General features: G+C 65.4%; 58 protein-coding genes (2 of these 58 running past the window's edge). 15 read left to right on the top strand and 43 right to left on the bottom strand.

Annotated features, from left to right (window positions below):
- The 17 genes from FXN65_RS12625 to FXN65_RS12545 all read right to left on the bottom strand — a co-directional run.
- Positions 1-471, bottom strand: partial view of an MFS transporter gene (locus FXN65_RS12625; protein ID WP_151133533.1) — the 5' end (the start) only. The gene continues 861 nt to the left of window position 1, outside the view; 471 of the gene's 1332 nt are visible here — the first part of the coding sequence; it begins with the start codon at positions 469-471; the stop codon falls past the left edge of the window.
- A gap of 149 nt (positions 472-620) precedes the next feature.
- Complete coding sequence (locus tag FXN65_RS12620; RefSeq protein WP_151133532.1) at positions 621-1397, bottom strand: 1,6-dihydroxycyclohexa-2,4-diene-1-carboxylate dehydrogenase; 777 nt, start codon at positions 1395-1397, stop codon at positions 621-623.
- A 117-nt stretch (positions 1398-1514) separates the two neighbouring features.
- Positions 1515-2528: a benzoate 1,2-dioxygenase electron transfer component BenC gene (benC, locus tag FXN65_RS12615; protein ID WP_151133531.1), complete on the bottom strand. Its 1014-nt coding sequence runs from the start codon at positions 2526-2528 to the stop codon at positions 1515-1517.
- A gap of 152 nt (positions 2529-2680) precedes the next feature.
- A complete protein-coding gene (benB, locus tag FXN65_RS12610; RefSeq protein ID WP_151133530.1) occupies positions 2681-3169 on the bottom strand; it encodes a benzoate 1,2-dioxygenase small subunit in 489 nt (162 codons plus the stop codon).
- A complete protein-coding gene (gene benA / locus FXN65_RS12605) occupies positions 3166-4524 on the bottom strand; it encodes a benzoate 1,2-dioxygenase large subunit (protein ID WP_151133529.1) in 1359 nt (452 codons plus the stop codon). Before benA ends, benB begins: the two co-directional genes overlap by 4 nt.
- Positions 4525-4750: 226 nt before the next feature.
- Entirely contained in the window at positions 4751-5710 is a 960-nt protein-coding gene (locus tag FXN65_RS12600) for an AraC family transcriptional regulator (RefSeq protein ID WP_151133528.1), read from the bottom strand.
- A 138-nt stretch (positions 5711-5848) separates the two neighbouring features.
- Positions 5849-7198 (bottom strand): MFS transporter, encoded by a 1350-nt coding sequence (locus FXN65_RS12595; RefSeq protein WP_151133527.1) that lies wholly within the window; start codon positions 7196-7198, stop codon positions 5849-5851.
- A gap of 314 nt (positions 7199-7512) precedes the next feature.
- Positions 7513-8355, bottom strand: a complete 843-nt coding sequence (locus FXN65_RS12590) for an IclR family transcriptional regulator domain-containing protein (protein WP_151133526.1) — start codon at positions 8353-8355, stop codon at positions 7513-7515.
- A 335-nt stretch (positions 8356-8690) separates the two neighbouring features.
- Positions 8691-9323, bottom strand: coding sequence for a malonic semialdehyde reductase (locus tag FXN65_RS12585; protein WP_151133525.1), 633 nt, complete (start codon positions 9321-9323; stop codon positions 8691-8693).
- 144 nt (positions 9324-9467) lie between these two features.
- A complete protein-coding gene (locus FXN65_RS12580; protein ID WP_151133524.1) occupies positions 9468-10397 on the bottom strand; it encodes an AEC family transporter in 930 nt (309 codons plus the stop codon).
- Positions 10398-10411: 14 nt separating this feature from the next.
- Positions 10412-11512: a cell division protein ZapE gene (zapE, locus tag FXN65_RS12575; RefSeq protein ID WP_151133523.1), complete on the bottom strand. Its 1101-nt coding sequence runs from the start codon at positions 11510-11512 to the stop codon at positions 10412-10414.
- Positions 11502-12107, bottom strand: coding sequence for a protocatechuate 3,4-dioxygenase subunit alpha (gene pcaG / locus FXN65_RS12570; RefSeq protein WP_151133522.1), 606 nt, complete (start codon positions 12105-12107; stop codon positions 11502-11504). The genes zapE and pcaG overlap by 11 nt, the downstream gene beginning before the upstream one ends.
- A 12-nt stretch (positions 12108-12119) precedes the next feature.
- On the bottom strand, positions 12120-12839 hold the full coding sequence (pcaH, locus tag FXN65_RS12565) for a protocatechuate 3,4-dioxygenase subunit beta (RefSeq protein WP_151133521.1): 720 nt from the start codon (positions 12837-12839) through the stop codon (positions 12120-12122).
- Positions 12840-12952: 113 nt separating this feature from the next.
- Positions 12953-13882 (bottom strand): pca operon transcription factor PcaQ, encoded by a 930-nt coding sequence (pcaQ, locus tag FXN65_RS12560; RefSeq protein ID WP_151133520.1) that lies wholly within the window; start codon positions 13880-13882, stop codon positions 12953-12955.
- Positions 13883-13999: 117 nt separating this feature from the next.
- A complete protein-coding gene (locus FXN65_RS12555; RefSeq protein ID WP_151133519.1) occupies positions 14000-14272 on the bottom strand; it encodes a Rho-binding antiterminator in 273 nt (90 codons plus the stop codon).
- 10 nt (positions 14273-14282) lie between these two features.
- Positions 14283-14537 (bottom strand): DUF2024 family protein, encoded by a 255-nt coding sequence (locus FXN65_RS12550; RefSeq protein WP_151133518.1) that lies wholly within the window; start codon positions 14535-14537, stop codon positions 14283-14285.
- 13 nt (positions 14538-14550) lie between these two features.
- Positions 14551-14781 carry a thioredoxin family protein gene (locus tag FXN65_RS12545; RefSeq protein ID WP_151133517.1) on the bottom strand — a complete coding sequence of 77 codons (231 nt, stop codon included), beginning with the start codon at positions 14779-14781 and terminating at the stop codon, positions 14551-14553.
- Positions 14782-14887: 106 nt separating this feature from the next.
- Here FXN65_RS12545 and FXN65_RS12540 point away from each other — a divergent pair, with 106 nt between their 5' ends.
- The gene (locus tag FXN65_RS12540) at positions 14888-15457 is read left to right on the top strand and encodes a MarR family winged helix-turn-helix transcriptional regulator (protein WP_226281993.1); all 570 of its coding nucleotides are present in this window, start codon (positions 14888-14890) and stop codon (positions 15455-15457) included.
- On the opposite strand, the gene FXN65_RS12535 is transcribed toward FXN65_RS12540, so the two are convergent.
- Together FXN65_RS12535 and FXN65_RS12530 are read right to left on the bottom strand one after the other, a co-directional pair.
- On the bottom strand, positions 15458-15775 hold the full coding sequence (locus FXN65_RS12535) for a DUF7709 family protein (protein WP_151133515.1): 318 nt from the start codon (positions 15773-15775) through the stop codon (positions 15458-15460). It lies immediately after the preceding gene.
- Between the two features lie 96 nt (positions 15776-15871).
- Positions 15872-16132, bottom strand: coding sequence for a hypothetical protein (locus tag FXN65_RS12530; protein ID WP_151133514.1), 261 nt, complete (start codon positions 16130-16132; stop codon positions 15872-15874).
- Positions 16133-16397: 265 nt separating this feature from the next.
- On the opposite strand from FXN65_RS12530, the gene FXN65_RS12525 reads away from it, so the two are divergent.
- Both FXN65_RS12525 and pdxR read left to right on the top strand, forming a co-directional pair.
- Positions 16398-16832, top strand: a complete 435-nt coding sequence (locus FXN65_RS12525) for a carboxymuconolactone decarboxylase family protein (protein ID WP_151133513.1) — start codon at positions 16398-16400, stop codon at positions 16830-16832.
- Positions 16833-16976: 144 nt separating this feature from the next.
- Positions 16977-18410 carry a MocR-like pyridoxine biosynthesis transcription factor PdxR gene (gene pdxR, locus FXN65_RS12520; protein WP_151133512.1) on the top strand — a complete coding sequence of 478 codons (1434 nt, stop codon included), beginning with the start codon at positions 16977-16979 and terminating at the stop codon, positions 18408-18410.
- 289 nt (positions 18411-18699) lie between these two features.
- Here the strand turns inward: pdxR and FXN65_RS12515 are convergent, their stop codons facing one another.
- Together FXN65_RS12515 and FXN65_RS12510 are read right to left on the bottom strand one after the other, a co-directional pair.
- A complete protein-coding gene (locus FXN65_RS12515) occupies positions 18700-20079 on the bottom strand; it encodes an aldehyde dehydrogenase family protein (protein ID WP_151133511.1) in 1380 nt (459 codons plus the stop codon).
- A gap of 171 nt (positions 20080-20250) precedes the next feature.
- A complete protein-coding gene (locus tag FXN65_RS12510; protein ID WP_178119317.1) occupies positions 20251-20757 on the bottom strand; it encodes a hypothetical protein in 507 nt (168 codons plus the stop codon).
- 1064 nt (positions 20758-21821) lie between these two features.
- Between FXN65_RS12510 and FXN65_RS12505 the strand changes: the two genes are divergently transcribed.
- The 5 genes from FXN65_RS12505 to FXN65_RS12485 all read left to right on the top strand — a co-directional run bounded on the left by FXN65_RS12505 (position 21822) and on the right by FXN65_RS12485 (position 24749).
- Positions 21822-22037, top strand: coding sequence for a hypothetical protein (locus tag FXN65_RS12505; protein ID WP_151133510.1), 216 nt, complete (start codon positions 21822-21824; stop codon positions 22035-22037).
- 227 nt (positions 22038-22264) lie between these two features.
- A complete protein-coding gene (locus FXN65_RS12500; RefSeq protein WP_151133509.1) occupies positions 22265-22576 on the top strand; it encodes a BufA1 family periplasmic bufferin-type metallophore in 312 nt (103 codons plus the stop codon).
- 24 nt (positions 22577-22600) lie between these two features.
- Entirely contained in the window at positions 22601-23470 is an 870-nt protein-coding gene (gene bufB / locus FXN65_RS12495; RefSeq protein ID WP_151133508.1) for an MNIO family bufferin maturase, read from the top strand.
- Entirely contained in the window at positions 23467-24243 is a 777-nt protein-coding gene (locus FXN65_RS12490) for an HvfC/BufC N-terminal domain-containing protein (protein WP_151133507.1), read from the top strand. The genes bufB and FXN65_RS12490 overlap by 4 nt, the downstream gene beginning before the upstream one ends.
- The gene (locus FXN65_RS12485; protein WP_151133506.1) at positions 24240-24749 is read left to right on the top strand and encodes a DoxX family protein; all 510 of its coding nucleotides are present in this window, start codon (positions 24240-24242) and stop codon (positions 24747-24749) included. The genes FXN65_RS12490 and FXN65_RS12485 overlap by 4 nt, the downstream gene beginning before the upstream one ends.
- An 89-nt stretch (positions 24750-24838) precedes the next feature.
- On the opposite strand, the gene FXN65_RS12480 is transcribed toward FXN65_RS12485, so the two are convergent.
- Entirely contained in the window at positions 24839-25708 is an 870-nt protein-coding gene (locus FXN65_RS12480; RefSeq protein WP_151133505.1) for a helix-turn-helix domain-containing protein, read from the bottom strand.
- Positions 25709-25869: 161 nt separating this feature from the next.
- Between FXN65_RS12480 and pobA the strand changes: the two genes are divergently transcribed.
- Both pobA and FXN65_RS12470 read left to right on the top strand, forming a co-directional pair.
- Entirely contained in the window at positions 25870-27054 is a 1185-nt protein-coding gene (pobA, locus tag FXN65_RS12475; protein WP_151133504.1) for a 4-hydroxybenzoate 3-monooxygenase, read from the top strand.
- A gap of 228 nt (positions 27055-27282) precedes the next feature.
- Complete coding sequence (locus FXN65_RS12470; protein ID WP_151133503.1) at positions 27283-28410, top strand: glycoside hydrolase family 5 protein; 1128 nt, start codon at positions 27283-27285, stop codon at positions 28408-28410.
- Here the strand turns inward: FXN65_RS12470 and FXN65_RS12465 are convergent.
- From FXN65_RS12465 to FXN65_RS12410, 13 genes are all read right to left on the bottom strand, one after another.
- Entirely contained in the window at positions 28396-30144 is a 1749-nt protein-coding gene (locus tag FXN65_RS12465; protein ID WP_151133502.1) for an ABC transporter ATP-binding protein/permease, read from the bottom strand. The genes FXN65_RS12470 and FXN65_RS12465 overlap by 15 nt on opposite strands.
- Positions 30145-30553: 409 nt before the next feature.
- A complete protein-coding gene (locus FXN65_RS12460) occupies positions 30554-31894 on the bottom strand; it encodes a hybrid sensor histidine kinase/response regulator (RefSeq protein WP_151133501.1) in 1341 nt (446 codons plus the stop codon).
- On the bottom strand, positions 31878-33041 hold the full coding sequence (gene ercA / locus FXN65_RS12455) for an alcohol dehydrogenase-like regulatory protein ErcA (protein WP_151133500.1): 1164 nt from the start codon (positions 33039-33041) through the stop codon (positions 31878-31880). The genes FXN65_RS12460 and ercA overlap by 17 nt, the downstream gene beginning before the upstream one ends.
- A 129-nt stretch (positions 33042-33170) precedes the next feature.
- Entirely contained in the window at positions 33171-33293 is a 123-nt protein-coding gene (locus FXN65_RS28420; protein WP_280178742.1) for a hypothetical protein, read from the bottom strand.
- 68 nt (positions 33294-33361) lie between these two features.
- Positions 33362-35206: a S9 family peptidase gene (locus FXN65_RS12450; protein ID WP_151133499.1), complete on the bottom strand. Its 1845-nt coding sequence runs from the start codon at positions 35204-35206 to the stop codon at positions 33362-33364.
- Entirely contained in the window at positions 35172-36323 is a 1152-nt protein-coding gene (pqqE, locus tag FXN65_RS12445) for a pyrroloquinoline quinone biosynthesis protein PqqE (protein WP_151133498.1), read from the bottom strand. Before pqqE ends, FXN65_RS12450 begins: the two co-directional genes overlap by 35 nt.
- Positions 36292-36573 (bottom strand): pyrroloquinoline quinone biosynthesis peptide chaperone PqqD, encoded by a 282-nt coding sequence (gene pqqD, locus FXN65_RS12440; RefSeq protein ID WP_151133497.1) that lies wholly within the window; start codon positions 36571-36573, stop codon positions 36292-36294. Before pqqD ends, pqqE begins: the two co-directional genes overlap by 32 nt.
- Positions 36570-37322: a pyrroloquinoline-quinone synthase PqqC gene (gene pqqC / locus FXN65_RS12435; RefSeq protein WP_151133496.1), complete on the bottom strand. Its 753-nt coding sequence runs from the start codon at positions 37320-37322 to the stop codon at positions 36570-36572. Before pqqC ends, pqqD begins: the two co-directional genes overlap by 4 nt.
- Positions 37323-37333: 11 nt before the next feature.
- Positions 37334-38248 (bottom strand): pyrroloquinoline quinone biosynthesis protein PqqB, encoded by a 915-nt coding sequence (pqqB, locus tag FXN65_RS12430; RefSeq protein ID WP_151133495.1) that lies wholly within the window; start codon positions 38246-38248, stop codon positions 37334-37336.
- A 46-nt stretch (positions 38249-38294) separates the two neighbouring features.
- A complete protein-coding gene (gene pqqA, locus FXN65_RS12425; protein WP_072432761.1) occupies positions 38295-38366 on the bottom strand; it encodes a pyrroloquinoline quinone precursor peptide PqqA in 72 nt (23 codons plus the stop codon).
- Positions 38367-38688: 322 nt separating this feature from the next.
- Positions 38689-40209, bottom strand: a complete 1521-nt coding sequence (exaC, locus tag FXN65_RS12420) for an acetaldehyde dehydrogenase ExaC (protein WP_151133494.1) — start codon at positions 40207-40209, stop codon at positions 38689-38691.
- Between the two features lie 131 nt (positions 40210-40340).
- Complete coding sequence (locus FXN65_RS12415; protein WP_151133493.1) at positions 40341-41909, bottom strand: methyl-accepting chemotaxis protein; 1569 nt, start codon at positions 41907-41909, stop codon at positions 40341-40343.
- 175 nt (positions 41910-42084) lie between these two features.
- Positions 42085-43815, bottom strand: a complete 1731-nt coding sequence (locus tag FXN65_RS12410; RefSeq protein WP_394351300.1) for a PQQ-dependent methanol/ethanol family dehydrogenase — start codon at positions 43813-43815, stop codon at positions 42085-42087.
- A 281-nt stretch (positions 43816-44096) separates the two neighbouring features.
- Here FXN65_RS12410 and FXN65_RS12405 point away from each other — a divergent pair, with 281 nt between their 5' ends.
- Positions 44097-45110: an AI-2E family transporter gene (locus FXN65_RS12405; RefSeq protein ID WP_151133491.1), complete on the top strand. Its 1014-nt coding sequence runs from the start codon at positions 44097-44099 to the stop codon at positions 45108-45110.
- 187 nt (positions 45111-45297) lie between these two features.
- Here the strand turns inward: FXN65_RS12405 and FXN65_RS12400 are convergent, their stop codons facing one another.
- The 5 genes from FXN65_RS12400 to FXN65_RS27880 form a co-directional block, all read right to left on the bottom strand.
- Entirely contained in the window at positions 45298-46233 is a 936-nt protein-coding gene (locus tag FXN65_RS12400; RefSeq protein ID WP_151133490.1) for a quinoprotein relay system zinc metallohydrolase 1, read from the bottom strand.
- A 9-nt stretch (positions 46234-46242) separates the two neighbouring features.
- Complete coding sequence (locus FXN65_RS12395; RefSeq protein WP_151133489.1) at positions 46243-46992, bottom strand: quinoprotein dehydrogenase-associated SoxYZ-like carrier; 750 nt, start codon at positions 46990-46992, stop codon at positions 46243-46245.
- Positions 46993-47005: 13 nt separating this feature from the next.
- Positions 47006-47884: a substrate-binding periplasmic protein gene (locus tag FXN65_RS12390; RefSeq protein ID WP_151133488.1), complete on the bottom strand. Its 879-nt coding sequence runs from the start codon at positions 47882-47884 to the stop codon at positions 47006-47008.
- A gap of 5 nt (positions 47885-47889) precedes the next feature.
- A complete protein-coding gene (pedF, locus tag FXN65_RS12385; protein WP_151133487.1) occupies positions 47890-48327 on the bottom strand; it encodes a cytochrome c-550 PedF in 438 nt (145 codons plus the stop codon).
- A gap of 327 nt (positions 48328-48654) precedes the next feature.
- Complete coding sequence (locus tag FXN65_RS27880; protein ID WP_178119316.1) at positions 48655-48807, bottom strand: hypothetical protein; 153 nt, start codon at positions 48805-48807, stop codon at positions 48655-48657.
- A gap of 302 nt (positions 48808-49109) precedes the next feature.
- On the opposite strand from FXN65_RS27880, the gene exaA reads away from it, so the two are divergent.
- Together exaA and FXN65_RS12375 are read left to right on the top strand one after the other, a co-directional pair.
- Positions 49110-50978, top strand: a complete 1869-nt coding sequence (exaA, locus tag FXN65_RS12380) for a quinoprotein ethanol dehydrogenase (protein WP_151133486.1) — start codon at positions 49110-49112, stop codon at positions 50976-50978.
- Between the two features lie 59 nt (positions 50979-51037).
- A complete protein-coding gene (locus tag FXN65_RS12375) occupies positions 51038-51685 on the top strand; it encodes a pentapeptide repeat-containing protein (RefSeq protein WP_151133485.1) in 648 nt (215 codons plus the stop codon).
- Positions 51686-51893: 208 nt separating this feature from the next.
- On the opposite strand, the gene FXN65_RS12370 is transcribed toward FXN65_RS12375, so the two are convergent.
- The 3 genes from FXN65_RS12370 to FXN65_RS28415 are packed head-to-tail and all read right to left on the bottom strand — an operon-like array spanning position 51894 to position 53926.
- Positions 51894-52526 carry a response regulator transcription factor gene (locus tag FXN65_RS12370; protein WP_151133484.1) on the bottom strand — a complete coding sequence of 211 codons (633 nt, stop codon included), beginning with the start codon at positions 52524-52526 and terminating at the stop codon, positions 51894-51896.
- Positions 52523-53785, bottom strand: a complete 1263-nt coding sequence (locus tag FXN65_RS12365) for a HAMP domain-containing sensor histidine kinase (RefSeq protein ID WP_151133483.1) — start codon at positions 53783-53785, stop codon at positions 52523-52525. The genes FXN65_RS12370 and FXN65_RS12365 overlap by 4 nt, the downstream gene beginning before the upstream one ends.
- Before the next feature lie 6 nt (positions 53786-53791).
- Positions 53792-53926 (bottom strand): hypothetical protein, encoded by a 135-nt coding sequence (locus tag FXN65_RS28415; RefSeq protein WP_280178741.1) that lies wholly within the window; start codon positions 53924-53926, stop codon positions 53792-53794.
- A 152-nt stretch (positions 53927-54078) separates the two neighbouring features.
- On the opposite strand from FXN65_RS28415, the gene FXN65_RS12360 reads away from it, so the two are divergent.
- Both FXN65_RS12360 and FXN65_RS12355 read left to right on the top strand, forming a co-directional pair.
- Complete coding sequence (locus FXN65_RS12360) at positions 54079-55275, top strand: ABC transporter substrate-binding protein (RefSeq protein ID WP_151133482.1); 1197 nt, start codon at positions 54079-54081, stop codon at positions 55273-55275.
- Between the two features lie 23 nt (positions 55276-55298).
- Positions 55299-55324, top strand: partial view of a YVTN family beta-propeller repeat protein gene (locus FXN65_RS12355; protein WP_151133481.1) — the start only. It continues 943 nt past the right edge of the window; only the first 26 of its 969 coding nucleotides appear in the window; the start codon lies at positions 55299-55301; its stop codon lies beyond the right edge, outside the window.

Genomic DNA, 55324 nt, shown 5'->3' with positions numbered 1-55324 from the left:
GCCCAGGGAATAGCCGCTGAACATGATGGCCACCAGGGTGCTGCGCAGTTTCTTCGGCGCGTACTCGTTCATCAGCGCCACCACGTTGGGCATCAGTCCGCCGATGCCGAGGCCGGCGATGAAGCGGCAGATGCCGAATTCGGTGGGCGAGCTGGCAAAGCCATTGAGCACGGTGAAGCCGGAAAACAGCACGAAGCAGATGGCGATCCCCTTCTTGCGGCCGATCTTGTCGGCCAGGGAACCGAAGGTCAGGGCGCCGAACATCATGCCGAACAGCGCGTAGCTGCCCAGGGCGCCGGCTTCAAGCGGGGTCAGGCCCCATTCCTTCATGAGCACGGGCAGGACCACGCCGTAGATGAACAGGTCGTAGCCGTCGAAGATGAGCAGGAGTGCGCACCAGCACATCACCATCCAGTGGAAGGGCGTGAAGCGCGCGTTATCGATGATCGCGTGTACGTCGAGTTTTCGCATGGCATGTGTCTCTTTTGTTGTTGTTGTGTAGAAACCGCAGGGACGGGCGCGTGACGGTGCCGGTCCGGTGGTGCCCTGTAGGTACTTCTTGGTGGGAGCGAATTCATTCGCGAATGAATTCGCTCCCACAGGTCAATTCCCACAGGCTGTCAGCCCAGGTCACCTCCGCCCACCGGCAGGGTTACGCCGGTGATGTAGGTGGCTTCGTCGGAGGCGAGGAAAAGGATCGCCCCGACCTGCTCGTCGATGGTCCCGTAGCGCTTCATCAAGCTGCTATCGATGGTCTGGTCCACGATCTGCTGGTACCAGGCCTTCTCTTCTTCGCTCTGCTGCGCGGTGTTGCGCGGGATACGGCGCGGCGGCGCTTCGGTGCCGCCCGGTGCGGTGGCGTTGACGCGGATGCCCCGCCCGGCGTTCTCGAAGGCCAGGCAGGCGGTGAGGGCATTCACCCCGCCCTTGGCCGCACCATAGGGCACGCGGTTCACGCCACGGGTGGCGATGGAGGACACGTTAACGATCGCGCCCGCGCCCTGCTCCAGCATGAAGGGCAGCGCGGCGTGGCAGCACCAGAGGGTGGGGAACAGTGAGCGCCGCACTTCGGCCTCGATCTCGTGTTCCTGGTAGTGCTCGTAGGGCTTGGCCCAGATGGTCCCGCCCACGTTGTTGATGAGGATGTCCAACCGGCCGAAGCGCTCCACTGCGGCGGCGGCGACGCGATGGCACTCGGCGAACTGTTCGAGGTCGGCGGTCAGGGCCAGCATCCCGCTGCCCGCTCCCAGTTCGTCCTGCAACTCGAAGACCAGCTCGGAACGGTCCACGGCAACCACCCGTGCGCCCTCCTCCACCAGCCGCTCGGCCACGCGGCGGCCGATACCCTGCGCCGCGCCGGTGACCAGCGCGACCTTGTCCTGGAATCTCTTGTACATGGCAGCCCCTTGAATTGGCTATGCAATCCGTAGGTTGGGCCGAGCTACGCGAGGCCCAACGCAACTCGCGAGTCGTTGGGCTTCGCTGCGCTCAGCCACAACCTACGTCGACATGCGTCACGCCGCGCTGGCGGCGAACTTCTCGTAGTAGAAATTCGCGGGCGAGATGCCCTGCTCGCGGATGTACTGGCTGACCGCCTCGACCATGGGCGGCGGGCCGCACAGGTAGACATCCACGTCGCCGTCGTTGAGGTGCTTCGGCTCGATGTGCTGGGTCACGTAGCCCTTCTGCGGGTAGCTGCTTTCCGGGTTGGCCACGCAGGCGCTGTAGGTGAAGTTGGGGATGCGCGCGGCGAAGGCTTCCAGCTTGTCCATCTCCACCAGGTCGAAGTCGTTGGTCACGCCGTAGATCAGGTGCAATGCATGATCGCTGCCCTCTTCCGCGATCTTCTCCAGCATCGCGGTGAAGGGCGCCAGGCCCGTGCCGCCGGCCAGCAGCAGCAGCGGGCGACGGATGTCGCGCAGGTAGAAGCTGCCCAGCGGACCGGCCAGGGACATGCTGTCGCCAGCCTTGGCCAGACCGGTGAGGAAGCTGCTCATCAGGCCGCCCGGCACGTTGCGGATCAGGAAGCTGACCTCGCCATCCTTCTGCAGGGAGCTGAAGGAATAGGCCCGGGTCTGCTCGCTCCCCGGCACTTTCACGTTGACGTACTGGCCCGGCAGGAAGGCCAGCCTGGCGAGGGACTCGCCCTTGATGGACAGCGAAATGGTGCTGTCGGAGAGCTGGCGCACGGCGCTGATGCTCGCCTCGAAGCTGGCCTGCTGGGTCTTGCAGACGTCGGAGGACGCCGGCACGCGCACCACGCAATCGCTCTCGGCGCGCATCTGGCAGGTGAGCACGTAGCCCTGGGCGGCTTCTTCCTCGCTCAGTGCATCCTCGATGTAGTCCTGGCCCAGGTCGTAGCGGCCGGCTTCGGCGAAGCACTTGCAGGTGCCGCAGGCGCCGTCGCGGCAGTCCAGCGGGATGTTGATGCCCTGCCGATAGGCAGCGTCAGCCACGGTTTCGCTGGGCGTGGCGTCGATGAAACGGGTGACGCCGTCTTCGAAAGTCAGTGCGATCTTGTGAGTCATATCAAACTCCGCAAAACGCGGTCTGGGGCGTCGTGAGCGCAGGCCAGGCAAGGCGGAAGGCGGTGAGAAAGCGGAGTTCACTGTAGTGAATGAGCATTTCGAACCGTCTTCCAACGCAGCATGGGCAAGTGCAACAGCCTCAGGCCGTGTTTTTAGATGTGGTAGATGTCTATTACCTGGCGCACGTAGTCGTTCTTGAGAACGACCTTCTTCGCCTTGATCAGCGGGCTCTCGCCGCGCACGTCGAGGGTGTAGAAGCTGGTGCCGAAGTAGCTGTCCACGGTCTTGTAGCGGAAGCTCAGGGTGTGCCAGTTGAAGCGCACCTTGCACTGCCCATCGGCCACTTCGAGGATCTCGATGTTGCTGATGTTGTGGGAGGTGCGGGTGTCCGGCATGGTCGCGCTGGAACGCTCGGTCTTGATGCGGAACACGCGGTCTTCCAGGCCGCCACGATTGCCGTACCAGATCAGCGAGATTTCGGTCTGCGGGTCTTCGGTCAGCTCGTCGCGGTCGTCCCAGGACGGCATCCAGAAGCTGGCGTCGCTGGCGTACAGCTCCAGCCAGTTGTCCCAGTCCTTGTCGTCCAGGTAGCGCGCTTCGCGGTAGAGGAAGTCGCGCACGGCGTCGTAAGAGATGCTCATTGCACGGCCTCCAGGGGGATCAGTTGCTGCTCGGCCGCGGCGGCCTTGAGCATGGTTTCCTGCCAGTACTTGTGCTGCAGCACGAACAGGCCTTCGTCTTCGGTGCGCACGCCGGAGAGCAGCGGGTGCAGGTCGATTTCCTGGGCGGCGGCGTCGGCGCCTTCGACCCAGTGCTCGGCGCCACGGGACATGTCGTTCCAGCCACGGCTGCCCTGGTAGCCCAGCTGGCAGGAGCGGAATTCTTCCAGGTCGTCCGGAGTGGCCATGCCGCTGACGTTGAAGAAGTCCTCGTACTGGCGGATGCGCTTGGCGCGGGCCTCGGCGCTCTCGCCCTTCGGCGCGATGCAGTAGATGGTGATCTCGGTCTGGTTGACGGAGATCGGCCGGGCGATACGGATCTGCGAGCTGAACTGGTCCATCAGGTAGACGTTCGGGTACAGGCAGAGGTTGCGCGAGTTCTCGATCATCCAGTCGGCACGGGCCTGGCCGAATTCCCGGGCCAGTTCGTCACGACGCTCGTAGAGCGGACGGTCTTCCGGGTTGGCCCAGCGGGTCCAGAGCAGCAGGTGGCCGTGGTCGAAGGAGTAGAAACCACCGCCGTTCTTGGCCCAGCTGCCGGCGCTCATGGTCTTGATCTCTTCACCCGCTTCGCGCTGCTTGCGCTGGTTCTGGGTGGCGGCGTAGTTCCAGTGCACGGAACTCACGTGGTAGCCGTCGGCGCCATTTTCGGCGGTCAGCTTCCAGTTGCCCTCGTAGATGTAGCTGGAGGAACCGCGCAGGACTTCCAGGCCCTCGGGGGACTGGTCGACGATCATGTCGATGATCTTGGCGGACTCGCCCAGGTGCTCGACCAGGGGCTTCACGTCGGCGTTCAGGCTGCCGAAGAGGAAGCCGCGATAGGACTCGAAGCGAGCCACTTTCGTCAGGTCGTGGGAGCCTTCGCAGTTGAAGCTGGACGGATAGCCGGCTTCAGCCGGGTCCTTCACTTTCAACAGCTTGCCGGAGTTGTTGAAGGTCCAGCCGTGGAACGGGCAGGTATAGGAGGAACGGTTGCCGCTCTTGTGCCGGCACAGCTGCGCACCGCGATGGCTGCAGGCGTTGAGGAAGGCATTGAGCTCACCGTCCTTGTTGCGCGCGATGAAGATCGGCTGGCGCCCCATGTTGAGGGTGAGGTAGTCGTTCTTCTCGGGAATCTGGCTCTCGTGGGCGAGATAGATCCAGTTGCCTTCGAAGATGTGTTTCATTTCCAGTTCGAACAGACGCGGGTCGGTGAACATCTCCCGCTTGCAGCGGTAGACGCCCTTCTCTTTGTCGTCCTCAAGCAGCGAGTGCAGGAAATCGAATCCCAGGGACATGGCCAGGGCCTCCGTTGTTATTGTTCAGGCCAGGTCAGGTTAGGGATGCGGGGGAAACGGCAATATCCGCTTTTTGCAGATCGCTATCCGTTTTTTGCAGAGTCCTGGTAAACGCCTGTAAGAGCGAATTCATTCGCGAAGGCAACGCACAGCGTTGCCGTTGTTGCCGCTGCGCACACGCCGATCGCGAATGAATTCGTTCCCACAAGGAAAAAAGCAGGCGAGATCAGAGCCCGCGCCGCTTCAGCGTGTCGGAAGGCAATTCACCAAACAGCCCCTTGTAGCTCTCGGAGAAACGCCCGAGGTGCAGGAAGCCGTAATCCAGGGCCAGCTCGGTGACGTTGCGCACGTTGCAGCTCGGGTCGGCCAGGCAGGCGCGAATGCGCTCCAGCTTCTTCTGGCGGATGTAGTGCTTGGGCGTGGTGCCCAGGTGGCGCTCGAACAGCGCGTAGAGGGAGCGCAGACTCATGCTGGCCTGACGAGCGAGGAACTCGCTGCTGATGTCCTGTTTCAGGTTGTGCTCGATGTAGGCCAGGATGCGCTCGAAGGAGGCCTCCTGGCAGCCCAGGCTCTCGCGGCTGACGTTGGTCTTCATCAGACTGAGCATCTTGCTGGCGACGATCTGCGCGTAATGCTCCTGCACCCTCGGCAGTGCGTCGCTCGCTTCCGCCTCCTGGCAGACCATGGCCAGCAGGTTGACGAAGCCTTCCAGCTCATTGAGCTGGTAATTGTTCTGCAGGAAACGCACGCCGGGGCTCGGCCGATGCCAGCGCTGCTCCTCGCAGATGCTTTCCAGCAGGGTGGTCGGCATCTTCAGGATGAATTTTTCGCAATCGTCCGAATAGGTCAGGTCCACCGGGTCGTCAGGGTTGATCAGCAACAGCTCGCCGGGGGCCAGGTAGTGCTCCTGCTTGTGGCCGCGCCAGAGGCAATGGCCGCTGAGGAGAATCTGCAGGTGGTAGATGGTTTCCAGCGCCGGCGAGGTGACGCGCACGGCACCGCCGTAGCTGATGCGACAGAGGTCGAGGTTGGCGAACTTGCGGTGGTTGAGGCTGGCCTGCGGATGGCCGGCCGAGGGCAGCCGGATGCAGTGCGACCCGACATGCTGGTTCACATATCCGGACACGGCATAGGGGTCCGCACGCTCGAACACCCTACTGCGTTCACTCAGCAGGCGACTATCCATGGATCAGGCACTCTTGTCGTTGTTGTACGTCGCGGGCGTCATGCCGGTTGGCAAGCGCCCGCGATCTTCGTTTCCGGATTCTATGTGAGCCTTTTCCTACATGCCGTGGGTTGAGATGAACGGTTACAGATAAGCCGATCAGGTTGCGTCTGCGTGACTTACCAGCCCCTTTATCACCACCGCGGTAGTCGCGATGGCGGCCGGCACCACCAACGCGGTCAACACTTGTTCGAAGTTCCAGCCCAGGCCCAACAGGGTCGCGCCGATCCAGGCACCCAGGATGGCGCCGAAACGGCCAATGCCGAGCATCCAGGACACGCCGGTGGCGCGGCCCTGGGTCGGGTAGAAGCGCGCCGCCAGGGACGGCATGGCCGATTGCGCGCCGTTGACGCACATCCCGGCCAGCAGTACCAGGGTGGCCAGCAGCGTCACCTCCCCGAGGCTCTTGCCCACGCAATAGGCGAAGACGCCCGCCATCAGGTAGAACGCGCCGATCACCTTGTGCGGATTGAAACGGTCCATGGCCCAGCCCACGCCAACGGCGCTGAGCACGCCGCCGAACTGGAACAGCGCACCGATGAAGGCTGCCTGTTCCATGCTGGCGCCGCTGTCGCGCATCAGGGTGGGCAGCCAACTGGTGAGCAGGTAGACGATCACCAGGCCCATGAAATAGGTCAGCCAGAGCAACAGGGTGCCGGCGCTGTAGGTGCCGGAGAAGATCACCTTGAAGACGTTGCGGCTCTGTACGGTCTTCTGTTCCGGCACGCTGAAGCCGGAGGCGGTCGCCACTTCAGCAGGCGCTATGGGTGCCAGAGCCTTGCGCACCTTGTCCGCGCCCTTGTTGCGTACCACCAGGAAGCGTGCCGATTCCGGCAGCCAGACCAGCAGCACCACGGCGAGCGCCAGCGGCAGGATGCCGCCGAGCAGCAGCAGGCTGTGCCAGCCGTAGGCCGGGATCATCGAGGCGGAAACGAAGCCGCCGGAGGCCATGCCGAGGTTGAAGCCGCAGAACATGCTGGTCACCAGCAGCGACTTGAGGCGCTCGGGGGTGTATTCGGAGAGCAGCGTGGTGGCATTGGGCATGGCGGCGCCCAACCCGAGGCCGGTGAGGAAACGGAGAATCAGCAGTTGTTCGAGGTTGGCGCTGAAGGCGGAGATCAGGCTGAACAGCCCGAACAGGAAAACCGCCGTTACCAGCACCACCTTGCGCCCGAAGCGGTCGGCCATGGGGCCGGAGCCGAGGGCCCCGAAGACCATGCCGATGAGCGCGGCGCTCATCACCGGGCCAAGGCTGGCGCGGTCGATGCCCCAGTCCTGGGTCAGCGCCGGGGCGATGAAGCCCATGGCGGCAGTATCCAGGCCGTCGAGGAAAACGATGAGGAAACACAGCAGCACAACGCGCCATTGGTAGGCGGATAGCGGCTGGGCATTGATGAAGGATTGGACATCCAGGGTGCCCGTGGCGGGCAGGTGGGCTGGGCTGGTCATGCAAGTATTCCTGCGATTGGCCCTCCTCCGCATGCGGGCCATTCTCTGCGGCCTCTGACGGGGAAGACTCGGACTGGACAGGAATGAGGGTGTCTCCGGCAATACAGGCTACGACCGGAACGGACTCTCATTGTTGTTATTGGCCGCGCTGGCTGGTAGCGCGGCTGTGCAGACCTTACGAAGAGCGGCCTGGCGGTTCAATTCGATAATCGGCAAAGCGTTCGGTATTCGAACGCATCCTGCAGGCGCTGCGGTTGCTGTTCTTCTGTGGGGGCGAATTCATTCGCCCCCACAGGAAAAGCGCCACCGTCCCCTCAATGAAACAACCGTGTACTCAGGTCCTTGCTCGCCTCCAGCAGCGCCGGCAGGAAACGGGTTTCCAGTTCCTGGCGGCTGATGCGGCCAACGTGGGTGCCCACGTTCAACGCCGCCAGCACCTGGCCGGCGGAATCCCGCACCGGAACCGCCACCGAACGCAGGCCCATTTCCAGTTCCTGGTCGATAATCACCCAGCCCTGGCGGCGGATCTCCGCGATGCTCGCGCGCAGCCCTTCTGCGGTGTGCACGGTGCGGCTGGTCTTCACCTGGAGGTCGGCGTGTTCGAGGTAGTCGTCCAGCGCGGCGTCATCCAGGGCGGCGAGCAGGATGCGGCCCATGGAGGTGCAGTAGGCCGGGAGACGGCTGCCGACACTGAGGTCCACGGAGATCAACCGGTTGGGCGTGGCCGAACGGGCGATGTAGAGAATCTCGTCCCCTTCCAGAGTGGCCATGGAGCAGGCTTCGTGGAGCTGGTCGCTGAGGCGGTCGAGGATCGGCTGGGCGGTAACCGCCAGCGGGGTCGAAGACAGGTAGGCGTGACCCAGGGTCAGAACCTTTGGCAGCAGCGAGTAGGTGCGCCCGTCGGTGGTCACGTAGCCCAGCTTCATCAGCGTATGCAGGCAGCGGCGCACGGCGGCACGGGGGATTTCGGTACGGTGGCTGATCTGGGCGATGGTCAGGTGGCGCTTGCGCTCCTGGAAAGCATGGATCACCGCCAGGCCCCGGGCCAGGGAAGTCATGAAGTTGGGGTCACCGGTGAAGGCTTCGATGCGCTTGGCCGGCGAGGCGATGATTGGCGGGGCAAGGGGCGGCAGCGGAGAGCGTAGTTCGTCGGTCATTCTTGTTGTCCTTGGTGAATCGCAGACACGGCAGGTGCGGCCGATTATCGAACCAAAGTTCGATAATCGCAATTGACCCTGACGCCCCCGGCTCTTACTTTTGCCCCGCCACGCGGCGCCCCGGTTTGATCAGGTACCTCGGCGCCAGGCAACGGCTCCGCTCAAGAGGCAGAGTCGCCATCTCCCCACCGCGGCAAACGCCAACACCCCGGCGTGCCATGTGGGGGCGAATTCGTTCGCAAATGGCAGCGCAGCTGCCTCCTTCAAACCCGAAGGGCAGACCTGCGGTCTGCTTAGCGATTGAAATCGCCCCCACAACTCCTGGGGCCCGCGCCCTACAACAGCTTGCACACCTCGTCGAAGTCCAGGCGCGGCCCGCGCGCATGCAGCTTCGACGGATCGCCATAGCCCAGGTTGACGAGGAAGCTGGACTTCACCTGGCTATCCGGGAAGTGCTCCAGCTGGAAGGCATCCGCGCGCCCGTCAGCAGGGAAGAATTCATGGTCGACCAGGGCATTGTCGAACCCCGACATCGGCCCGCAATCCAACCCGACCGCCCGCGCTGCCAGCATGAAATAGGCCCCCTGCAACGAGCTGTTGCGCCGCGCGGTGAGTCCGGCCAGTTCAGGCGTATTGGCGAACCAGGCGCGCGCATTGGTGTGGGGGAAAAGTTTGGGCAGTTGCTCATAGAACTTCAGGTCGTAGGCGATGATGGCAGTGACTGGAGCCGCCATGGTCTTGTCGACGTTGCCAGGCGCCAGTGCGGGCAACAGGCGGTGCTTGGCCTCGGGGGTACGCAGGAAAAGGATCCGCGCCGGACAGCAGTTGGCGCTGGTGGGGCCCCATTTCATGAGGTCGTACAGTTCGCGCAACGTGTCGTCGCTAACCGGTTTGTCCAGCCAGGCACTGTAGGTACGTGCCTGGCGGAACAGCAGGTCCATGCCTTCTTCGTTCAATCGCTTGCTCATCGCTGCCTCCTCTTGCCAGGGTGGCCGCACGCTCGTGCGGATGACCTGGAGAGGATAGTCAGTGGCGGGGGCCGCTTGCGGGGGCGAATTCACTTGCCAAGGTTCGCCAAGCCACTCCAAGGGACCTCAAGGGCAGGCCTCACCTCAGGTCAGCAAACCGATGAACAGGCTGATGCTGACGAAGGCAAGCACGGTGCACACCACCAGTGCCGCCGCGCAGCGACCCTCCAGGCCGTAGCGCTGGCCGAGGATGGGGTAGATGCTCATCATCGGCGAGCAGGCGAAGAGCACGCCGGCTACCCGCAGCACCGGGTCCACCGGCGGCAGCAGCTGGAAGCAGAGCAGCACTGCCAGCGGGTGCAGGACCAGCTTGCCGATGCTGAGCTGGGCCACGTCCTTGACCAGGCCGCCGGCCCTGAGCCCGTTCAGGCTCGCGCCGATGACGAAGAGCGCCACCGGTGCCGAGGCCATCGCCAGCATCTCGACCACCTTGGCCGGCACGGCCGGCAGGCGAACCCCGAGCAGTGCCAGTGTCAGGCCGACGCTGATGGCGATGATCACCGGATTGCGCAGCAAACGCATGAAGGTGTCCAGCAGCGCCGCGCGCAACCCACCACCGTTCTGCCGGCCCAGTTCGGCAATGGCCAGTGCCAGCGGGATCATCAGCAGGTTCTCCACCATCATGCCCAGTGCCAGGGCCACCGCAGCGGGTGAACCCAGCACCATGGCGACGATGGGATAGCCAACGAAACCGCTGTTGGATACCGACATGCCCAGGCCACTCAGGGCACTGCCGCTGAGGCTGTCCCTGCGCACCAGGCGAGCGAACAGGAAGCCGCCCCAGAACATCAGCTGGGAGCCGATGCCGTAGGCCAGCAGATAGGTGGCGTCGAACACCTCGTCCAGCGGCTTTTCCAGCAGTGCGCGGATCACCAGCGCCGGCAGGGCAAAGGTGATGACGAATTTTCCGAGCCCCAGCACCTGCTCGGGGCTGACCAGCCGCCCACGGGCGGACAGGTAGCCAATACCGATCAGGATGAAGATGGGCGCGGTAATACCAAGTATCTGAAGCATTCTGGGCTCGTCGGTCAGTCGCTTCCCTGCCCTGGCTGGACCGGTTCCAGCTGTTGCAACCGGCTGCGGGTACGGGAGAAGTCCATATGGGGTTTGCCCCGGCACAAGTCGTCGAGGCTGGCCTCGCTGGCCAGCAGCAGGCGGATGCCGGCGTCGTAGGCGATGTCGATCAAGTTGACGAAGCGCTGTTGCACGTCGATGGCTTCCTCGCCCAGGCAAGGCACGCCGCTGATGGCGAGCCGCCCGAAGCGCTGGCTGAGCCAGAGGAAGTCGGCACTGGAATGTGGTCGTCGGCACAGTTCGTCGAAGTCAAGCCAGGCACGCTCTCCTTCCATCGCCCGCACACGCAGGGGATGGTGATTGACGGCGACCTCCACGTCGCGCGTGGCAGCCGGCGTCAGTCCCAGTTGCCGGTCGACCCAGCCATCGGTGAAGCCCGACAGAGGCCAGCAATAACTGCCCCAGGCTTCCAGCACTCCGCGGCGCTGGCGGTAGTCCTCGCCGCCATCGAGGTTGAGCACCTCGAAGCGTTTCTCGATCAGGGCGATGGCCGGCTTGAAGCGTTCGCGGTAGAGCGGATTCGGACAGAGCCCATCCGGGTGGTAGTTGGAGGTGCAGACCAGGCCCACGCCCTCCTCCACCAGCACCTTGAGCAGGCGCCCGAGGAGCACGGCGTCACCGATGTCGTGAACGTGGAACTCGTCGAAGCACAGCAGCCGCGTTTCTTCGGCCAGCGCCCGGGCGGCCAGGGCCAGCGGGTCGGGTTGCCCGGCGAAGTTGCGCATGCGCCCCTGCAATTCCTGGAGGAAGGCATGGAAGTGCACGCGTCGCTTTGCGACGAGCGGCGCCGCGGCGAAAAAGGCGTCCATCACGAAGCTCTTGCCGCGCCCCACTCCACCCCAGAGGTAAAGCCCCGCGCGCGGACGGCGCAACCAGCCGGATTTTCCCGCCAGAAACGACTCCAGCCATTGGCCGAGACGGCCAATGGCTGTGCGTTGCGCCGCATCGGCCCGGTAACCCCTGGCCTCCAGCTGTGCGTCGAAGTGCCGTTCGATGCGCTGGCCAACGGGCTCGCTCAGCGCATCGAATGCGGGGTCCAGTTCCCTAGAAGTCAAAGAACACCGTTTCCCCTTCGCCCTGGATACGGATGTCGAAGCGATAGGCCAGCTTGCCACCCACCTCGCAGCGGCGCGCCACCAGGGTTTCGCGGCGTTGCGGCTGCTCGATCAGGTTGAGCACCGGGTCGGCGGCGTTGGCGGCGGCCTCGTCGTCGAAATAGATACGCGTCTGCAGGTGGATGTTGATGCCACGGGCGAACAGCGACACGTTGATATGCGGCGCCATGGCCACGCCCGCGGCGTTCTTAACCACGCCCGGCTTGATGGTCTGCAGGGTCCACTCGCCGGCATCGAAGGTGGTGGCGGTGCGGCCGAAGCTGTTGAACGGCTTCTCCAGGTCGAAGGCGGTGTCGTAGACGCCTTCGTGGTTGGCCTGCCAGAACTCCAGGAAGGAGTCGCGCACCAGGTGGCCATTGCCGTCATGGACATTGCCCAGCAGCAGGATGTGCTGGCCGGGGGCGTCGGCCTTGGCCATCTGGTTCCAGATTTCCTGGCTGCGGGTCGGATTGCCGGCCGCTTCCAGGGCCAGGCCGATGTGCACGTAGGGGCCGGCGGTCTGCGAGGGGGTTTCCGGCAGCAGTTCGATAGGCATGCGCGTATCTCCTCAGCGGTTTTCGAAGTGGGTCTTGCGCTGGCCGCGCAGGACGATGTCGAAGCGGTACGCCAGGCAATCCATGGGATTGGCGTTGCTCATGTCGAGCTTGGCGATCAGCGTCTGAACCGCGTCGGGATTGGCGATGCTCTTGACGATGGGGCACATCGGGATGAGCGGGTCACCTTCGAAATACAGCTGGGTGATCAGGCGGGTGGCGATGGACGGCCCGCTGATGGAGAAATGGATGTGCGCCGGGCGCCAGTCGTTCGGGCCGTTGCGCCAGGGGTAAGGGCCCGGCTTGATGGTGCGGAAGATGTAGCGGCCTTCGCTGTCGGTCAGGACACGGCCGACACCACCGAAGTTCGGGTCGAGCGGCGCCAGGTAGCGGTCGTTCTTGTGGCGGTAGCGGCCGCCGGCGTTGGCCTGCCACATTTCCACCAGGGTGTGGGGAACCGGCTTGCCGTACTGGTCCATGACGCGGCCGGAAACGATGATGCGCTCGCCGATGGGCAGCCCGCCGTTGTTGAAGTTGAGCAGCAGGTCGTTGTCGTGCTCGCCCATCTTCAGGTGGGAGAAATCGGGGCCGCTGGTCTCGGAGACGGACTGCGGAATGCTCACCAGCGCCTGGCGCGGGGAACGGGCAATGGACGTCTTGTAGTCGGGGGTCAGGGCCTTGGGGTGCCAGTTTCGATCACGAATGACGAAGCGGCTGTTTTCCGCATCGGACATCACGGATTCCTCTTTCTTGGATTTGTGGAACGGCGGGGGGCCGTGGGGCGCAGTTTCATCCAGCGGAGGTCGGCGGAAAATTGAAATCCTTCCGCCCATCCATAACCATATGGTTATGTAAGACGCCCCTCGCGATAATCCAGCGCCGCCTCGCGCAGCGTCTCCACCGCCCACTGCGCCGCCAGGGAAAGCGGCAGTGATGCATTGCTGCAGATCCCCACCGAACCGCCGGGCTCCTTGAAGCCCAGGTCCAGTTCCACCAGTTCGCCGGCGGCCAGGTCCAGGCGCACCGCGTCCAGGGGCGCAATCCAGACGGCTTCGCCGCTCTGCACGTAGCGCCGGCTCAGGGCCAGCGACAGGGTTTCAAGACGCTGGCGCGGCGGGCTGATGCCGCTCTGCACGAAGAATCCGTCGGCATGCTTGCGAATGCTGGTTCCAGCCAGTGGCAACACCAGGGGGAAGCCCTCCAGGGAGCGGCGGTCGGCGCCCTCCTCCAGCAACGGATGGCCAGCGCGCACCACCAGGGTCATGGATTCGCTGTACAGGTGCTCGAAGGTCAGGCCGTGGATTTCCGGGTTGTCGGTCATGCGTCCGACCACCAGGTCCAACTCGCCTACCCGCAGTTGCGACAACAGGTAGGCACCGGGTCCCGTCAGCACGCTGACCACCAGCGAGGGGTGGTGTTGATGCAGGCGCCGCACCATTTCCGGCACCAGCAGGCCTTCCACGGTGGAGAGCACCCCGAGCCGCACGGTGCCGGCGGCGTATTCGCCTTCGCGCAGGCTGTTGACCCCGTCGCGCAAGGCCTGCACGCAGGGGCCTGCGTAGCGCATGAAGGCCAGCCCCGCCTCGGTCAGGCTGGCACCGCTCTTGCTGCGGTCGAACAGGCTGGCGTCGAGGATTTCCTCCAGTTCCTTGAGGGTCTTGGAGATAGCCGGCTGGCTCACCGCCAACTGGTCGGCAGCGCGGGCCAGGCTGCCCTGGCGCGCCACTTCGAGGAAGCACAGCAGGTGGCGGAATTTGATGCGGGTATCGATGTTCAACGGCGGGTCCTGTGGCGGCTGGCCTGCGAAGGCTAGCTCAAGGACGGGCCCGGGAGCCATTCGTGGGAGCGAATTCAATCGCGATTGAAATCGCTCCCACATGGATCGGCCCCGCGCTCAGACCGCACAGACCTTTCCCGCCAACTCCACCCGGCCGAAACGCGCGCCGGCCTCCAGCGGGGTGATCGCCAGCAGGCGGTCCATGCGCACGGAGCAAGGGCCATCCTCCACCTCCAGCACGAAGAACTCCTCCTTCTCCGCGCTGGTGTGGGTGGTCAGCGCCCGAGCCTCGAATCCACCGCCGTCCACCAGTTCCACCTTCACCAGGTAGCGATACAGGCAAGCGATTTCCAGCAGGTCGTGCAGGTCGCAATCCAGCGGCTGATACATGGCGTCCTCCTCAGCAGCCTTGCAGCGGAAGGATGGAGTAACCCTGCCGCCCGATGGCCTCGGCCACCTGCGGGCTGGCGATCTCGCTATGGCAGAACAGGCACTCGCTGGCAGCGATGTCGGCGTCCTGCACACCCCGGCTGGCCAGCCATTCGGCGGCGTACTGGCTGGCCTGGGCCTTGTCGCCGGCGCTGGTAAGCACGTCGAAGTGCAGGTAGCGGCCATCGCGGGTACGGACATGGGTATCGAAGACTTTTACCTGCATGTCGACGCCCTCCTCACTTCAGGTCGGCGATGGCGGCGCCGAAGTTGATGTGCAGCACCTGGCCATCCACCACCAGGGCGGGAACCGACTGGACACCGGCGGCTTCCGCCTCGGCGACACGGGCGGGCACATCGCCCAGGTGCACCACTTCCACCTTTACCTCCGGCGCAAGCAGGTCGAGCAGGGTCTGTTCAGCGGAAACGCATACCGGGCAGCCGGCGTGATAGAAACGAGCGGTAGTCATGTTCAGGTCTCCAGAGTATTTAGTATCGATTCGATACGTTAATCAGATTACCCGTGACCACCCCTTTGTCAACATAGTTTTTACTCGATACTATCTACCGAAGGAGGTGAACATGACCGACCTATTCGACCTGTTCGAACGACTCACCAGCCTGATGCGCATCTGGCACCGAGAGCACCCGCTGCTGGCGGACCTGCAGCCTGTGCAGCTCAGTGCCCTGGAGTACCTGGCACGCTGCAACCACTACTCGGACACGCCGCTGGCGGTGACCGAGTACCTGGGGCTGACCAAGGGAACGGTGTCGCAATCGCTGAAGGCCCTGGAAGCCAAGGGCCTGATCGAGAAGCGTCAGGACCAGCAGGACAAGCGCAGCGTGCACCTGGAGCTGACCCCGGCCGCGCGCGAACTGCTGGCCGCAGTCACGCCCCCGGGGTTCCTGGCGAACGCGGTAGTGGAAATGGGACCGGATGCCGTGGAGCTGGAGCGGTTGCTGGCCGGGTTGCTGCGCACCGTGCAACGTCAGGTGGATGTCCCCGGCTTTGGTCTGTGCAAGACCTGCCGCTTCCACCAGCAGCGGGATGGTGGGCCGTTCTGCGGGCTGACCCGGGAACCCCTGGCCCGCCCGTCCATCGAACTCATTTGCCGCGAACACCAGCCCCGCGAGGAAGCGGCCTGATCAGGCGCCCTGATCGTCGAGGTACTGCCGCGCCTTGAGCCCCACGAAGCGGCGACCGGGGTTGTCCCCGGCGGCCCACTCTTGCGGACTGAACAGCTCGAACAGGCCCACCTTCACCAGGGTCGGCACGGCCAATTCCAGTTCGCGCTCCACCTCACCCCGCTCGCCGTCGTTGTAACGCCTGACGTTCTGCAGCATCGCCGCCACCGTGCCGGTCTGTACGCGGCTGCCATCCTTGAGGGTCACGGCTGGCAGGTGCTCGCCCGCGGCCAGGATACGGCCATTGATCCGGGCGAGGTCGGGGTTGGAATCGCTCATGGAAATTGCTCCTTGCAGGTTGTCCGCGCAGGCATCGCGCTCCTCCAACATGGGGGCGCGATGGCGACAGACAAGGGCCTCCCTGCCCTGCGGTGCTCAGGCGCTCTTCTGGAAGAGCTCGCGGCCTTCGTCCAGGTACTGGTCCACCAGCCACTTGCCGTGGGCGATGGATGCGTGCTGGGCCTTGTCCAGTTCCGAAAGGAAGGCGTACCTCACCGGCAACGCAATCCGGCGGGTGGTCTCGCCCTCAGGGGAGGTGATGTGGCAGCCGGCGGCCCAGGGCGTGGGGATGCCCGGATGCTCATAGACGTCGGCGACAATCACATGGTTGCGGTGAACGCATTGCAGGGTGCTCATGGGGTCTACCTCTTTGTTGAAGGCCCGCAGCCACGGGGTCGGCCGGCCCGGCGGGCGTGGGTGGATGTTCAACTGAAGGTCGGCGCATGCCTTGCCTTGCTCACTTCCGGATATAGCACAGGAGGTTTTCCGCGCCGTTGCACCTGACCAAGGGTCGTCCGATTGGCCTGCCGAGTTTCGCCCGAATTGGCTATTCGGCCGGGACCGACTGCCAGATAACTTACGTCCATCCCCCGCGTCCCGCGGGCTACTCTGGAGAACCGAGATGAGCGCACGAATCGAATGGGCCAAGCAGGCTCCCGATGCCTACAAGGCGATGGTCGGTCTGGAACAGGCCCTGGCCAAATCCGGTCTGGAAACCTCCCTGCTCGAACTGATCCGCCTGCGCGCCTCGCAGATCAACGGCTGCGCCTACTGCATCAACATGCACGCCAATGACGCCCGCAGGGCCGGCGAGACCGAGGCACGTTTGCAGACCCTGAGCGTCTGGCATGACACCCGTTTCTTCAGCGAGCGCGAACAAGCCGTCCTGGCCTGGACGGAAAGCCTGACCCTGCTGCCCGAGCGCCATGCCCCGCAAGACCAGTACGAGCGCCTGCGCGAGCATTTCAGCGAAACCGAAATCGTCAACCTGACCCTGGCCATCGCCACCATCAATGCCTGGAACCGCTTCGGCGTGGGCTTCGCCATGATCCCCTGACGTCCCCTGCCTCACTGAAAATGGGCCGCATCGAGCGGCCCTTTTCATTCTCATGGCGCGCCCGTGAAGCATTCGGCGCGCGTTTCGCGTTATCACTTCGAGGGATTGCGGTATTTTTCTGCCATTCCCCCGACGGAGCCATGCATGGAACTGCACATTGTCATCCAGGGCAGCAAGGACCTGTCCGGGCAGTTGTACCGGCAATTGCGCGAGGCCATCGAATCCGGGCGTCTCAAGGCTGGCACCCGGCTGCCGCCGAGCCGCCTGCTGGCCGAGCAACTGGGCATCTCGCGCAAGACGGTGGCGGACACCTATGCCCTGCTCACCTACGACAACCTGCTCACCGGCAAGGTGGGCTCGGGCACCTTCGTCAACGCCCAGGCCGTCGGCCAGTGCCGCAAGCAGGGCCACGAGTCGCTGGCCAGTGCAGCGATCATCTCCAAATGGCACAACATCTCCACCTCCCTGGGCCATCCGTCCATGGACGCGATATTGCGCTACGACTTCATTGGCGGCGCCACCACCCGCAACCAGTTTCCCCAGGATGACTGGCGCCGCTGCGCCCAGCACGCCCTGCGCCAGACCGCGAAATCCCGCGGGCTCTACAGCCAGCCCGCCGGCCTGCCCGCGCTGCGTGACGCCATCGCCCGGCATGTGGCGTTTTCCCGTGGGGTGCACTGCAACGTCGAAGACGTGCTGGTCTGCCACGGTGCCCAGCAGGCCCTGGACTTGCTCGCCCGCGTGCTGGTGGAACCCGGCTGCAGCGTGGCGGTGGAAGATCCCGGCTACCCGCCGGCGCGGCAGAGCTTCGCTGCCCAGGGTGCCGAGGTGATCGGCGTACCGGTGGATGCGGAAGGCATCTGCGTCGACGCCATACCGGAGCACGTGCGGCTGATCTACGTGACCCCCTCGCACCAGTTCCCCCTCGGCATGCCCATGAGCCAGGCACGGCGCGTGGCACTGCTGGAGAAGGCCCTGCGCATCGGTGCGGTGATCATCGAAGACGACTACGACTGCGAGTTCCGCTACGAAGGCAGGCCGAGCGAAACCCTGCAGAGCCTCGACAGCCAGGGCGCGGTGGCCTATGTCGGCACTTTCTCCAAGTCCCTGCAGCCGGAGTTGCGCCTGGGTTACTGCATCCTGCCGCCGGCGCTGGTCGAAGCCGTCACCGCCGCCAAGCAGCTCAGCGACTGGCACTGCTCCACCCTCACCCAGTGGACCCTGGCCAAGTTCATCGACGACGGCTGCCTGCAAAAACACATCCGCCGCTGCCATGCCATCTACGCCAGCCGGCGGGAGCGCATCCTCGATCGCTTCAATGGCGACCTGGCGCACTGGTTCGAACTGGTGCCCTCGGTGGCCGGCTTCCACCTCGCGGCCCAGGCCAGGCTGCCACTGGACATCCCGCTGCTGGTGGAGCTGGCGCGCAAGCTGGACGTGGGTCTCTACCCGCTGGCCGGATTCTCTTACCAGGTACCACCGCGCAACGGCCTGTTCCTCGGCTACGGCGCCATCGAAACCCTGGACCTCGACCCGGCGCTGGACCGGGTGCGGGATATCCTGGAGCAGATTGCGTAGGTTCCGGTTCTGGGCTGCTTTGTCGGCTTCTGTGGGAGCGATTTCAGTCTCGATGCAGGGCCCATTCGCGAATGAATTCGCGCCCACAAGCCAACATCCACGTTCGTAGAAAGTGGACTTGCCGTAGCCCCCTGGAAGGGCGCGAGTCCGTCCCTTGCCACAGGTCGATCTCTTCAGCTCGGTCCGGCCCCTACCCGATCGGCTTCGTCCTGACAGGTCGAGGTACGCGCAGGGCACAAAAGAAAAAGGGCTGAACACATCAGCCCCTTTCTTCATCCACCCCGGTCGATCAGCCGCGATCGCGCCAGATGGTCTGCACGTTGAGGAACTCGCGCAGGCCGAAGTGGGACAGTTCGCGGCCGTAACCGCTCTTCTTCACGCCGCCGATCGGCACACGCGGGTCGGAGGCGGTGAAGCCGTTGATGAACACCGCGCCGCTGACGATACGGCGGGCCAGTTTCTGCGCCTTGGCCGCGTCGGTGGTCCAGAGCGCGCCGCCCAGGCCGAACTCGCTGTCGTTGGCCAGCTCGACTGCATGCTCGGCATCGCGGGCGACGATGAGCGAAGCCACCGGGCCGAAGATTTCCTTGCGGAAGGCGGTCATGTCCGGGGTCACGTCCGCCAGCACGGTGGGCGCGTAGTAGTTGCCCTCGCCTTCCAGCTTGTGGCCGCCCAACAGCAGGGTCGCGCCTTCGGCCAGGGTGGCCTGGACCTGGCCATCGAGCTCGTCGCGCAGGTCGAAGCGGGCCATAGGGCCGACGAAGGTGGAATCAGCCTGCGGATCGCCGATCTGCAGCGCCTTGACCGCCGCCACGAAGCGCTCGGTGAAGGCTTCGGCGATGGGGGCTTCGAGGATGATGCGCTTGGCGGCGATACAGACCTGACCGGCGTTGTTGAAGCGGCTGGTGACGGCAGCCTTCACGGCCTGGTCCAGATCGGCATCGGCCAGCACGATGAAGGGGTCGGAACCGCCCAGTTCCAGTACGCACTTCTTCAGTGCGGCACCGGCCTGGGCGGCGATGGCAGCACCGGCGCCAACGCTACCGGTCACCGCCACCATGGCGATGCGCGGGTCGGCGATGGCCACCGAAACCAGCGGCGGCTCGACGTTGATCACCTCGAACACGCCTTCCGGCAGGCCGGCTTCGGCCCAGACGGAAGCCAGCAGACGGGCGCAGCCCATGACGTTTGGGGCGTGCTTGAGCACATAGCTGTTGCCACCGAAGATGATCGGTACAGCGCCGCGCATCACCTGCCACACCGGGAAGTTCCAGGGCATTACCGCCAGCACCGGGCCCAGCGGCAGGTAGGCAACCACAGCCTTGTCGTCTTCCACCAGGGTCGGTTCGTCCGCGACCATGGCCGGGCCGTGCTCGGCATACCACTCGCAGAGCTTGGCGCATTTCTCGATCTCGCCACGGGACTGGCTGATCGGCATGCCCATCTCGGTGGTGCTCATGCGCGCCATGGCCTCGGCGTTGGCGCGCAGGGCCTTGGCCATGCGCAGCAGCGCAGCACTGCGCTCCTCGACGCTGAACTGGCTCCACGCCGCGAAGCCACGCTGACTGGACGCCAGGCTGGCTTCCAGGGCGGCGGCATCCTGGTAGGGATAGCGGGCAATTTCTTCGCCGGTGGCGGGGTTGCGGGAGATGGCGGCAGGCGTAGTCATGCTGTCCTCGTTGTACGTGAAAGCCGGTCAGGGCTCGCGGTCAGTCGTGCGGCGAAATTAAGGCAGCGACCGATTCACGTAAAACGAATAATCGAGAAGAAATTCTTCACAAAAAGAGAAAGGCGATGCCCGCGACAATTGCCTGAGCGCAGGTCGAGCCACGCGCTGCGCTCAAGGGACCGACGCTGCACGGCACCCGGCCAGCGGTGCGCGCGGCGCACTCTCCTGGCAGCAACCTCGCGCCATGAGCCGCCCTCTTCCCGCGTGCCCACGCGTCAGGGGCCAGCGGCGGTGCTGCGCGTCGGGTGCTTCGGTGGTGACTACATACACGCGCTGTTCATGGCCGTGGCGCAGCAGCACGCATTGAAGCGACTTACCGTCTTCCACGTCGAACCAGCGGGGTTCGCCATCACGGCTCATCTCCATGAAGCGCTCCACCCGTGCCAGCACCGTGGCGGGGCTGTAGCGGTCCCAGCCGTCCGGCAGCGCATCGCCCCCCGGCAGCCAGCCGGTCGCCGGAAGCTCGCCATGCTCCTGGCTGCGGCGTCCCCAGGGAATCCACACCACGCCGCGCTGCGGATCATGGATGGGCAATGCCGCGTCACTGTCGGGGTAATTGATGAGTAGCCGGCTCCCTTCGGCGGTGTAAAGCCCACTGACTTCCACTGCATGACACATGACTGCCTCCCCTAGCCGAAGCAATTGTCATCGTTGCCAGTACCGCTGATTGAGGGCTGAGCGTTGGCGAATCTGTAGTTTTTATCCGGCCCCTGACGCCTGAGTTTCGTGACCAGGCAACAGCCGTCAAGGTGGCATCCCGGCTGCCTTGACAGGAGGGCAAGAGACGCGACGAAACGCAGAAGGCGGTTCGGGCGCCGTTACGCCCCGCAGCCGCGTGACGGCTCGGGCAAAGCGAGGCTTGTCGAAACTCCGGAACAATTTTCAAAGGCATCGGGTCCACCCTCATGATGAAGGTGCAACGCCATTATTTTGACCACCCCATCCTGGGAGGAAGTCCACCTTTCACCGCCACAAACCGTGGACGTGCCGCTCTATTCGAGACTCGAGCGATTTCACACGAAAGCTCGTTCCTGCCTGCTTCCATGAAGACACGAGCTGATCGCCATGGAACGTCCCGCCCCGGTGTTCAAGCCGGCCTACCCTCCGCCACCTTTATGGGGCTTCAGGGGTGACAGAGAGGTCACCGCGCCCGGTCCCGTGCGCGTAGGACACTACGGTCGCCCCATGGTCGTGCGCTTCCGAAATGAGCTGCCCCAGGATCACCAGGGATTCGGCTCAGCGGAAAACTCGGTACACCTGCACAACGGCCACACCGCCTCGGAGAGCGACGGCTTCCCCGCCGACTTCATCAGCCCGGTCAAGACCGGCCCCACCCTGGGAGGTCCGGGCAGTTCAAGGAACCGCACTACGGCACCATCTGCGCCGACGACGACGGGTTCCAGAACCGCCCCGGCCCTCGCGTGTTGAAGTTCGTCGTCGACCGGCAACCGCCCGAGCAGGACCTCAGCCAGGTGCCCGACAGGTTGCGGGAACTGCGTCCCCTCGCCCCGGAAGAGGTCTCGGCGGCACCCGCCGCCGGCCCTTCCAGACCAGGCACTCCGGACACAGGAGGTACACCATGAACACGCGACGCGTTCTACTCGGCGGCATGGGCATAGGCACTCCGGGCGGCGCCCTCTGGTTGGCCGTTCCGCACCGGCTCGCCTGACGACATCCGCCGAGTGCGCTTCAGCATGGGCTTCTACGACCCGGTGCCGGAAGTGGACGCCAACCTGGCCACACACACCAGCATGGTGCGCATCGGCAACGACGCCACCAGGCGCTGGACCATGGCGCCCGCGCTGTGCGATGCCGAGCGCATCATCATCACCACCATCAACCACGTGGACCGGCGGATGGTGGAAACGGCCTACCCGCATGATCGCAGGTCGAGCTAGCCAGCGATGACCAGCCGCCCCACACCGGCGCAAGGGGCCGGGGTGAGGGGCGGTAGCGTCGCCGGGCCGGCGTTCCCACCCAGGCGCGCAGAAAATTTTCTCGCCTCCTGTAACGCCGCCCGGATAGCCTTGTCTCCTGTTTCGAAGGCGATGCATCCAGCGGTATGAATCGCCACCTCTGGGCAACCAGCCCTACATTCGACCCACCAGAAACGGAGAGAACAACCATGAAAAACCCGACTGCCAGTGTCGTATCCGCAACCGGTCTCGCCCTTGCCCTGAGCACCGCCATCGGCCTGGCCATGGCCCCCGTAGGCGCACAGGCCGCCGACAACGAGAAATGCTTCGGCGTCGCCATGAAGGGCAAGAACGACTGCGCTGCCGGCGCCGGCACTTCCTGCGCGGGCACCCAGAAGATGGACTACCAGGGCAACTCCTGGAAATACGTCCCGAAAGGCACCTGCGAGAAGACCGCTTCCCCCACTTCGCCCACCGGCTACGGCCAGCTCCAGGCATTCAAGGAAGAGAAGAAGAGCTGACCGCCCCTGGCAGGAGCGCACGCCATGTCCCACTCCCCTCTGCCCCACGCTCCTGCCGGCCAGCTGCCGGCCCGGGCCGGCATCGGGCTCAAGTCCCGGCATCACCGGGACGTGCTCGATGCCCGTCCGGACCTCGGTTTCTTCGAAGTCCACGCCGAGAACTACATGGTGGAAGGCGGGCCCTTTCACCGCTACCTGGGCGAGATCCGCCAGGACTACCCGCTCTCCATCCACGGCGTCGGTCTGTCCATCGGCGCCGACCAGCCACTGGACATGGCCCACCTGGACCGCCTCGCCACGCTGCTCGGGCGCTACCAGCCGGAATCGTTTTCCGAGCACCTGGCCTGGTCCACCCATGGCGACTTCTTTCTCAACGACCTGCTGCCACTCGCCTATGACCGGCCCAGCCTGGAGCGGGTCTGCCGGCACATCGACCAGGTGCAGGACCATCTGCAGCGGCGAATGCTGCTGGAAAACCCGGCCACCTACCTGGAATTCGACAGCTCCAGCCTGGACGAGGCCGAGTTCATTTCCGAGGTGGTGAAGCGCACCGGCTGCGGCCTGCTGCTGGACCTGAACAACGCCCATGTGTCCTGCACCAATCACAATCGCGATGTCCGCGCCTACCTCAATGCCCTGCCCCTGCATGCAGTGGGCGAGATTCACCTGGCGGGCTTCGCCGAGGACCGCGATGCGGCCGGCGCGCGCCTGCTGATCGATCATCACGGGTCGCCCGTGGACGCCGCCGTCTGGGCCCTCTACGACGAGATGATCGGCCGCCTCGGCCCGCTGCCCACGCTGATCGAGCGGGACAACGACATCCCCGCGCTGGCAATGCTGGTGCGCGAAGCGCATCAGGCCGAACGGCGGCTGCGCCAGGAGCACGCGGCATGAACGCCGACAGCTTCGCCCATGCCCTGCTCGACCCCGAACAACCCTGCCCATCCGGCCTGCGGGCCTGGAACGGTTCCGACCCGGCGCAACGCTTCGCCGTGTACCGCAACAACGTGCTGGCTTCGCTGATCAACGCCCTGGCCGACACCTTCCCGGTGGTTCGGCAACTGGTGGGCGATGAATTCTTCAATGGCATGGCGCGCCTGCACGTGCAGGCGACACCGCCCCGCTCGCCGCTGCTGGCGTTCTACGGCGAGGATTTCCCGGCGTTCATCCGCGCCTTCCCGCCGGCCTCCGGCCTGCCCTATCTGGCAGACGTGGCGCGGCTGGAACTGGCACAGGTGCACGCCTACCACGCAGCCGACCTGCCGGCGCTGGACACGGCCCGTCTGGCCGCCGTCCTGTCCGACCCGGAATGCCTGCCCGGCATGCAGCTCCGGTTGCATCCCTCGGTGGCGGTGGTCTGCTCCGACCATGCCATCGCCTCCCTCTGGGCCGCCCACCAGGGGCTGCTGGACCTGGCCGAGGTGAATCCCGGCCAGGCCGAATGCGCGCTGGTACTGCGCAATGGCCTGGAGGTGGAAGTCAGCCGCATCGGCACGGGCACGGCGGCCTTCATCCAGGCCCTGGCGGCCGGTAACCCGCTGGGCGCTGCCGTGGGCACCGCACTGGCCATCGACGCCGGCTTCGACCCGGGCTCCACCCTCGCGCGCCTGCTGGCAGGCGGCGCGATCACGCGGTTCACCCTCCACAGCGGGAGTCAGATGCCATGAACGCCACCATCCAGATCCACTACAGCCATTTGCCGAAGAAACTGGTGTCCCAGGCCGTCGAGCTGTGCAAGCGGATCCCCTACAGCCTGGTGGCCTTCGTCGCGCGCTTTTCCATTGCCGCGATCTTCTGGAAATCCGGGCAGACCAAGGTGGAAGGCCTGGCCATCGACCTGGTGGACGGCACTTTCGTGCTGGGCATCCCGCACCTGTCGGACTCGGCCATTCCGCTGTTCACCGAGGAATACAAGCTGCCCTTCCTCTCGCCTGAACTGGCGGCCCATGCGGCAGCCTTCTCCGAGCACATCTTCCCGCTGTTGATCCTCATCGGCTTCGCCACCCGCTTTTCGGCCCTGGCCCTGCTGGGCATGACCCTGGTGATCCAGACTTTCATCTACCCCGACGCCTACCCCACCCACGGTGTCTGGGCCGCCAGCCTGTTGCTGCTGGTCAGCCAGGGGCCGGGGATGCTGTCCATCGACCACCTGATTGCCAGGCGGTACAGATAACGACAGGGATATTCCTTTGTGGGAGCGACTTCAGTCGAGAAAAGCATCGCGAATGAATGCGCTCCCACAGGAAATCCAACCGCCAGCGCTTACCGCGAAATGCGGAACGCCTTCGGCGGCTGCCCCGTACCGCGCTTGAAGAACCGTGAGAAGTACGCCGGTTCGGAGAAACCGAGACTGTCCGATACCTGATTGATGGTCATTGCCGTGTAGACCAGGCAGCGCTTGGCCTCCAGCAGCAGGCGCTGGTTGATCATCTGCAGCGCCGACTGCCCGGCAAGCCGCCGGCACAGGGCATTGAGGTGGGCGGCACTGATGCCCAGGCGCTGAGCGTAATGTTCGATGGGCAGGTGCTCGCGAAAGTGTTGCTCCAGCAGGCGGGTGAATTCCTGCAGGTGCAGGCGGCCCCGGTCCTGCTGGTGTGCATCGGATTGGTGCTGCTCCAGCGAGCGACGGCCGATCCACACCAGCAGCACACTGATCAGCGATTGCAGCATCAGTTCGCGGCCGGGCTGCTGTTGCGCGTACTCGCGGCTGATGGCTTCGAACAGCGTGTCCAGGTAAGGCTGGCTTTCGCCCGCCGCGAAACAGGCCGGCGCAAGCAACGCCTGGCTATCCAGCAACCCGGCCACCTGCTCCACCAGCGGTTGGGCCAGGGTCAGCACATGGCCGTCCACGTCATCGGAAAAACGGAAGCCATGCACGCACAGGGCCGGCACCACCTGCAGCGCGGCGCGGTCGATACGATTCACCTGCCCTTCCACCTCCAGCTCGGCACGCCCCGAACGCACATAGAGCAGTTGCACCAGATCACCGTGCTGGTGCGGCTTGATCTCCCATTCGTGCAGGCGGCTGCGGGACTCGATGGACTCCCAGTGGATCAGGTCCGGCGTCGGCCAGGCAGCCGTCTCGCCGTAGAGCTTGAACACCGGCACGGGGGAATGGCTCTGTTCGATCATCGAACCTCCAATGACATAGATCCACGAAAAGTCCATGAATGACCGTGGATATTGCCTTCAAAGCCAATGCCCATCCACAAAAAATACAGGCGCACCACGACAACAGGTGAGCCGCGAGTGCATTGCGCCGGCCACCGGAATCCTTCGAGAGGACAACAACAATGAAAACTCAGGTCGCCATCATCGGCGCCGGCCCTTCCGGCCTTCTCCTCGGCCAGCTGCTGCACAAGGCCGGTATCGACAACGTCATCATCGAACGCCAGAACCCGGACTACGTCCTCGGCCGCATCCGTGCCGGCGTGCTGGAACAGGGCATGGTCGATCTGCTGCGCGAAGCCGGCGTCAGCGAGCGCATGGACCGTGAAGGCCTGGTGCACGACGGTTTCGAACTGGCCTTCGATGGCCGCCGTGAACACATCGATCTCAAGGGCCTCACCGGCGGCAAGACGGTGATGATCTACGGCCAGACCGAAGTCACCCGCGATCTGATGGAGGCTCGCGCCGCCTGTGGCGCCCGCAGCTTCTACAACGCCGCCAACGTCCAGCCCCACGACCTCAAGTCCGACGCGCCCTATGTGACCTTCGAGCAGGATGGCCTGGCCATTCGCATCGACTGCGATTACATCGCCGGCTGCGACGGTTTCCATGGCGTCTCGCGCAAATCCATCCCCGCAGGCGTGCTCCAGGAGTTCGAGCGGGTCTATCCCTTCGGCTGGCTCGGCGTGCTGGCCGACACCCCGCCAGTGAACGACGAGCTGATCTACGCCAACCACGAACGCGGCTTCGCCTTGTGCAGCATGCGCTCGCCCACCCGCACCCGTTATTACGTGCAGGTGTCGGCCGAGGAGAAAGTGGAAGACTGGTCCGACGAGCGCTTCTGGGAAGAACTGAAGAGCCGATTGCCGGAACAGACCGCTGCAAAACTCGTCACCGGCCCTTCCCTCGAGAAGAGCATCGCGCCGCTGCGCAGCTTCGTGGTGGAGCCCATGCAATACGGCCGTCTGTTCCTGCTGGGCGACGCTGCGCACATCGTCCCACCCACCGGCGCCAAGGGCCTGAACCTGGCCGCCAGCGACGTGAACACGCTGTTCCGCATCCTGGTGAAGGTCTACGGAGAAGGCCGCACCGACCTGCTGGAGCAGTATTCGGCCATCTGCCTGCGGCGTATCTGGAAGGCCGAGCGCTTCTCCTGGTGGATGACCTCCCTGCTCCACCGCTTCCCCGAAACCGACGCCTTCGGCCGCCGCATGCAGCAGACCGAACTGGACTACTACGTCGGCTCGGAAGCCGGACGCCGGACCATCGCGGAGAACTATGTGGGCCTGCCGTACGAGGCGATTGGTTGAGCGGCCGGTTGCTTTGCGCACCGGTTGCATTGCTGCGGTGCGCGCGGCGCACCCTGCCAACTGGCGAACCTGCGGTCCGCATAGCGATTGAAATCGCCCCCGCAACTGGCGAGCCCGGGGCTGTCGTCGCCATCGCGCCTGGCGGCCGTCCGCTCATGACCTAGGCTTGCAAGGGCGATTCGCAAGAATTCCAGAAGTTCGGTTTCTGCCGTTCAAAGGAGTGCAGTCATGGCGCAGCGGAATCCCGTCAACACCAACCCCGGACAGAAATTGCGTGGCGTGAACCTGGGGGGGTGGCTGGTACTGGAGAAGTGGATGACCCCGAGCCTGTTCGAGGGTCTTGAAGCCACCGATGAAACCACCTGGTGCGCCGAGATGGGCGCACGAGCCCCGGAAAGACTGAAGCAACACTGGAACTCCTTCATCACCCGCGACGACTTCGCCTGGCTGCACGAGCGCGGCCTGAATGCCGTGCGCATTCCCCTGGGCCACTGGATATTCGGGCCGGATTATCCCTACCACCCGAAGTACGGCGAAGCCCGCCACCCCTTCGTCGAGGGCGGCATCGAGGTGCTCGACCGGGCCTTCGCCTGGGCCGACGAGTTCCAGCTGAGAATCGTCCTCGACCTGCACGCCGCCCCCGGCTGCCAGAACGGCTTCGACAATGGCGGCATCAAGGATGTCTGCCAATGGCACACCCGGGACGAGTACCGCGCGCATTCGCTGAGCGTGCTGGAACGCCTGGCCGAGCGCTATCGCGCCCAGCCCGCCCTGCACGCCATCGAAGTGCTCAACGAGCCGCGCTGGGATGTGCCGACCGACTACCTCAAGGGCTACAACCTGGATGCCTACCAGCGCATTCGCAAGCACTGCCCTGCGGAGAAAGTCAGCGTGGTCTTCCATGACGGCTTCCGCGCCTTCGACGAATACCTGGGGTTCATGCAGCCGCCGGAATTCGCCAACGTGGTGTTCGATATCCATCGCTACCAGTGCTTCGAACGCGGCGATATCGACAGCGACATCTACACCCACATCCACAAGGCCAGCGGCCAGTGGAAGACCGAGGCCGACTCGATCATCGGGCAACTGGGCATCCCGGCGTACTGCGGCGAGTGGAGCCTGGGCCTCGACCTGAAAGTGGTCTCGCTCTGGGCCGAAGGGCCCTTCAATCACGCACTGGAAAACATGGACCGCTTCCAGCAGGACGTGGCCTATCGCGGCTATGCCGCTGCACAGTTGCTGACCTATGAGAAGTACCTGGGCTGGTTCTTCTGGAGCTACAAGACCGAAACCACGCCAGCCTGGTGCTTCCGCGAGTGCGTCCAGCGCGGCTGGTTGCCGTCAACTTTTTCTTAGCGCCCGCAGGGGCGTGCCATAGCCGACCAGGGGTTCCTGCGGCAGGTGATTGAGCAGGAGCCGGCGCTGGTAGTGCCGCTCCAGCCCGGACTGGAAGCTGATCGCCAGCAGCGTCGAGTCCGGCAGCTCGCGGTGCAGCATGTCCATGAAGTCTTCCTCGTCGCGGGCCTCGAAGGCACTGCTCGCCTCCTCGATGAACACCCAGGCGGGCTGCTGCAGGAACAAGCGGGCGATGGCCAGCCGCTGCTGCGTACGCAGCGGTAACACGCTCTGCCAGTTGTCGACCTCTTCCATTCGCTTGGCCAGCCAGGCGATGCCCGCGCTCTCCAGGGCATGCTGCATGGCGCCAGCGGCAAAGGTGCCGGCGGGCTGTGGGTAGCTCAACGCCGCGCACAGGCTGCCGACCGGCAGGAAGGGGCGCTGCGGCAGGAAGCAGATGGCCGCGCCCGCCGGTAGCCAGACCTCGCCATGCCCCCATGGCCACAAACCGGCGAGCACCTTGAACAGGCCGATGGTGACCGCCGGATCCCCCGAAATCAGCACCCGCTCGCCGCGCTGGATCATGACGTTGAGTCCATCGATCAGCACCTGCCCATCAGGGGTGGCGATGCACAGGTCGCGCAGCACGATTTCCGCCTGCTGCGACTGCGCCACGCAGATACGGTCCTGCGGCTGCGCAGCCTGGTCTTCCAGGTCCTGCAGGTCGTTGTAGAGGCTCATCACGCGGTCGGCCGACGCTCGCCAACGCGCCAGTTCGGCCAGGTTGTCGATCGGCCAGGACAGCGCCGAGGTCAGCTGGTGGAATGCCTGCGCGGCCTGCATCAGGACGCCCAGGGTCATGGCACCGGAAATGTACTGGGGCGCCATGACCAGGATCGGGAACACAGGCAGCAACACGCCGTAGCCCGACGAGAACGAGACGATGCCGAGGTAGGCCATGGTCTGCCGATACCAGCGGTGCCCCAGCTCGGCGAAATGGCTCGTTGAACTCCGGCGCTCCGCCTCCTCGCCCTGCATCAGAGCGATGGACTCTGAGCTTTCCCGCGCATGGGCCAGCCCGAAACGGAAGTCCGCTTCCGCCGATTGCAGCTTGTTGGTGGCCCGGATCAGCGGGCGCCCGAGCAGCATGCCGAACACCGTGCCGGCGCCGGCATAGGCCACCGCGAGGATCAGCATGTAGCCGGGCACCATCAGGCCGGTGCCAGGGAATTGCACGCTGCCGGTGACCGTCAGCAGGATGTTGGCGAAGGTGCTGAAGATCAGCAGCGAATAGACCAGCGAATGGGTCAGCGAAATCGCGCTTTCGGTGACGACATGAATGTCCTCGGCGATGCGGCCGTCAGGGTTGTCGTGCTCGCCTCGGGTCTGCTGCAACTGGTAGTGATGTCCGCGCGTCATCCACTTGTCGACGAGCCGTGCGGTCAGCCACCGGCGCCAGTCCAGCTGCAGCCAGCGCTTGACCCGCATGTGCATCGCCGTGACGCCCACCGTCAGCAGGAGAATCACCACGAAGGTGCCGATCTGCATCATCAGGCGATTGAGCGACCTGGCTTCCAGGGCATCGAAGAGTGCGCGGTTCCAGTAGTTGGTCCAGATCACCAGCGCGACCTGCGCCAGGGTGAGCAGAAGCAGCGCCACGGTGTAGCCGCGCGCCTTCCACTTCGCGTCGGAATTCCAGTATGGCATCACCAGACGCAGGAGCTGCCAGCGAGAGCTTTCAGCCGGCGGGGACATCTAGTCGCCACTCCGCGCTGCGGGCGCATGCGCGGGCAATTGAAGTTCATCAGGCACTCGTTGCGGGCCAACGCCGCAGCGTTTCCCCCAATCCAGGCAAGCCTGTGACCCCGCCCTATCCTTCGTTATAAGAATCATCTGACCCCCTGCTGTCAGAGGCCTAAGCCTCAAGCTGCTCAGCGAACTCCGGGGAGTGCGTTGTCGTCCCGGCGAAACGTTTTCTTTGTTCAGCCGGGATTGCCGCAGGGCGCAGCCAGGGCGGATGAGCAGAAGTTGGGGGCGGTCAGTGTGATCGCGGCGCTTTGAGCTCAGCGCGGAACTGCACCAGGTAATTCTGATTCAAGCACACCGATTTCAGGCTGCACTTTTTTCCGGACCATCGACCACGCCTGGCCGACAAAGCCTCCGATCAGCCGCTGGCCTGGCCGATCAACTGGCTGATCACCGCCCTGAGCTTGCCGGGTTTGACCGGTTTGTTGAGCAGCGGCACGCCAAGGCCCTGCAGCTTGCGACGGCACTGGTCGCTGCGGTCGGCGGTGATGATCACCGAGGGCACTTCAATGGCGAAGCGCTGGCGCAGGGACAGGATCACATCGCAACCGACCATGCCATGGTCGAGGTGGTAATCCACCAGAATCAGGTCCGGCGCCCGCCCTTCCAGCACCTTCTCGGCGGTAGCCAGATCGGGGGCGGTCAGCACCTCGCAACCCCACTGTCCGAGCAGCGCCGACATGCTTTCCACGATGCCCGGCTCGTTGTCCACCACCAGCAGGCGTCGGCCAGGCAACGGATCGCCGGTTACCGGGCGCGGCTCCGCATTCGGCCGCACCTGCGGTTGTTCCCGCACCAGGGGCACCTCGATGCTGAACACCGACCCCCGTCCTACCTGCGAACGCACCTCGACCCGATACTCCAGCATGCTGGCGATGCGGTCGACGATGGCCAGGCCCAGACCAACACCCTTGCGCTCGGAGGCGCGGCCCACGTCCAGCTGGTTGAACTCGAGGAAGATCGCTTCCAGCTGATCCGCCGGAATGCCCCGCCCGCTGTCCCACACTTCCAGCCGCAGCCGATCGCCCCGACGCCGTGCCCCGAGAAGGACGCGACCCTGCTCGGTATAGCGGCAGGCATTGCTGAGGAAGTTGCGCAGGATGCGCGTGAGCAAACGGAAGTCGGTGCTGATGCACAGGCGTGGAATGCGCACCCGCAACCCCAGGCCGGCAGCCTCGGCGACGCTCTGGAACTCCGAGGCCAGTGGCCCGAGCACTTCGTCCAGGTGGTAGACATCCAGGTCCGGCTTGATCGCGCTCTGGTCCAGCTTGGAGATATCCAGGAGATCGGTGAGCAGGTCTTCGGCGCCTTCCAGCGCCTGGTGAGTGCGTTCCACCAGCTGTCGCTCGGAGGCCGGCAGCGCGCGTTCCCGCAGGGTGGAAACCAGCAGCCGCGCGGCGTTCAGTGGTTGCAGCAGGTCGTGGCTGGCAGCGGCCAGGTACTTGTCCTTGCTGAGGTTGGCCGCCTCGGCCGCATCACGCGCTTCGCGCAACTGCTCGTTCAGCGCCTGGAGCTCGCGGGTGCGGTCCAGCACACGTTGCTCCAGTTCGTCATTGAGGGTCTGGTAGCGATTGCGCTCAGCCTCCAATTCCTCCAGGCGCGCCAGCAGTTCGGGGTAGTGGCTCTTGCGCGCCGAATGGCTGCCCAGGCCAAGCAGCCCCGTCAGGGCGTCGCGCGGGTCGTCAGAGGGCCTCGGCATACACCACCTCGACATCCCGCTGGCTCGACTCGCGCGGGTTGGTGAGGATGCAGGGATCGTCCATGGCGTGACGTGAAAGGAACGGAATGTCCGAGGTACCGACGCCGTGCAGGCGCAGGGTTTCGTGGAAGCCCACTGCGTGCTTCAGGCTCACCAGGTGCTCCACCAGGCGCTGGCGCACCTGGTTATGGGTCAGGCCGCGGCAATCGACGCCCATGGTTTCGGCGATGACCTTGAAGCGCTCCGGCGCGGCGCTGTAGTTGAACGCCACAACATGCTCCACCAGCACCGCGTTGCACAGGCCGTGCGGCAGGTCGAGGAAGCCCCCCAGGCTGTGGGACATGGCATGCACTGCGCCAAGGATCGCGTTGGAGAAGGCCAGGCCCGCCTGCATGCTGCCGAGCATGATTTTCTCGCGCAGGGCGATGTCCTGCGGGTTGGCGATCATGCCCACCAGGTTGCCGTTGATCAGGCGCATGGCCTCCAGCGCATGGGGGTCGGTCAGCGGCCCGTGGCCGGTGGACACGAACGCCTCGATGGCGTGTACCAGGGCGTCGATGCCGGTACAGGCGGAGAGGAACGGGTCCATGCTCAGGGTGGTTTCCGGGTCGATCAGCGACACATCCGGCACCACGGCCTTGCTGACGATGGAGAACTTCATCCGTTCCTGCTGGTTGGAGATGATCACGAACTGCGACACATCGGCCGAAGTGCCGGCGGTGGTCGGGATCAGGATCAGCGGCGGGCTGGGCACCGTCAGGGTGTCCACGCCCTCGAATTCGAGAATGCTGCGGCCATGGGCAACCACAATGCCGATGCCCTTGGCGCAATCCATCGGGCTGCCGCCCCCCACGGCGACTATCACGTTGCAGCCCGTGCTGCGGTAGAAGTCGGCCCCCTGCATCACTTCTTCCACACGGGGGTTGGGCGATACCTGGGTGTAGAGGCAGTAGTCGATGCCCTGGGCCTGCAGGCTGGCCTCGATGTCGGCGACCCAGCCGGCGGCCTGCACACCGGGATCGGACACCACCAGGACCTTGCGCGCACCGAAGGTGCTGGCGTAATTGCCGACGTTGTGCCGGCATCCGGCGCCGAAAATGATTTCGGGAGAAACGAACTTGCGAAGTGGGCTGATATCGTGACGCATCAAACAGCTCTTTCTTGTAGTTATGCGGTGAGTAGGACCCAGCCTACTGGATTCACAGGGCTTTTCAATCAGACCTTGGGAGCTTTCCTAGGCCCTACATCCTTCATTCCTACCCTTGTGGGAGCGAATTCATTCGCGATTGCCTTTGACGCCGACAGGCAGGCCTTCGGCCTGCTTCACGAATGAATTCGCCCCTGCAGGAAAACCAATTGCCAGCTCGGTGCCGCCTGACATTCCGCTGAGGGTGCGCACCCTACCTGGGCTCCGACGCTGACCGCAGGGTGCACTGCGCGCGCCGCGTGCCGAGAACGGGGTTGCCCCTACAACAGCCCCCGATAGAACGCCAGTTCCGCCTCCAGCGCATGGGCCAGATTGGCAGCGTTGCGAAAGCCATGGCGCTCCTCCGGGTAGACATGGCATTCCACCTGCCGGCCCGCTTCTTTCAGGGCGGCAACCATGGAGGCGGTCTGTTCCGGCACCACCACGGCGTCCTGCCCCCCCTGGAAGAAAATCACCGGTGCGCCGATCTCCCACGCCCGCAACACCGGCGTGCGTTGGCGGTAGCGCGCGATATCCCTCACCGGGTCGCCAATCAGCCAGTCCAGATAGTCGGCCTCGAATTTGTGGGTCTTTTCCCGCAGCGCCAAAGGAGCGCTCACGCCGTAATAGCTGGCACCACCGCGAAATGGCGTATTCCCCACCAGAGCCAGCAATGTAGTGAACCCACCGGCGCTGGAACCACGAATGAAGGCCCGCTGAGGGTTCACCAGACCCAGCCCGGCGAGATGCATCAGCAGCGCCTTGGCGTCCTCCACGTCCAGTTCGCCCCATCCGCCGGCCAGCCGCTGCCGATAGGCACGGCCATAACCGCTGCTGCCCCGGTAATCGAGATCGGCCACGGCGAAGCCGCGCTGGGTCCAGAACTGGATGCGCGGATCGAACACCGGCTGGCTGGCGGAAGTCGGGCCGCCGTGGCAGAACACCAGCAACGGTGGACGCTGGTCTTCCGGGCCGCGATGGGCCGTGTTGCAGGGCGGATAGAAGTAACCGTGAGCGCACTCCCCGTCCCCAACGGCGAATTGCAGGGGTCGTGGCCGGGCGATTTCGTCGGCGGACAGTTCGCTGCCACCGCCAGCCAGCACCTGCACGCTGGCGTCGTTGCGGTCGATGGCGAGGACGGCGCTGGCGTTTTCCGGCCCGGCGGCGATGCAGTAGTAATGCCCCTCGTCCGCAGCCAGTTGGCGGAAGCGACTGTATCCGGTCGCCAGCAACTGGCAGTCGGCACCGACCAGATCGCTCCGGTCAGCGGCCAGCCAACTCCGCAGCCCCGCCTCGGGCAGGTAGCTGCATAGACCCAGTTGCCAGGGCGCCGGGGCGTGATCGGCATGGGCCGCTGGCAAGGGGCGCAGGTGTTCGCCCTCCAGTGCCCAGGGCTGCCACCAGCCATTGCGGTCGCTCAGGCAATGCAGACGCCCCTCGGCATCGAAGCGCGGCTGTTGCAGGGACTCGCCGCCATCCGCTCCCGCGACGATGTTGATCGGCCCCCAGGCATCCCCGTCCCGTCGACGCAGGCAAAGCCGGGTTTCCGTCCAGGGCTGCGCGGGGCGGCTCCACTCGATCCAGGCAAGCGTCCGGCCATCCGGGCTGAGGCGTGGCGCGGCATAGAAATCGGCGCCCTCCACCAGCACCTGGCGTTCGCCGTCGGCCAGGGCAATCGCCACCAGCCGGTGGGTGCCCTGGTCTTCCTCCACGGCCAGCACATGCGGCCCGGCGCTCCAGAGATCGCCATAGCGGGCGTCGGGATTTCGCGTCCGCACGGCCGGAGCGGCGGAGAAAGGCTGGAGATAGAGCTGCTGGTCAGCCTCATTGACGAACGCCACCCCGCCCGGCACCAGGCAGAAGGCACCGCCGCCATATTCGTAGACCCGGCTGCGCAGGGAGTGGCTGTCCGGCGTCAGGCAGCTCGCCTCCCCCGCCTGCCAGCGCCAGAGCGTGGTGCGGCCGTCGGCGGGGTCGAACAGCGTCCAGAACAGCCCCGCCGGGCCACAGCGGAGTTCGACGAAGTCGCGGCTGGCGGCGACGGCGCATTCCGCGCTCCAGGGGCTGTCCCAGAAGCCGAAAGGACGGATTTCAGGCGCGGCAAATAATTTTCGAGGTTCGCTCATTGCGGTAGGTCAGCTGCTCCAGGGTCCCCGCAGCATGGTCCGCTTCTTCCCGCGCCGCCAGTATCTGGCCGTGATGGGCAGACTTGGCGCACACCGGGTCGGCGTTGCGGGCGTCACCGGTGAGCAGGAAGGCCTGGCAGCGGCAGCCGCCGAAGTCCTTTTCCTTTTCGTCGCAGGAGCGGCAGGGTTCCGGCATCCAGTCGTAGCCACGGAAGCGGTTGAAGCCGAACGACTCGTACCAGATGTAGTGCAGGTCGTGCTCCTTGACGTTGGGGAAGCGTACCGGCAGCTGCCGCGCGCTGTGACAGGGCAGCGCGGTGCCGTCCGGGGTGATGTCGAGGAACAGGTTGCCCCAGCCGTTCATGCAGGCCTTGGGGCGTTCCTCGTAGTAGTCCGGGGTGACGAAGATCAGCTTGCACGGGTGCTTCTCCGCCGCGAGCTTGGCCCGGTATTGGTGAGTGATGCGTTCGGCGCGTTCCAGCTGCGCGCGGGTCGGCAGCAGGCCGGCGCGGTTCAGCTCGGCCCAGCCGTAGAACTGGCAGGTGGCGAGTTCGACGAAGTCCGCTTCCAGTTCCAGGCACAGCTCGATGATCCGCTCGATCTGGTCGATGTTGTGCCGGTGGGTGACGAAGTTGAGCACCATCGGATAGCCCGCCGCCTTCACCGCGCGGGCCATCGCCAGCTTCTGCGCGAAGGCCTTGCGCGAGCCGGCCAGCAGGTTGTTCACCGCCTCGTCGGCGGCCTGGAAGCTGACCTGGATATGGTCCAGCCCGGCGTCCTTGAAGGCTTCGACGCGCGCCTCGGTGAGGCCGATGCCGGAGGTGATCAGGTTGGTGTAGTAACCCAGTTCGCGGGCGGCGCGGATCAGCTCTTCCAGGTCCTGGCGCACCAGCGGTTCGCCGCCGGAAAAGCCCAGCTGCGCGGCACCCAGCGCACGGGCCTGGCGGAACACCTCGATCCACTGCGCGGTGGTCAGCTCCTCGCCCTGCTGGGCGAAATCCAGCGGGTTGGAGCAGTACGGGCACTGCAGCGGGCAGCGGTAGGTCAGCTCGGCCAGCAGCCAGAACGGCGGCCCCGGCTGGTTTTCAGGCTTCGAGTTGCAACCAGAACTGGGCATGGGCCACCTCGATGAAGGCCAGGATGTCTTCATTCAGACCGGGAACGTCCGGAAAGCGCCGGCGCAGGTCGAGGATGATCTGCGCCACCGAACGTTCACCATCCACCAGCCGGAGGATCTCTCCGGCGCTCTCGTTCAACCGCACCATGCCCTCCGGGTAAAGCAGCACGTGGCAGCCCTGGGCTGGCTCCCATTGCAGGCGAAAGCCGCGGCGCAGGTGGGGAACCTGCTTGAGGTCGAAATCGCTCATAGGTCGATCCCCCGGTGCCAGACCCGTTCTCGGGTCACCGTGTGATAGGGCGGACGGTCCAGCTCGTAGGCCATGCTCATGGCGTCGAGCATGCTCCAGAGCACGTCCAGCTTGAACTGCAGGATCTCCAGCATGCGCTGCTGGGCCTCGAAGGTGCGGTAGTGCCCGAGGGTGATGCGCAGGCCGTGCTCGACATCGCGGCGCGCCTCCTTCAGGCGCTTGCGGAAATAGTCGTAGCCGCTCGGGTCGATCCAGGGGTAGTGCTGCGGCCAGCTGTCCAGCCGCGACTGGTGGATCTGCGGGGCGAACAGTTCGGTCAGCGAGCTGCTCGCCGCCTCCTGCCAGCTGGCGCGGCGGGCGAAGTTGACGTAGGCGTCCACCGCGAAGCGCACCCCCGGCAGTACCAGCTCCTGGGACAGCACCTGCTCGCGGTCCAGTCCCACCGCCTCGGCCAGGCGCAACCAGGCCTCGATGCCGCCGGCCTCGCCGGGCGCGCCGTCGTGGTCCTGGATGCGCTGGATCCACTCGCGGCGGGTGTCGCGGTCCGGGCAGTTAGCGAGGATGGCGGCATCCTTCAGCGGGATGCACACCTGGTAGTAGAACCGGTTGGCCACCCAGCCCTGGATCTGTGCGCGGGTCGCACGGCCCTCGTACATGGCGCGATGGTAGGGGTGGTGGATGTGGTAACAGGCGCCCTTGGCGCGCAAGGCCTGCTCGAATTCCACTGGAGTCATGGCGGGCTGATTCATCTCGGGCTCCGTTACAACAGGATGCTCATGCCGTCCCAGGCCACTTCGATACCGTGGCGGCCGAGTTCGGCACGCTCGGCGGAGTCGACGTCGAGGATCGGGTTGGTGTTGTTGATGTGGATGAGCACCTTGCGCGGGCCCTTGAGGCCGTCGAGCACCTCGATCATCCCGCCCGGGCCGCTCTGCGGCAGGTGACCCATCTCGCTGCCGAGCTTGTCGCCCACCTCGCAGTGGCGCAGCTCGTCATCGCGCCAGAGCGTGCCGTCCACCAGCAGGCAGTCGGCGCGGCGCATCCAGCCGAGCAGCGCGTCATCCACCTGGCCCAGCCCCGGGGCGTAGAACAGCGTGCCGCCGGTTTCCAGGTCTTCGATGAACAGGCCGATGTTGTCGCCCGGGTGTGGGTTGCCGCGGTGCGGCGAGTACGGCGGCGCACTGCTGCGCAGGGGGATGGCGGTGAAGCGCAGGCCGGCGCAGGCGGGAAGGGTGAAGGTCGGCGCGGCGAGGTCGATGGGCTGCCAGGTGAGCCCGCCGTTCCAGTGCTGGAGCATGCTGAACAGCGGGAAGCCGGAGGTGAGGTCCTGGTGAACCATGTCGGTGCACCAGACGCTGTGCGGGCAGCCCTCGCGCAGGCTCAAGAGGCCGGTGACGTGGTCGATCTGGCTGTCCATCAGGATGATCGCCTGGACGCCGGTGTCGCGCACATGGCGGGCCGGCTGCAGCGGCGGGAAGGCCTCGAGCTGGGCGCGGATATCCGGCGAGGCGTTGCACAGCACCCAGTCGACACCATTGGCGCTGAGGGCGATGGACGACTGGCTGCGTGGCTGGGCGCGGAGCTTGCCGCTGCGCACGCCGCGGCAGTTGCGGCAGTTGCAGTTCCACTGGGGGAAGCCGCCGCCGGCGGCGGAGCCAAGAATCTGGATGTGCATGGGATTTGCCCTGGCGGGGGCCCCGGCTGGGCCGGGGCGATGCGGATCAGCGGTTGGCGAAGTACAGGGTCACTTCGAAACCAATGCGCAGATCGGTAAAGGCGGGTTTAGTCCACATGGAGCAATCCTCTTGTTATGACGCCGGAGGATTCCGGCAAGTCCAGTTAACCACCGGCCCGGAGGGGTCCGAATGGTACTTTCGGAGGAGATTTGCTCGTGATTTGGTAGGGGCAGCCCTTCGCCTGCTTGGCGAATGAACTCTCCCCTACAAGGAACTCGCCCATGCACCAAACAAAAAACGCGGCCGAAGCCGCGTTGCGACAAGGCCCTGCCGGGCTTTGGATGTGGGGGCGCTCTTTCCCGCTGACAGGTTGGCGTCGCCTAAGGGAGTGTGGTGCCCTAACCGGCGCACCACGGGGTCGACGAAGGTCGCGTCCGGCTCAGAAGAAGCCCAGCGGGTTGATGTCGTAGCTCACCAGCAGGTTCTTGGTCTGCTGGTAGTGGTCGAGCATCATCTTGTGGGTTTCGCGGCCGACGCCGGACTTCTTGTAGCCACCGAAGGCGGCGTGCGCCGGGTACAGGTGGTAGCAGTTGGTCCACACGCGGCCGGCCTTGATGCCGCGACCCATGCGGTAGGCGCGGTTGATGTCGCGGGTCCACAGGCCGGCGCCGAGGCCGAACTCGGTGTCGTTGGCAATCGCCAGGGCTTCGGCTTCGTCCTTGAAGGTGGTGACGCCCACCACCGGGCCGAAGATTTCTTCCTGGAACACACGCATCTTGTTGTGGCCCTTCAGCAGGGTCGGCTGGATGTAGTAGCCGCTGGCGAGGCCACCTTCGAGCTTCTCTGCCGCGCCGCCGGCCAGCAACTCGGCACCTTCCTGCTGGGCGATGTCGAGGTAGGAGAGGATCTTCTCGAACTGCTGCTGCGAGGCCTGGGCGCCGACCATGGTCTCGGTGTCCAGCGGGTTGCCGCGCTTGATCTTCTGCACCTTCTTCATCACCTCGGCCATGAACGCCGGGTAGATGGATTCCTGCACCAGGGCACGCGACGGGCAGGTGCACACCTCGCCCTGGTTGAAGAAGGCCAGCACCAGGCCTTCGGCGGCCTTCTCGATGAACTCGGGCTCGGCCTGCATGATGTCTTCGAAGTAGATGTTCGGGCTCTTGCCGCCCAGCTCCACGGTGGACGGAATGATGTTCTCTGCCGCGCAATGGAGGATGTGCGCGCCCACCGGGGTGGAGCCGGTGAAGGCGATCTTGGCGATGCGCTTGCTGGTGGCGAGCGCCTGGCCCGCTTCCTTGCCGAAGCCCTGGACGATGTTGAGCACGCCCGGCGGCAGCAGGTCGCCGATGATCTCCACCAGCACCATGATCGACAGCGGGGTCTGCTCGGCGGGCTTGAGCACCACGCAGTTGCCGGCGGCCAGGGCCGGGGCCAGCTTCCAGGCGGCCATCAGCAGCGGGAAGTTCCACGGGATGATCTGACCGACCACGCCTAGCGGCTCGTGGAAGTGGTAGGCGGCGGTGTGTTCGTTGATCTCGGCGGCGCCGCCTTCCTGGGCGCGGATGCAGCCGGCGAAGTAGCGGAAGTGGTCGGCGGCCAGCGGCACGTCGGCATTCAGGGTTTCACGCACGGCCTTGCCGTTGTCCCAGGTTTCGGTCACGGCCAGGACTTCCAGGTTCTGCTCGATGCGGTCGGCGATCTTCAGCAGGATCAGGGCGCGGTCCTGCACCGAAGTGCGGCCCCAGGCATCGGCGACGGCGTGGGCGGCGTCCAGCGCCTTCTCGATGTCCTCGGCACCGGAACGCGGGAACTCGGCGATCACTTCGCCATTCACCGGAGAGGTGTTGGTGAAGTACTGGCCACCGATAGGCGCGACGAACTCGCCGCCGATGTAGTTGCCGTAACGCGGCTTGAAGGTAACGACGGCGCCCGGAGTGCCTGGTTGTGCGTAGATCATGGCGTTGCTCTCTCTGGTCGGTACCTGCCCGGCTGGGCAGGCTGTGGACCGATCTTAGTCAGCCGCCACTGCCCCCCGGTATGCGCCCATGGAATAGACGCCCTCGTCATTTGGTACTAATTGGCGGGGGCTCAGGCCCGCGCCAGAGCCTTCTTCCCCGTAGCCTGCGTTGCCGTCTGCTCGGGCCGATACCCCAGGCGCAACCCGCCCCAGTGCCGGCCCAGGACGATGATCGGCACCGAAAGATCGTGCATCAGCTCGCCCGTATCGCGGGTGTAGGTCTGCAGCAGCAGCGGTTGCTGGTGGCTGCCGCAACGCAGGCCGGTGCGGTCGTTGAACATGCGCTTGCTGCGGCTGCGGGCCATGTCCTGCTCAGGGTCGCCGCTGGGCGCCTGGCTGAAGGCCTGGTTGTGGGTTGGCACATAGCCTTCCTGGGTGCAGGCGATGGCGAAGACCAGCCCCTCGTGCTGCTTGAGCAGCGGTTCCTGGATATCCGGCAGGACCAGGTCGGTGTAGCGGTCGAAACGCGAGCTGTACTTCTGCGGGTAGGTACCGGGCACCACCTGGAAGCGTCGGTCGAAAAGGTCATCGAGGCTGATGCGGCCTTCCTTTACGTCCCGCTCAAAGCGCGCGGCGATAGCACTCGCGCCATCTCGTGCCAGGTCATAGATGCGCTGGTGGTAGTCGTCCAGCCCCACTTCGGCCAGGCGCTCGCTGATGGTTTCCGCCTGCCCTTCCAACTGGCTGGCGGCCTCGGCCAGGCGGCGAGTCTGCTCGTCGCTCACACCCAGGTCGCAGCGCATCTGCCCCACCGCCTCGAACAGCCCGGCGAGTTGGTCGCGATTGGTCCGGGCGCCACGGGCGATCTCATCCACCTGCCCTTCTACCGCCGCGGCCAGTCCGGCGATCTTCTCCAGCTGGCGGCCAGTCAGCTCCACCTGGCCGACCCCGGCCTCCAGGTCCGTGGAAAGCTGCTGGATCTGCTCCACCACCAGGGCGGTCTGGCGCTGGATGTCGGCCACCATCTGCCCCACTTCGCCCGTGGCGCTGGCAGTGCGGCCGGCCAGGCCGCGCACCTCGTCCGCCACCACGGCGAAGCCACGGCCATGCTCCCCCGCCCGCGCGGCCTCGATGGCGGCATTCAGCGCCAGCAGGTTGGTCTGGCTGGCGATGGACTGGATGACCTGGGCCACTTGCTGGATTTCCTCGCTGCGCTGGCTGAGGGTGGCGATCAGCTCGCGGCTGGCACCGGCCCTGAGACTCAGTTGCTGCATGAGCGCGATGGCCTGTTGCAGCACCTCGCGCCCTTCATCGCTGTTCTGGCGCGCGTCAAAGGCGGCGGCGAAGGCCTGCTGGCTGAGTTCGGAAGTGGCCGCCTCGGTGGCGATCATCACCTCGGCGCTGCCGACGATGCGCTCGGCAGCCTGCAACTGGGACTTGAGGCGCTCGGCCAGGCGATCCACCGACCAGGCGACTCCGGCGGCGGACAAGGCGTTGTGGCTGGTACTGCGGGACAGGTCGCGGGTGAGCCGAGCCATGTCGGCGCCCTCTTCTACCGTAGTCCGCGCCTGGGGCTTCTGGCGGAACAGCCAGGGCAGTGGCAGCAGCACGAGGACGCCCAGCCAGGGCGGCAGGCCCGTAAGCGCGACTCCAACGGCAATGAAAAGGATCAAGAGGCTGTGGATCAGGCAGTAGCGCATCGCTCGTCCCCTGTTGTCATTGTTTCCGGGTATTAAGCGGCGAATCGCCATCTGGGGACATGGTTCCTTGGTCGTAGAACCCAAGGTGTAAAGCCAAGTGGGAGCGAATTCATTGGCGAATGAATTCGCTCCCACTTGAATGAACAAGGCCCGCCGGAGCGGGCCTTGCAGCGCATCAGCGCTTCGCCACCGCTTCCGCCTTCGGCAACTTGAAGGTCCAGAGCATGCCGCCCTGGTTCAGGTCCTTGATGCGCTTGGCCACTTCGCCACCCCAGAGCGGTACAGCACCACCCCAGCCGGACAGCACGGAAACGTACTGCTCGCCGTCCATTTCCCAAGTGATGGGTGAGCCGATCACGCCGGAACCGGTGTTGAACTCATAGAGTTTCTTGCCGGTCCTGGCGTCGAAGGCCATCAGGAAGCCCTCGGGGTTGCCGGTGAACACCAGGTTGCCCTTGGTGGCCAGCACACCGCCCCAGAGCGGCGCGTAGTTCTTGTAGCGCCAGACTTCCTTGCCGCTCTTGGGATCGATGGCGCGCAGCACACCGATGTAATCCTCGTTCAGCGGCTTGATGGTGAAGCCCGCGCCCAGGTAGGCCGCGCCTTTCTTGTAGGCGATGTTTTCGTTCCACATGTCCATGCCCCACTCGTTGGAAGGCACATAGAACAGGCCGGTGTCCTGGCTGTAGGCCATGGGCATCCAGTTCTTGCCGCCGAGGAAGGACGGCGCGACGAACACCGAGCTGCCGTGCTTGCCGTCGGCACCCGGTGCGCCCGGACGCTTGGCGTCGTCGTAGATCGGACGGCCTTCCTTGTCCAGGCCCTTGGCCCAGGTCAGGGTGTCGACGAAGGGGAAGCCACGGATGAACTTGCCGTTGGTACGGTCCAGCACATAGAAGAAGCCGTTACGGTCGGCGGTGGCCGCGGCCTTCACGGTCTTGCCGCCATCCTTGTAGTCGAACGAAACCAGCTCGTTGACACCATCGAAGTCCCAGCCATCGTGCGGGGTGGTCTGGAAGTGCCACTTGATGGAGCCGTCTTCCGGATTCAGCGCCAGCCGCGAGGAGGAGAAGAGGTTGTCGCCCGGACGCAGGTGGGAGTTCCACGGCGAGGGGTTGCCGGTGCCGATCAGCAGGGTGTCGGTGTCCGGGTCGTAGTAGCCGCCCAGCCAGGGGGCGGCGCCACCGGTCTTCCACAGGTCGCCGGGCCAGGTCTTGCCGGCTTCGCCACCGGAGACGCCGTTCTCGACCTTCTTGCCGTCCTTGTAGACGTAGCCCATGTGGCCTTCCACGGTCGGACGGCTCCAGAGCAGTTCGCCGTTTTTCGGGTTGTAGGCTTCGATCTTGCCCACCACACCGAACTCGCCACCGGCGACGCCGGTGATCAGCTTGCCCTTGACCACCAGCGGCGCGGCGGAGATGGAGTAGCCGGCCTTGTAGTCGGCCACTGTCTTGCGCCAGACCACCTTGCCGGTGTCCTTGTTCAGGGCCACCAGCTTGGCGTCGAGGGTGCCGAAGATCACCAGGTCGTCGTACAGGGCCACGCCACGGTTGATCACGTCGCAGCAGGGCATGATGCCGTCGGGCAGGCGGGCGTCGTATTGCCAGAGCTTCTTGCCGGTGCGCGCATCGACGGCGAACACCCGCGAGTAGGAGCCGGTAACGTACATCACGCCATCCTTCACCAGCGGCTGGGCCTGCTGGCCACGCTGCTTCTCGCCACCGAAGGACAGTGCCCACACCGGGCGCAGCTGCTGCACGTTGCCGCTGTTGAGGGCCTCCAGGGTGCTGTAGCGCTGGCCTTGCAGGCCCAGGCCATTGGTCACCACCTGGTCGGTGGATTTGGCGTCATCGAGGATTTCCTGGTCGGTGACTCCGGCCAGGGCCAGGCTGCTGGACAGCGCCATGGCGACGCACAGCAGCGTCCGGGCGAAAGGCTGGTTGGGTGTGGCGAGCTTCATTAGCGGCTACCTCTGCGGGCTTGTTGTTGTGATCCGGGAAAATTTCCCGGTCTGCCGCAAATTCTTGGTTTGCCAGCTGAGGCCAACAATTGAACGCAGTGCGGATTTTCCTACTCCGTTGGTAGCAATACCGCCATTCCCCCGCATACTTCAGCTGCCGATTGTGCGGCGGCGGCTTCCACTGGCAGACTGCCGCCCCTGCTTCACACTCCAATGCCCCGGGACCTATGCAAGTCTTCAGTGATCGTCAACTGCTCCTGGCCAGCTGGGCCATCGTCCTTCTCGGCCTCCTGCTGGTACTGCCCTTCCGGCTCCTGCCTTCCCTGCTGTCGGGATTGCTTGTCTATGAACTGGTCATCACCCTGGCACCCCGCCTGCAGCCGGTGATCCCCGGCGGCCGCCGCGCGCGCTGGCTGGCCGTGGCGCTGCTGGGCACCCTGGTGGTCAGCCTGTTGTCGCTGTTCTTCGTGTGGATCGCCGGAGTGGTCATGCAGGAAGTGCACAACCCCGGTCAGCTGCTGGAGAAGTTCATCACCCTCACCGAACAGGCCCGGGCACAGCTTCCGGCGTCCGTCGAGAACTACCTGCCCGCCAGCGCCGACGACCTGCGCCGCGAGCTCATGGACTGGCTGCGCGCCCACGTCGGCCAACTGCAACTGCTGGGCAAGGGGGCGGCGCACACCTTCGTGACCATGCTGATCGGCATGATCCTCGGCGCCATCATCGCGCTGCAGCCCATTCCCAACTTCGAGACCCTGCGCCCGCTCAGCCGCGTGCTGCTGGAACGCATGGCCCTGCTGGTCACCGCCTTCCGCAACATCGTCTTCGCGCAGATCAAGATTTCCCTGGTCAACACCACCCTCACCGGCATCTTCCTTGCCGTAGTGCTGCCGTTGATGGACATCCACCTGCCGCTGACCAAGGTCCTGATCCTGCTGACCTTCCTGCTTGGCCTGCTGCCGGTGATCGGCAACCTGATGTCCAACACCCTGATCTTCATCGCCGGCTTCTCGGTGTCCCTCTGGGTGGCGGTCGGCGCTCTGGGCTATCTGATAGCCATCCACAAGCTGGAATACTTCCTCAACGCCCGCATCGTCGGCGGCCAGATCAGCGCCCGGGCCTGGGAACTGTTGCTGGCCATGCTGGCGTTCGAGGCGATCTTCGGTCTGCAGGGGCTGGTGGCGGCGCCGATCTACTACGCCTACCTGAAGAGCGAGCTGAAGCACGCGGAGCTGGTGTAACACCGCACCGATCCCGGTGTTGGCACTGTGGCCTGAAGCGGAGCGCCGCCCGGACCACCCTGCGGGCAGGTGGATCGATCTTGTGGGGGCGATTTCAATCGCCGAGCGGACCACAGGTTCGCCCCTCGATCTGTCCAGGGGCAGCCACGCCGCCCTTAGCGAATGAATTCGCCCCCACGGGTTGCTGTTACTGCTCCGCGCCATCCACCCTTGGCATCCGCGCCAACTCGTACTTCGGGTAGAGGTGGCTGACCGTGCGGATCAGCTCGTAGCGGCTCAGGTTCACTGACGCGAAGCGCTGGGGGATCGGGGCGCGGATGACCTCGTTCATGTCCTCGCCCCTCCCCGCCGCCTCCTTCAGCAAGCCGTCCAGCCAGCCCAGGTAGTCGCGCATCTGCGCGAAGGGCGCGCTGTCCTGGCTGATGGGGCCGTGGCCGGGCACCAGGACCTTCCAGGGTTGCGCTTCAAGGCTGTCGATATCCGCCAGCCAGGCCTCCAGGCCGGGGCTGTTGGGGGTGGTCAGGGCGCGCTGGTAGAACACCAGGTCGCCGGCGAAGAGCACGCCGGTGCGTTCGTCCAGCACTGCGAGGTCGGCGCCGGTGTGGCCGCGCAGGCCCAGCAGACGTAGGCGATGGCCACCGATTTCACGCACGCCCGGCTCCAGGGTCTGGCTCGGCAACAGTACTTCGGTACCGCGCATCCAGTCGCCGACCAGCCGGTACATGTTCTCCGCCATGGCGTCGCCCTGCTCGTCCAGCAGCTTGCGCGTACCAGCCAGGGCGGCGATGGGCAGGTCGCTGAAGGCCTGGTTGCCCAGCACATGGTCCGGGTGATGGTGGGTCAGCAGCACCAGGGCCACAGGCTTGTCGGTGACGGCGGTGATGGCGCGGCGCATGGCTTCGCCGTAGGCCCGGGACGGCCCGGTATCGATCACCACGACGCCCGCATCGGTGACGATGAAACCGGTGTTGACGATGTTGCCGCCATTGGCCTTGGCGAAGTTGTCGGTGCTGCCTTCCAGCAGCCAGGTGCCCTCGGCGATCTGCCTGGGGCTGAGCTGGTAGTCCTGGCCCGCGTGGACGGTGATGGCGACGCAGGCCAGTAACAGGGCGATCAGGCGCATGGTCCCTCCTTAGAAGCTGGCCTCGAACTCGTTGCCGTTGTTGTCCCGAAGCCACAGCCGCGCCTCGCCACCGCCCTGCAGTTCCAGGCTGATGGTGGGGTTCTCGCTCACCGCCGGGAACAGTTCGAGGCTGGCCAGTACCTGGCCGCCGGCATCACGCAGTTCAGCCTGGTTGAGGAAGAACTCGGGGATGCCGCCCACCAGGCCGTTGTCCATGGGGTGATCGATGCGCATGCGCAGGCGGTTGCCCTCGCCCTGGGGGAAGCGGCCACCGTGGACCTGGCCCAGGCGATCTTCCCAGCCGGCCTGGGCGCGTACCACGCTCGGCGCAGTGCAGCCACCGCCGGCCGCATCGACGCGGGTGGAGCCGATATGCCAGAGGCCGTCGCGGGTCAGCACGGCGGCGCGGATGGGTGTAGCCTGCTCGACGCGGATGCGGATGGCCAGCAACGGCGCCACCCGCTCGCCGGGCTGGAAGATGAAGATCTGCGGAATCGGGTTGAGCTCGGCCCAGGCCATGATCTTCACCACCTGCCCGGCATAGGCACGGGCATCCACCTGGATCGGCACCTGGCGCGAATCCTCGGCGAACGGCGGCGCTTCCAGCACCACCCTGGGGTCATGAACGAAGGGCTGGCCGGCGAGAATCCGCTGGTGGAAGTAGTCCCACATGACCGATTCCACCGGGTCCTGGCCGGCGCCCAGCAGCGGCGCGCTGGCCCCGAGCAACCCCAACAGCAGCAACGAACGCCTGTGCATCCCGCACCTCCGGCTATTGAACGTCCTGATAGAGCCCCGGCAACTCGTAGCGCAGGCCGTAGGCGGCGTAGAGCTTTGCCATGCGGCCGTCGCGCACCATGGCGTCGAGGGTTTCTTCCACCGCGTTGGCGAGCTGGCGATTGCTCTCATGCACCGCCATGCCGATGTCCCATTCGGGACGGCCGAGGTTGGGATAGGTGTTGTCGGCATTGAGGATCTGCGGGTCGCGGGCCTGGTATTCCAGCCAGTCCAGCTCCCCGCGCAAGGCCATCACCGCGTCCACCTCGCCCTTGCGCATGCCGTCGAAGGCCGCTGCCGGCCCCGGGTAGTGATGGGCATTGCGCGCCAGGCGCCCGGCGAACACCGAGGTGAGGTAGAAGGACGGCACGCTCTCCAGCTCCACGCCAATGGGATGGAACTGGAACACGCCGATGCTCGGCACCTCCGGCAGGCGCCGGCTGTCGTAGGCCACCTGCCAGCGCTCGCGCTGGTAGGGAGCGAACATCACCACCTGTTCGTTGGCCAGCTCGCCCACGTCGTTGCGCTTCTGCGAGTAGTCGCGGTCGTAAGGCACCCGCAGCATCACATCGGCGAGCACGCCGGGGCGCATGTAGTGCCCCTTCCAGATGAAGTTGCGCAAGTCATCGTCAAGCCGCTCGCCCGGCGTGACCCAGAGCAGTTCCAGCTTCAGCCCGAGCCCCTCGGCCAGGGCATTGGCAAGGTCGATATCCACTCCGCGCGCCTTGCCGTCTTCCTTGAAGCTGTAGGGCGCGAAGTTCTCGTAGACGGCCACCCGCAGCACGCCCGAATCGACGATGTCGTCAAAGGGGCGCACCTGTGCCTGCGCCAGGGGCAGGCACAGCAGCCAGCACAGCAGAACCAGCAGGCGCATGGCGATCACTCGTCCACGTGCACGCTTTCCAGGTAGGTGCGGATGGCCCAGAGGGCTTCCTGGCTGAGGAAGTCGGCCATCTTCGGCATGTACACCGCGCCGTCGCGCACCGCACCGTTGATGACCCGCTCCTTGAACCACTCATCGCCGCTGGCGTCGGTTTCCAGGTAGCGCAGGTCGGGCGCGATACCGCCGGACTTGGCCTCCAGGCCGTGGCAGCGCGCACAATTCTGGTTGTAGGCGGATGAACCGATTTCAACGGCCAGGTCGTGATTTTCGTACGGCGCGCGATAGGGGTTTTCATCGCGCCATTCCTTGCCCAACTGCTCCAGGCCTTCGGTGTTCACTGCCTGGGGCACCACGTCACCGTGAGCCAGGACGATTCCGCTGAGGGTCAGGCCGGCCAGGAATGCGAGGCCGCGCAGTGCGCTGTTCTTGTTCATCACATACATCCTCATTAGCTGTGCAAGGCGGCGCCCCGGAGAGGCGCTGTGAGGAAATGGTAAGAAGCCCCCACCGAAGGCCGAATGCTGCTTTGGTGGTCGCGGCCTACTCCCTTGGTAGTAATGCGAGTGGAGCCGAACGAAAGACGCGAAGTTGTCGCCAACGGGTGTAGGAGCGAGCTCTGCTCGCGAAGCTTTCCGGGAGATCACCCATTCGCCAGCAAACGGACTCCTACAACGTTTCCCCGGTGCAGAAAGCAGGAACGCCGCTTACCCGGTGAGGGACAAGCGGCGTTCTTGCGTGAGCGGTGAACAGCTTCAGGCGGTTCAGCGGGCCTTGACATACACCGGGAGGGAAAGGTTCAGGTTCGGCGAATGGAGGCTGTCGTGGACCAGGTCGCTGGACGCCCTGGCGAGCTCGAATTCGAGCACACAGTAGAGCACCAGTAGCGGCAGCAGGAGATGCTTGACGATGACCATGGCGCAATCCCCTTGAAGGTTCCTGTGCCCGTCATGCTAGGGCCAGGCGCCCCGGCTGGCTTTACTACCTTGGTAGCGGCCGGGCGGTACCTTGGTCGCCTGTGCCTGCATACCCCTCGGTAGTAGCTCCCCGGGAGGTAGCGGCAGGCGCTTTCGCAGCAGTGCCAAGTCATGGGGGCACTGGGAAGTTTTCCCGGCTTGCGCGGGAGCTTTTCCGTATCGAGCCGAATGCGCGAATCCCAACATTCCAGACGCCGGGCCAGCAGATGGCCCCGTATCCAACGACTATGGGAATCGCAACCATGACAACAAGATCGCTACCCTCTCCTGCCAGCCCGCTTTCCACCGCCATCCGCTGCCTGCTGCTGGTGGGCGGCCTGGCCGCTGCCGGCGGTGCCTTCGCCAAGAACGTCACCTGGGACGACATCGCCAACGACCACCAGACCACCGGCGACGTGCTGCAGTACGGCCTGGGCACCAACGCCCAGCGCTGGAGTCCGCTGGCCCAGGTCAACGCCGACAACGTGTTCAAGCTGGCCCCGGCCTGGTCCTTCTCCTTCGGCGACGAGAAACAGCGCGGCCAGGAGTCCCAGGCCATCGTCAGCGACGGGGTGATCTACGTCACGGCCTCCTATTCCCGCGTCTTCGCCCTCGACGCCAAGACCGGCCAGCGTCTGTGGACCTACAACCACCGCCTGCCCGACGACATCCGCCCCTGCTGCGACGTAGTCAACCGGGGTGCTGCAATCTACGGCGACAAGATCTACTTCGGCACCCTGGACGCCCGCGTGGTCGCCCTGGACAAGAAGACCGGCAAGGTGGTCTGGAACAAGAAGTTCGGCGACCACGGCGCCGGCTACACCATGACCGGCGCCCCGACCATCGTGAAGGACCAGAAGACCGGCAAGGTGCTGCTGATCCACGGCAGCTCCGGTGACGAGTTCGGCGTGGTCGGCCAGCTCTACGCCCGCGATCCCGACACCGGTGAAGAAGTCTGGATGCGCCCCTTCGTGGAAGGCCACATGGGCCGTCTGAACGGCAAGGAGAGCACGCCCACCGGCGACATCAAGGCGCCCTCCTGGCCGGACGACAAGAACCACCCCAGCGGCAAGAAGGAAGCCTGGAGCCACGGCGGCGGCGCCCCCTGGCAGAGCGCGAGCTTCGACCCGGCGACCAACACCATCATCGTCGGCGCCGGCAACCCCGCGCCCTGGAACGGCTGGGCGCGCACCGCGGACGGCGGCGAGCCGAAGGACTACGACAGCCTCTACACCTCCGGCCAGGTCGGCGTGGACCCGAGCACCGGCGAAGTGAAGTGGTTCTACCAGCACACCCCCAACGATGCCTGGGACTTCTCCGGCAACAACGAACTGGTGCTGTTCGACTACAAGAACAAGGACGGCAAGACCGTGCCGGCCACCGCCCACGCTGACCGCAACGGCTTCTTCTATGTGGTGGATCGCAGCAACGGCAAGCTGCAGAACGCCTTCCCCTTCGTCGACAACATCACCTGGGCCAGCCACATCGACCTGAAAACCGGCCGCCCAGTGGAGAACCCCGGCCAGCGTCCGCCGCTGCCGGAGCCCGGCCAGAAGCACGGCAAGGCGGTGGAAGTCTCGCCGCCCTTCCTCGGCGGCAAGAACTGGAACCCCATGGCCTACAGCCAGGACACCGGCCTGTTCTATGTGCCGGCCAACCACTGGAAGGAGGACTACTGGACCGAGGAAGTGGCCTACAAGAAGGGCTCCGCGTACCTCGGCCAGGGCTTCCGCATCAAGCGCATGTATGACGACCACGTCGGCATCCTGCGCGCCATGAACCCCACCACCGGCAAGGTGGTCTGGGAGCACAAGGAGCGCCTGCCGCTGTGGGCCGGCGTGCTGGCCACCAAGGGCAACCTGGTGTTCACCGGTACCGGCGATGGTTTCTTCAAGGCCTTCGACGCCAAGACCGGCAAGGAACTGTGGAAGTTCCAGACCGGCAGCGGCATCGTCTCCCCGCCGATCACCTGGGAACAGGACGGCGAGCAGTACATCGGCGTGACCGTTGGCTATGGCGGAGCAGTACCGCTGTGGGGCGGCGACATGGCCGACCTGACCAAACCGGTGGCCCAGGGCGGTTCCTTCTGGGTGTTCAAGCTGCCGAGCTGGGACAAGACCGCGCAACGCTGATCGACCGACCGGGGCCATGTGCCCCGGTTTTCCCTTTCCTGTTCCCACGGAAACCTGCCATGAAGAACCTGCACCTGCTCCTTCCGCTCGCACTGCTGCTCGCCAACGGTACAGCGCTGGCCGACGACGGCGACCTGGTGATCAACGGCTGCCGCATCGCCCCGGAAAGCCGCTGCCCCGGCGCCGACCTGCGTGGCGCCAGCCTGGCCAGCCAGGACATGCGCAAGATGGACCTCTCCGGCGCCAACCTCGAAGGCGCCGACCTGCGCCATGCAAAACTCGACCTCGCCAACCTGGAAAAGGCCCGCCTGGCCGGCGCCAACCTTACCCGCGCCAGCCTGCAGCAGGCCAATCTGCGCCTGGCCGACCTCTCCGGCAGCCGCCTGGTGGCCGTGCAGGGCTGGGGCCTGTTCGCCCAGGGTGCTCAGTTCAAGGGGGCCGACCTCACCGCGGCCTACCTGGAGTTCTCGCGCCTGTCCGGGGCGAAGATGCACGAGGTCAACCTCCAGGCCGCCGACCTGGAAATGGCCTGGCTGAGCAAGGTCGACCTCAAAGGCGCCGACCTGCGCGACGCCAACCTGCAGGAAGCCAAGATCGGCGACGCCAACCTCGAGAACGCCGACCTCAGCAATGCCCGCAAGCACTATGCAACCTTCCAGGCCACCAACATGGAAGGCTGCAAGGACTGCCCGAGCGGGTGGGATTGAGTGGATTCGAATGATTCCAACTGTAGGGACTTGCAGCAGCCCTTCGGGCTGCTTGGCGATTGAAATCGCCCCCACAGGTAAAGCGTCACCTGCCTTCCCTGTGGGGGTGAATTCATTCGCTGTGTCTACAACCACCTTGTAGGAGCCAGCTTGCTGGCGAAGCGGGGCCATTCGCTGGCAAGCCTAGGGGCAATGCACCGACTCGCCCCTACACCGCCGCCACCCGCAGCACTCCGGTATCGATGGCCAGGTGAACCAGTTCCGCCTGCGATTCCACCTGCAACTTGCTCTTCAGCAGGGTCAGGTAGTTGGACACCGTCTTGCCGCTGATGCACAGGCGTTCGGCGATTTCCCGAGCCGGCAGGCCCCGGGCGAGCATCACGAATATCTCGAATTCGCGCTGGGTAATGCCCCGCAGGCGTGGGTCTTCGCTCTGCCGGCAGGCCAGTTGGGTGGCCAGGGGCTGCTCGATGTAGAGGTGCCCGGCAAGGATGCGCCGCACCGCTTCCAGCAGCACTTCCGGCGACGAGCTCTTGGTGATGTAGCCCGCGGCGCCCGCATCCAGGGCCTGGCGCACCAGGGGCAATTCGTCGTGCATGCTGAAGAACAGCACGCGCAGTTGCGGCAAGCGCTGGCGCAGCCGGCGGGTGACTTCCAGGCCGCTGATGCCGGGCAGGCCGACGTCCACGATCACCAGGCTGGGAACTTCATCCTGCACTTTCTGCAGCGCTTCCTCGCCACTGCCCGCCTCACTTACCTGGACGTCTGGCAACAAGGCGCAGAGCAGCGCCGCGTAGCCCTGACGCACCACGGCGTGGTCATCCACCAACAGGATCTTCATGCTCGGGACTCCTCCAGAGGGATGCTCAGGCACAGCGCCAGGCCGGCGCCGGGACGCGTCAGCAGCCTGAGTTCACCGCCCAGGCAGCGGGCGCGTTCGCGCATGGAGCGCAAGCCGATGCCTGCGCCCCCGAGGCTTTCGGCACCTCGTCCGTTGTCCCGCACCATCAGGCGCAGGCGCCGCCGTCCGGCGCGCAGGCGAACGCGTACTTCACTGGCGCCGGCATGCCGCGCGACATTGGTCAGGGCTTCCTGCAGCAGGCGATAGAGATGGGCCTTGGCCTCGCCCGAAAGCGGCGGCAGGTCTTCGGCCAGCTGCATGCGGCAACCGATGCCATTGGCCTGCTGCCATTGCTGGCCGAGCAGGTGGATGGCTTCCGCCAGTTCCAGGCGCTCCAGCACCACCGGGTAGAGATCGCGCACCAGCGCACGGAAGCCATCCTGCAAGTGCTGGCAGTTGCCTTCCAGGGCCTCCACGGTGCGGTTCACCACTGGCTGCTGCCCGGCAACGCTGCGCAGCAGGAAAAGCTGGGCGCGGATGCCCGCCAGGTACTGGCCGAGGTCGTCGTGCAGGGCCTGGGCCAGCTGGCGGCGCTCGCGTTCCTGCAGCGCCAGCAGCGCCTGGGTGAGTTCGGCGTTCTCGGCCTTGACCCGTTCAAGGGAGCCGGCCATCTGATTGAAGTGGCCCGCCAGTTGCCGTGACTCGGGGGACGAATGCACCGGCAGGCGCGCCTGCAACTCGCCCCGGGAAACCTGCTGCAGGGCGCCCAGCAGCTCCTCCAGCACCCGCAGCCCACGCCGCACCGCCCAGCGGATGGCCCACAGGCTCAAGCAGAGCGCGATGGCGAACAGCGCCAGGAGTTGCTGCAGGGAATCGCGGATTTCGTCGACTTCGTCGCGCGGGTCCACGCTGATGCGCACGCGGCTGCCGTTGGCCAGGCGCAGTTCTTCTCCGCTGGCCTCGGCGCCCGGATACAGCCAGTGCGCCAGCCAGCTTTGCAGGGGGCCGCGCTCCGGTTCGTCGGCCGTCTGATCGAGGCGGTGCACGCGCACATGGCGCAGGTTGGCGGTGAGGCGCGGCTGCAGCGCGGCCGGGTCGCGCAGGGCCGCCGCCCGCAGGTATTCGACCACCGCCTCGGCGGCCACCAGTTCACGGCGCACGTCCTGTCCGGCCTGGCGCAGCATCAGCGCCAGGCAGACGCTCCCCACCAGGACGAAGAACAGGGTCACCAGCAGGTTGATGCGCCACAGCGCGGACATGGCGGCTCACTCCGCCAGCCAGATGACCGGCAATACCGTGGCGCCACTCTGGTGGTGGAGGCGGACCGGGTCGACGCGGTCGAAGCCGAGCAGGCTGAGGATCAGCAGCAACGGCAGCAGCAAGTGTTTGAGGATGCGCATGGACGGCTTCCTTCTGGTTTTTGTGTGGTCATCCTATGGCCTGATCGCTGGCCGCCTTCTACTACCTTGGTACTGACTGACCGGTACTTTCTTCATATTTCCCGCGCCCGGCCCCATTCCTATGCTGGCTCCACGTTCAGAGGAGCCACGAAATGCGCCCTTACCTGCTCCACGGCCTAACCTACTTGCTGGCACTGGCCAGCGCCGCCCTGGTCACGACCCATGTCCACGCTGAAGGCGACGGCCTGGAGGTGCGCATCGGCTACCTGGCCTGGGAGCCCCCGCGCGGCCCGCTGCTGTCCAACGTGATTCCCGAACCGGAAGACGCCGGCCTGCGCGGCGCCGAACTGGCGATCATCGACAGCAACAGCACTGGCCGCTTCCTCAGGCAGAGCTACGCCCTGAGCGCCGTGCGCACCGCCACCCCCGAGGCCTTGCTGACCCAGGCGCGGGAACTGCATGAACAGGGCCTGCGCCTGTTCGTGGTCAATGCCCCGGCCAGGGAGCTGCTGCAACTGGCCGATGCCCTGCCGGACAGCCTGCTGTTCAACGCCGGCAGCGCCAGTGACGAACTGCGCGGTGGCGAATGCCGCGCCAATCTGCTGCACAGCCTGCCCAGCCGCGCCATGCTGGCCGACGCCCTGGCGCAGTTCCTCGCCACTCGCCGCTGGCAGCGCTGGCTGCTGGTCACTGGGCAGACCGCGGACGATCTTTCCTACGCCGCCGCCCTGCGTCGCGCCGCCGGGCGCTTCGGCGCGAAGATCGTCGAAGAGAAACCCTGGACCTTCGACAACGACCAGCGCCGCAGCGCCCAGGCGGACATGCCGTTGTTCACCCAGGCCCGCGAGTACGACGTGGTGCTGGTGGCGGACGAGCGCGGCGATTTCGGCGAATACCTGCCCTACAACACCTGGTACCCGCGCCCCGTGGCGGGCACCCAGGGCCTGATGCCCACCGGCTGGCACAAGACCGTGGAAACCTACGGCGCCGCCCAGTTGCAGAAGCGTTTCGAGGCCCTGGCCGGGCGCTGGATGAACGACCGCGACTTCGCCGCCTGGATCGCCGTGCGCAGCATCGCCAGCGCCGTGACCCGCCTGAAGAACGCCGACGCCCAGGCCATCCGCGCCCTCGCGCTGTCCGCCGACCTGCCGCTGGATGGCTTCAAGGGCCGCAAGCTGAGCTACCGAGACTGGGACGGCCAGCTGCGCCAGCCCATCCCCCTGGTGCAGCCGCGATCCCTGGTCAGCACGTCGCCCCAGGACGGTTTCCTGCACCCGGTGAGCGAACTGGACAGCCTGGGCTTCGACCGCCCCGAAAGCAGCTGCCAGCGCTTCACCGCGGCCAACTGACAACAACGAGAAGGAAGAACGCCATGCCCACTCCCCTTGCTGCCACCCT

This window comes from Pseudomonas lalkuanensis, from assembly GCF_008807375.1.
GTDB classification, from domain to species: Bacteria; Pseudomonadota; Gammaproteobacteria; order Pseudomonadales; family Pseudomonadaceae; genus Metapseudomonas; species Metapseudomonas lalkuanensis.
Note: the sequence above shows the minus strand (reverse complement) of the source record. Positions and strands in the feature narration are given on the sequence as shown.

Excerpts from the sequence above, each read along its gene's own strand:
- FXN65_RS12620 (WP_151133532.1), bottom strand. The coding sequence starts at position 1,397 with ATGTACAAGAGATTCCAGGACAAGGTCGCGCTGGTCACCGGCGCGGCG.
- benC (WP_151133531.1), bottom strand. The coding sequence starts at position 2,528 with ATGACTCACAAGATCGCACTGACTTTCGAAGACGGCGTCACCCGTTTC.
- benB (WP_151133530.1), bottom strand. The coding sequence starts at position 3,169 with ATGAGCATCTCTTACGACGCCGTGCGCGACTTCCTCTACCGCGAAGCG.
- benA (WP_151133529.1), bottom strand. The coding sequence starts at position 4,524 with ATGTCCCTGGGATTCGATTTCCTGCACTCGCTGCTTGAGGACGACAAA.
- FXN65_RS12600 (WP_151133528.1), bottom strand. The coding sequence starts at position 5,710 with ATGGATAGTCGCCTGCTGAGTGAACGCAGTAGGGTGTTCGAGCGTGCG.
- FXN65_RS12595 (WP_151133527.1), bottom strand. The coding sequence starts at position 7,198 with ATGACCAGCCCAGCCCACCTGCCCGCCACGGGCACCCTGGATGTCCAA.
- FXN65_RS12590 (WP_151133526.1), bottom strand. The coding sequence starts at position 8,355 with ATGACCGACGAACTACGCTCTCCGCTGCCGCCCCTTGCCCCGCCAATC.
- FXN65_RS12585 (WP_151133525.1), bottom strand. The coding sequence starts at position 9,323 with ATGAGCAAGCGATTGAACGAAGAAGGCATGGACCTGCTGTTCCGCCAG.
- FXN65_RS12580 (WP_151133524.1), bottom strand. The coding sequence starts at position 10,397 with ATGCTTCAGATACTTGGTATTACCGCGCCCATCTTCATCCTGATCGGT.
- pcaG (WP_151133522.1), bottom strand. The coding sequence starts at position 12,107 with ATGCCTATCGAACTGCTGCCGGAAACCCCCTCGCAGACCGCCGGCCCC.
- pcaH (WP_151133521.1), bottom strand. The coding sequence starts at position 12,839 with ATGTCCGATGCGGAAAACAGCCGCTTCGTCATTCGTGATCGAAACTGG.
- FXN65_RS12555 (WP_151133519.1), bottom strand. The coding sequence starts at position 14,272 with ATGTATCAGCCGCTGGATTGCGACCTGCACGACCTGCTGGAAATCGCT.
- FXN65_RS12550 (WP_151133518.1), bottom strand. The coding sequence starts at position 14,537 with ATGCAGGTAAAAGTCTTCGATACCCATGTCCGTACCCGCGATGGCCGC.
- FXN65_RS12545 (WP_151133517.1), bottom strand. The coding sequence starts at position 14,781 with ATGACTACCGCTCGTTTCTATCACGCCGGCTGCCCGGTATGCGTTTCC.
- FXN65_RS12535 (WP_151133515.1), bottom strand. The coding sequence starts at position 15,775 with ATGAGCGATTCCAACCCCGACCTCGCCCGGATCAATGGCCGTATCCTG.
- FXN65_RS12530 (WP_151133514.1), bottom strand. The coding sequence starts at position 16,132 with ATGAGCACCCTGCAATGCGTTCACCGCAACCATGTGATTGTCGCCGAC.
- FXN65_RS12525 (WP_151133513.1), top strand. The coding sequence starts at position 16,398 with ATGAGCGCACGAATCGAATGGGCCAAGCAGGCTCCCGATGCCTACAAG.
- pdxR (WP_151133512.1), top strand. The coding sequence starts at position 16,977 with ATGGAACTGCACATTGTCATCCAGGGCAGCAAGGACCTGTCCGGGCAG.
- FXN65_RS12515 (WP_151133511.1), bottom strand. The coding sequence starts at position 20,079 with ATGACTACGCCTGCCGCCATCTCCCGCAACCCCGCCACCGGCGAAGAA.
- FXN65_RS12510 (WP_178119317.1), bottom strand. The coding sequence starts at position 20,757 with ATGTGTCATGCAGTGGAAGTCAGTGGGCTTTACACCGCCGAAGGGAGC.
- FXN65_RS12500 (WP_151133509.1), top strand. The coding sequence starts at position 22,265 with ATGAAAAACCCGACTGCCAGTGTCGTATCCGCAACCGGTCTCGCCCTT.
- bufB (WP_151133508.1), top strand. The coding sequence starts at position 22,601 with ATGTCCCACTCCCCTCTGCCCCACGCTCCTGCCGGCCAGCTGCCGGCC.
- FXN65_RS12490 (WP_151133507.1), top strand. The coding sequence starts at position 23,467 with ATGAACGCCGACAGCTTCGCCCATGCCCTGCTCGACCCCGAACAACCC.
- FXN65_RS12485 (WP_151133506.1), top strand. The coding sequence starts at position 24,240 with ATGAACGCCACCATCCAGATCCACTACAGCCATTTGCCGAAGAAACTG.
- FXN65_RS12480 (WP_151133505.1), bottom strand. The coding sequence starts at position 25,708 with ATGATCGAACAGAGCCATTCCCCCGTGCCGGTGTTCAAGCTCTACGGC.
- pobA (WP_151133504.1), top strand. The coding sequence starts at position 25,870 with ATGAAAACTCAGGTCGCCATCATCGGCGCCGGCCCTTCCGGCCTTCTC.
- FXN65_RS12470 (WP_151133503.1), top strand. The coding sequence starts at position 27,283 with ATGGCGCAGCGGAATCCCGTCAACACCAACCCCGGACAGAAATTGCGT.
- FXN65_RS12465 (WP_151133502.1), bottom strand. The coding sequence starts at position 30,144 with ATGTCCCCGCCGGCTGAAAGCTCTCGCTGGCAGCTCCTGCGTCTGGTG.
- FXN65_RS12460 (WP_151133501.1), bottom strand. The coding sequence starts at position 31,894 with ATGCCGAGGCCCTCTGACGACCCGCGCGACGCCCTGACGGGGCTGCTT.
- ercA (WP_151133500.1), bottom strand. The coding sequence starts at position 33,041 with ATGCGTCACGATATCAGCCCACTTCGCAAGTTCGTTTCTCCCGAAATC.
- FXN65_RS12450 (WP_151133499.1), bottom strand. The coding sequence starts at position 35,206 with ATGAGCGAACCTCGAAAATTATTTGCCGCGCCTGAAATCCGTCCTTTC.
- pqqE (WP_151133498.1), bottom strand. The coding sequence starts at position 36,323 with ATGCCCAGTTCTGGTTGCAACTCGAAGCCTGAAAACCAGCCGGGGCCG.
- pqqD (WP_151133497.1), bottom strand. The coding sequence starts at position 36,573 with ATGAGCGATTTCGACCTCAAGCAGGTTCCCCACCTGCGCCGCGGCTTT.
- pqqC (WP_151133496.1), bottom strand. The coding sequence starts at position 37,322 with ATGAATCAGCCCGCCATGACTCCAGTGGAATTCGAGCAGGCCTTGCGC.
- pqqB (WP_151133495.1), bottom strand. The coding sequence starts at position 38,248 with ATGCACATCCAGATTCTTGGCTCCGCCGCCGGCGGCGGCTTCCCCCAG.
- exaC (WP_151133494.1), bottom strand. The coding sequence starts at position 40,209 with ATGATCTACGCACAACCAGGCACTCCGGGCGCCGTCGTTACCTTCAAG.
- FXN65_RS12415 (WP_151133493.1), bottom strand. The coding sequence starts at position 41,909 with ATGCGCTACTGCCTGATCCACAGCCTCTTGATCCTTTTCATTGCCGTT.
- FXN65_RS12410 (WP_394351300.1), bottom strand. The coding sequence starts at position 43,815 with ATGGCGCTGTCCAGCAGCCTGGCCCTGGCCGGAGTCACCGACCAGGAA.
- FXN65_RS12405 (WP_151133491.1), top strand. The coding sequence starts at position 44,097 with ATGCAAGTCTTCAGTGATCGTCAACTGCTCCTGGCCAGCTGGGCCATC.
- FXN65_RS12400 (WP_151133490.1), bottom strand. The coding sequence starts at position 46,233 with ATGCGCCTGATCGCCCTGTTACTGGCCTGCGTCGCCATCACCGTCCAC.
- FXN65_RS12395 (WP_151133489.1), bottom strand. The coding sequence starts at position 46,992 with ATGCACAGGCGTTCGTTGCTGCTGTTGGGGTTGCTCGGGGCCAGCGCG.
- FXN65_RS12390 (WP_151133488.1), bottom strand. The coding sequence starts at position 47,884 with ATGCGCCTGCTGGTTCTGCTGTGCTGGCTGCTGTGCCTGCCCCTGGCG.
- pedF (WP_151133487.1), bottom strand. The coding sequence starts at position 48,327 with ATGAACAAGAACAGCGCACTGCGCGGCCTCGCATTCCTGGCCGGCCTG.
- FXN65_RS27880 (WP_178119316.1), bottom strand. The coding sequence starts at position 48,807 with ATGGTCATCGTCAAGCATCTCCTGCTGCCGCTACTGGTGCTCTACTGT.
- exaA (WP_151133486.1), top strand. The coding sequence starts at position 49,110 with ATGACAACAAGATCGCTACCCTCTCCTGCCAGCCCGCTTTCCACCGCC.
- FXN65_RS12375 (WP_151133485.1), top strand. The coding sequence starts at position 51,038 with ATGAAGAACCTGCACCTGCTCCTTCCGCTCGCACTGCTGCTCGCCAAC.
- FXN65_RS12370 (WP_151133484.1), bottom strand. The coding sequence starts at position 52,526 with ATGAAGATCCTGTTGGTGGATGACCACGCCGTGGTGCGTCAGGGCTAC.
- FXN65_RS12365 (WP_151133483.1), bottom strand. The coding sequence starts at position 53,785 with ATGTCCGCGCTGTGGCGCATCAACCTGCTGGTGACCCTGTTCTTCGTC.
- FXN65_RS28415 (WP_280178741.1), bottom strand. The coding sequence starts at position 53,926 with ATGCGCATCCTCAAACACTTGCTGCTGCCGTTGCTGCTGATCCTCAGC.
- FXN65_RS12360 (WP_151133482.1), top strand. The coding sequence starts at position 54,079 with ATGCGCCCTTACCTGCTCCACGGCCTAACCTACTTGCTGGCACTGGCC.